General features: G+C 45.9%; 53 protein-coding genes. 24 read left to right on the top strand and 29 right to left on the bottom strand.

All coding sequences use genetic code 11. The features are described 5' to 3' along the window. The first annotated feature begins 20 nt into the window (after positions 1 to 20). The 5 genes from NC99_RS03010 (at position 21) to NC99_RS02990 (ending at position 6,054) form a co-directional block, all read left to right on the top strand. Positions 21 to 767 (top strand): 2-phosphosulfolactate phosphatase, encoded by a 747-nt coding sequence (locus NC99_RS03010; RefSeq protein WP_239684393.1) that lies wholly within the window; start codon positions 21 to 23, stop codon positions 765 to 767. A gap of 177 nt (positions 768 to 944) precedes the next feature. Beyond that, positions 945 to 2,021, top strand: a complete 1,077-nt coding sequence (gene serC / locus NC99_RS03005; protein ID WP_053179717.1) for a 3-phosphoserine/phosphohydroxythreonine transaminase — start codon at positions 945 to 947, stop codon at positions 2,019 to 2,021. A gap of 149 nt (positions 2,022 to 2,170) precedes the next feature. Further along, positions 2,171 to 3,091, top strand: coding sequence for an NAD(P)-dependent oxidoreductase (locus NC99_RS03000; RefSeq protein ID WP_053179715.1), 921 nt, complete (start codon positions 2,171 to 2,173; stop codon positions 3,089 to 3,091). 181 nt (positions 3,092 to 3,272) lie between these two features. Beyond that, on the top strand, positions 3,273 to 4,523 hold the full coding sequence (locus NC99_RS02995; RefSeq protein ID WP_053179713.1) for a DUF1015 domain-containing protein: 1,251 nt from the start codon (positions 3,273 to 3,275) through the stop codon (positions 4,521 to 4,523). A gap of 208 nt (positions 4,524 to 4,731) precedes the next feature. Beyond that, positions 4,732 to 6,054: a PAS domain-containing sensor histidine kinase gene (locus NC99_RS02990; RefSeq protein WP_053179711.1), complete on the top strand. Its 1,323-nt coding sequence runs from the start codon at positions 4,732 to 4,734 to the stop codon at positions 6,052 to 6,054. Positions 6,055 to 6,136: 82 nt separating this feature from the next. Here the strand turns inward: NC99_RS02990 and carB are convergent, their stop codons facing one another. Next, complete coding sequence (gene carB / locus NC99_RS02985; RefSeq protein WP_053179709.1) at positions 6,137 to 9,376, bottom strand: carbamoyl-phosphate synthase (glutamine-hydrolyzing) large subunit; 3,240 nt, start codon at positions 9,374 to 9,376, stop codon at positions 6,137 to 6,139. Between the two features lie 21 nt (positions 9,377 to 9,397). Then, positions 9,398 to 10,486, bottom strand: a complete 1,089-nt coding sequence (carA, locus tag NC99_RS02980; protein ID WP_053179707.1) for a glutamine-hydrolyzing carbamoyl-phosphate synthase small subunit — start codon at positions 10,484 to 10,486, stop codon at positions 9,398 to 9,400. Positions 10,487 to 10,735: 249 nt separating this feature from the next. Here carA and NC99_RS02975 point away from each other — a divergent pair, with 249 nt between their 5' ends. The 10 genes from NC99_RS02975 (at position 10,736) to argB (ending at position 20,906) form a co-directional block, all read left to right on the top strand. Continuing rightward, the gene (locus NC99_RS02975; protein ID WP_053179705.1) at positions 10,736 to 11,218 is read left to right on the top strand and encodes an arginine repressor; all 483 of its coding nucleotides are present in this window, start codon (positions 10,736 to 10,738) and stop codon (positions 11,216 to 11,218) included. Between the two features lie 13 nt (positions 11,219 to 11,231). Beyond that, the gene (locus NC99_RS02970; RefSeq protein ID WP_053179703.1) at positions 11,232 to 11,957 is read left to right on the top strand and encodes a GNAT family N-acetyltransferase; all 726 of its coding nucleotides are present in this window, start codon (positions 11,232 to 11,234) and stop codon (positions 11,955 to 11,957) included. A 148-nt stretch (positions 11,958 to 12,105) separates the two neighbouring features. Further along, positions 12,106 to 13,299, top strand: a complete 1,194-nt coding sequence (locus NC99_RS02965) for an argininosuccinate synthase (RefSeq protein ID WP_053179701.1) — start codon at positions 12,106 to 12,108, stop codon at positions 13,297 to 13,299. Between the two features lie 14 nt (positions 13,300 to 13,313). Further along, a complete protein-coding gene (gene argC / locus NC99_RS02960) occupies positions 13,314 to 14,282 on the top strand; it encodes an N-acetyl-gamma-glutamyl-phosphate reductase (protein WP_053179699.1) in 969 nt (322 codons plus the stop codon). A gap of 74 nt (positions 14,283 to 14,356) precedes the next feature. Continuing rightward, a complete protein-coding gene (locus NC99_RS02955) occupies positions 14,357 to 15,511 on the top strand; it encodes an aspartate aminotransferase family protein (protein WP_053179697.1) in 1,155 nt (384 codons plus the stop codon). A gap of 2 nt (positions 15,512 to 15,513) precedes the next feature. Continuing rightward, positions 15,514 to 16,311: a pyrroline-5-carboxylate reductase gene (gene proC, locus NC99_RS02950; RefSeq protein ID WP_053179695.1), complete on the top strand. Its 798-nt coding sequence runs from the start codon at positions 15,514 to 15,516 to the stop codon at positions 16,309 to 16,311. Positions 16,312 to 16,322: 11 nt separating this feature from the next. Next, positions 16,323 to 17,414, top strand: coding sequence for a glutamate 5-kinase (gene proB, locus NC99_RS02945; protein WP_053179693.1), 1,092 nt, complete (start codon positions 16,323 to 16,325; stop codon positions 17,412 to 17,414). A gap of 147 nt (positions 17,415 to 17,561) precedes the next feature. Further along, positions 17,562 to 18,812: a glutamate-5-semialdehyde dehydrogenase gene (locus NC99_RS02940; RefSeq protein ID WP_053179691.1), complete on the top strand. Its 1,251-nt coding sequence runs from the start codon at positions 17,562 to 17,564 to the stop codon at positions 18,810 to 18,812. A 170-nt stretch (positions 18,813 to 18,982) separates the two neighbouring features. After that, positions 18,983 to 19,933: an N-acetylornithine carbamoyltransferase gene (locus NC99_RS02935; protein WP_053179688.1), complete on the top strand. Its 951-nt coding sequence runs from the start codon at positions 18,983 to 18,985 to the stop codon at positions 19,931 to 19,933. A 202-nt stretch (positions 19,934 to 20,135) separates the two neighbouring features. Beyond that, complete coding sequence (gene argB, locus NC99_RS02930) at positions 20,136 to 20,906, top strand: acetylglutamate kinase (RefSeq protein WP_053179686.1); 771 nt, start codon at positions 20,136 to 20,138, stop codon at positions 20,904 to 20,906. Positions 20,907 to 20,953: 47 nt separating this feature from the next. On the opposite strand, the gene NC99_RS02925 is transcribed toward argB, so the two are convergent. The 8 genes from NC99_RS02925 to rsfS all read right to left on the bottom strand — a co-directional run bounded on the left by NC99_RS02925 (position 20,954) and on the right by rsfS (position 27,931). Beyond that, positions 20,954 to 21,613, bottom strand: a complete 660-nt coding sequence (locus NC99_RS02925; RefSeq protein WP_053179685.1) for a hypothetical protein — start codon at positions 21,611 to 21,613, stop codon at positions 20,954 to 20,956. 625 nt (positions 21,614 to 22,238) lie between these two features. After that, on the bottom strand, positions 22,239 to 22,985 hold the full coding sequence (locus tag NC99_RS02920; protein ID WP_053179682.1) for a CDP-alcohol phosphatidyltransferase family protein: 747 nt from the start codon (positions 22,983 to 22,985) through the stop codon (positions 22,239 to 22,241). Beyond that, a complete protein-coding gene (locus NC99_RS02915; RefSeq protein WP_053179681.1) occupies positions 22,986 to 23,645 on the bottom strand; it encodes a phosphatidylserine decarboxylase family protein in 660 nt (219 codons plus the stop codon). Positions 23,646 to 23,846: 201 nt separating this feature from the next. Next, complete coding sequence (locus NC99_RS02910; protein ID WP_053179679.1) at positions 23,847 to 24,662, bottom strand: phosphatidate cytidylyltransferase; 816 nt, start codon at positions 24,660 to 24,662, stop codon at positions 23,847 to 23,849. Beyond that, on the bottom strand, positions 24,659 to 24,865 hold the full coding sequence (locus tag NC99_RS02905; RefSeq protein ID WP_053179677.1) for a putative signal transducing protein: 207 nt from the start codon (positions 24,863 to 24,865) through the stop codon (positions 24,659 to 24,661). Before NC99_RS02905 ends, NC99_RS02910 begins: the two co-directional genes overlap by 4 nt. An 11-nt stretch (positions 24,866 to 24,876) precedes the next feature. Continuing rightward, complete coding sequence (locus NC99_RS02900; RefSeq protein ID WP_053179675.1) at positions 24,877 to 25,512, bottom strand: LutC/YkgG family protein; 636 nt, start codon at positions 25,510 to 25,512, stop codon at positions 24,877 to 24,879. A gap of 11 nt (positions 25,513 to 25,523) precedes the next feature. Continuing rightward, positions 25,524 to 27,548 carry an ATP-dependent zinc metalloprotease FtsH gene (gene ftsH / locus NC99_RS02895; protein WP_053179673.1) on the bottom strand — a complete coding sequence of 675 codons (2,025 nt, stop codon included), beginning with the start codon at positions 27,546 to 27,548 and terminating at the stop codon, positions 25,524 to 25,526. Positions 27,549 to 27,553: 5 nt separating this feature from the next. After that, a complete protein-coding gene (gene rsfS, locus NC99_RS02890) occupies positions 27,554 to 27,931 on the bottom strand; it encodes a ribosome silencing factor (RefSeq protein ID WP_053179671.1) in 378 nt (125 codons plus the stop codon). Positions 27,932 to 28,251: 320 nt separating this feature from the next. Between rsfS and NC99_RS02885 the strand changes: the two genes are divergently transcribed. The 4 genes from NC99_RS02885 to NC99_RS02870 all read left to right on the top strand — a co-directional run bounded on the left by NC99_RS02885 (position 28,252) and on the right by NC99_RS02870 (position 32,699). After that, positions 28,252 to 28,995 carry a biotin--[acetyl-CoA-carboxylase] ligase gene (locus NC99_RS02885; RefSeq protein WP_053179669.1) on the top strand — a complete coding sequence of 248 codons (744 nt, stop codon included), beginning with the start codon at positions 28,252 to 28,254 and terminating at the stop codon, positions 28,993 to 28,995. A gap of 52 nt (positions 28,996 to 29,047) precedes the next feature. Further along, the gene (locus NC99_RS02880) at positions 29,048 to 30,079 is read left to right on the top strand and encodes a galactitol-1-phosphate 5-dehydrogenase (RefSeq protein ID WP_053179667.1); all 1,032 of its coding nucleotides are present in this window, start codon (positions 29,048 to 29,050) and stop codon (positions 30,077 to 30,079) included. 85 nt (positions 30,080 to 30,164) lie between these two features. Continuing rightward, on the top strand, positions 30,165 to 31,298 hold the full coding sequence (locus NC99_RS02875; RefSeq protein ID WP_053179665.1) for a Gfo/Idh/MocA family protein: 1,134 nt from the start codon (positions 30,165 to 30,167) through the stop codon (positions 31,296 to 31,298). Positions 31,299 to 31,343: 45 nt separating this feature from the next. Beyond that, positions 31,344 to 32,699, top strand: coding sequence for a GntP family permease (locus tag NC99_RS02870; RefSeq protein WP_053179662.1), 1,356 nt, complete (start codon positions 31,344 to 31,346; stop codon positions 32,697 to 32,699). A 15-nt stretch (positions 32,700 to 32,714) separates the two neighbouring features. Here the strand turns inward: NC99_RS02870 and NC99_RS02865 are convergent, their stop codons facing one another. From NC99_RS02865 to pyrE, 8 genes are all read right to left on the bottom strand, one after another. Continuing rightward, positions 32,715 to 33,386, bottom strand: a complete 672-nt coding sequence (locus NC99_RS02865) for a DUF2490 domain-containing protein (protein ID WP_162231125.1) — start codon at positions 33,384 to 33,386, stop codon at positions 32,715 to 32,717. A gap of 2 nt (positions 33,387 to 33,388) precedes the next feature. Next, positions 33,389 to 34,069 (bottom strand): DUF4956 domain-containing protein, encoded by a 681-nt coding sequence (locus NC99_RS02860; RefSeq protein ID WP_204374881.1) that lies wholly within the window; start codon positions 34,067 to 34,069, stop codon positions 33,389 to 33,391. Beyond that, positions 34,048 to 34,815 carry a polyphosphate polymerase domain-containing protein gene (locus NC99_RS02855; RefSeq protein ID WP_053179657.1) on the bottom strand — a complete coding sequence of 256 codons (768 nt, stop codon included), beginning with the start codon at positions 34,813 to 34,815 and terminating at the stop codon, positions 34,048 to 34,050. Before NC99_RS02855 ends, NC99_RS02860 begins: the two co-directional genes overlap by 22 nt. Positions 34,816 to 34,991: 176 nt before the next feature. Continuing rightward, complete coding sequence (locus tag NC99_RS02850; protein ID WP_053179655.1) at positions 34,992 to 35,357, bottom strand: DUF6686 family protein; 366 nt, start codon at positions 35,355 to 35,357, stop codon at positions 34,992 to 34,994. A gap of 78 nt (positions 35,358 to 35,435) precedes the next feature. Continuing rightward, positions 35,436 to 36,038 carry a helix-turn-helix transcriptional regulator gene (locus NC99_RS02845; protein ID WP_053179654.1) on the bottom strand — a complete coding sequence of 201 codons (603 nt, stop codon included), beginning with the start codon at positions 36,036 to 36,038 and terminating at the stop codon, positions 35,436 to 35,438. Positions 36,039 to 36,124: 86 nt separating this feature from the next. Next, a complete protein-coding gene (locus NC99_RS02840) occupies positions 36,125 to 36,823 on the bottom strand; it encodes a hemerythrin domain-containing protein (RefSeq protein WP_082326271.1) in 699 nt (232 codons plus the stop codon). A gap of 134 nt (positions 36,824 to 36,957) precedes the next feature. Next, positions 36,958 to 37,413 (bottom strand): SRPBCC family protein, encoded by a 456-nt coding sequence (locus tag NC99_RS02835; protein ID WP_053179651.1) that lies wholly within the window; start codon positions 37,411 to 37,413, stop codon positions 36,958 to 36,960. 71 nt (positions 37,414 to 37,484) lie between these two features. Further along, positions 37,485 to 38,117, bottom strand: coding sequence for an orotate phosphoribosyltransferase (gene pyrE / locus NC99_RS02830; protein WP_053179649.1), 633 nt, complete (start codon positions 38,115 to 38,117; stop codon positions 37,485 to 37,487). Positions 38,118 to 38,150: 33 nt separating this feature from the next. Between pyrE and NC99_RS02825 the strand changes: the two genes are divergently transcribed. After that, positions 38,151 to 38,777, top strand: a complete 627-nt coding sequence (locus tag NC99_RS02825) for an NUDIX hydrolase (RefSeq protein WP_053179647.1) — start codon at positions 38,151 to 38,153, stop codon at positions 38,775 to 38,777. On the opposite strand, the gene NC99_RS02820 is transcribed toward NC99_RS02825, so the two are convergent. The 9 genes from NC99_RS02820 to NC99_RS02780 form a co-directional block, all read right to left on the bottom strand. Further along, positions 38,774 to 40,189: a peroxiredoxin family protein gene (locus tag NC99_RS02820; RefSeq protein ID WP_053179645.1), complete on the bottom strand. Its 1,416-nt coding sequence runs from the start codon at positions 40,187 to 40,189 to the stop codon at positions 38,774 to 38,776. The two genes, NC99_RS02825 and NC99_RS02820, sit on opposite strands and share 4 nt — an antisense overlap. Then, the gene (gene coaD, locus NC99_RS02815) at positions 40,179 to 40,661 is read right to left on the bottom strand and encodes a pantetheine-phosphate adenylyltransferase (RefSeq protein ID WP_053179643.1); all 483 of its coding nucleotides are present in this window, start codon (positions 40,659 to 40,661) and stop codon (positions 40,179 to 40,181) included. The genes NC99_RS02820 and coaD overlap by 11 nt, the downstream gene beginning before the upstream one ends. A gap of 52 nt (positions 40,662 to 40,713) precedes the next feature. After that, complete coding sequence (locus NC99_RS02810) at positions 40,714 to 42,933, bottom strand: APC family permease (RefSeq protein ID WP_053179641.1); 2,220 nt, start codon at positions 42,931 to 42,933, stop codon at positions 40,714 to 40,716. 91 nt (positions 42,934 to 43,024) lie between these two features. Further along, the gene (locus NC99_RS02805) at positions 43,025 to 45,304 is read right to left on the bottom strand and encodes a hypothetical protein (protein ID WP_053179639.1); all 2,280 of its coding nucleotides are present in this window, start codon (positions 45,302 to 45,304) and stop codon (positions 43,025 to 43,027) included. Between the two features lie 317 nt (positions 45,305 to 45,621). Further along, the gene (locus NC99_RS02800; protein WP_053179636.1) at positions 45,622 to 46,785 is read right to left on the bottom strand and encodes a sigma-54-dependent transcriptional regulator; all 1,164 of its coding nucleotides are present in this window, start codon (positions 46,783 to 46,785) and stop codon (positions 45,622 to 45,624) included. 53 nt (positions 46,786 to 46,838) lie between these two features. Continuing rightward, positions 46,839 to 47,753, bottom strand: coding sequence for a Ppx/GppA phosphatase family protein (locus tag NC99_RS02795; protein WP_053179634.1), 915 nt, complete (start codon positions 47,751 to 47,753; stop codon positions 46,839 to 46,841). 55 nt (positions 47,754 to 47,808) lie between these two features. Then, positions 47,809 to 48,729, bottom strand: coding sequence for a hypothetical protein (locus tag NC99_RS02790; protein WP_053179632.1), 921 nt, complete (start codon positions 48,727 to 48,729; stop codon positions 47,809 to 47,811). Between the two features lie 159 nt (positions 48,730 to 48,888). Then, complete coding sequence (locus NC99_RS02785; protein ID WP_053179630.1) at positions 48,889 to 50,205, bottom strand: alpha-L-fucosidase; 1,317 nt, start codon at positions 50,203 to 50,205, stop codon at positions 48,889 to 48,891. 174 nt (positions 50,206 to 50,379) lie between these two features. Next, positions 50,380 to 51,792, bottom strand: coding sequence for a sulfatase-like hydrolase/transferase (locus NC99_RS02780; RefSeq protein ID WP_053179628.1), 1,413 nt, complete (start codon positions 51,790 to 51,792; stop codon positions 50,380 to 50,382). A gap of 277 nt (positions 51,793 to 52,069) precedes the next feature. On the opposite strand from NC99_RS02780, the gene folE reads away from it, so the two are divergent. The 4 genes from folE to ftcD all read left to right on the top strand — a co-directional run bounded on the left by folE (position 52,070) and on the right by ftcD (position 56,497). After that, positions 52,070 to 52,810, top strand: coding sequence for a GTP cyclohydrolase I FolE (folE, locus tag NC99_RS02770; RefSeq protein ID WP_239684392.1), 741 nt, complete (start codon positions 52,070 to 52,072; stop codon positions 52,808 to 52,810). A 143-nt stretch (positions 52,811 to 52,953) separates the two neighbouring features. Continuing rightward, a complete protein-coding gene (locus NC99_RS02765; RefSeq protein WP_157624394.1) occupies positions 52,954 to 53,304 on the top strand; it encodes a T9SS type A sorting domain-containing protein in 351 nt (116 codons plus the stop codon). A gap of 200 nt (positions 53,305 to 53,504) precedes the next feature. After that, on the top strand, positions 53,505 to 54,755 hold the full coding sequence (gene hutI, locus NC99_RS02760; RefSeq protein ID WP_053179771.1) for an imidazolonepropionase: 1,251 nt from the start codon (positions 53,505 to 53,507) through the stop codon (positions 54,753 to 54,755). 50 nt (positions 54,756 to 54,805) lie between these two features. Next, on the top strand, positions 54,806 to 56,497 hold the full coding sequence (gene ftcD, locus NC99_RS02755) for a glutamate formimidoyltransferase (RefSeq protein ID WP_053179622.1): 1,692 nt from the start codon (positions 54,806 to 54,808) through the stop codon (positions 56,495 to 56,497). A gap of 311 nt (positions 56,498 to 56,808) precedes the next feature. Here ftcD and NC99_RS02750 read toward each other — a convergent pair whose 3' ends face one another. Both NC99_RS02750 and NC99_RS02745 read right to left on the bottom strand, forming a co-directional pair. Beyond that, on the bottom strand, positions 56,809 to 57,075 hold the full coding sequence (locus NC99_RS02750; protein WP_053179620.1) for a type II toxin-antitoxin system RelE family toxin: 267 nt from the start codon (positions 57,073 to 57,075) through the stop codon (positions 56,809 to 56,811). Then, the gene (locus NC99_RS02745) at positions 57,075 to 57,284 is read right to left on the bottom strand and encodes a hypothetical protein (RefSeq protein WP_053179618.1); all 210 of its coding nucleotides are present in this window, start codon (positions 57,282 to 57,284) and stop codon (positions 57,075 to 57,077) included. The genes NC99_RS02750 and NC99_RS02745 overlap by 1 nt, the downstream gene beginning before the upstream one ends. Positions 57,285 to 57,671 lie beyond the last annotated feature (387 nt).

The following is a 57,671-nucleotide window of genomic DNA, read 5'->3' as shown; positions in this document are numbered from 1 at the left end:
ACACTTGGATTTAATCAGCAATGATGAACACAAAAAAGCGCCGGCTGGAGGTTTGCATTACTCCCGCCATTTACGACAAACATGCCCACGACGAAAACCTGGTCGTAGTAATTGATGTATTGCGGGCCACTTCATCCATTTGTACGGCCTTTGCCAACGGGGTGGATCGCATAATTCCGGTGGCTACCGTTGAAGAAGCGCGCCAAAAGAAGGAAGCCGGCTATATCGTGGCATCGGAACGCGACGGTTACGTGCTTGATTTTGCCGACTTTGGAAATTCACCCTTCAACTTTTCAGCCGACAAGGTAAAAGGTAAGCAGATAGTTTATTCAACCACCAATGGTACGCGATGTATTCATATGGCCAGTCATTCGCAGGAAGTGTTGATTGGCTCGTTTTTAAACCTTTCGGCATTGGCGAAGTACTTGATTGCGCAAGATGCGCCGGTCTTGTTATTTTGCGCGTCGTGGAAAGATCGCTTTAGTTTGGAGGACACGGTTTGTGCGGGAGCTTTGGCCGAGCTGCTCTTAAATTCGGGTCAGTTTGAAAGTATTTGCGATGCGGTAACCGCCTCGGTTGATTTGTGGTCGCTGGCTAAAACCAACCTGAACAGCTATAGCCTGAAAACCGCGCAAAAAGGGCGTCTGGCATCTAAAGGGCTGGACGACTGCATGGAGTTTTGTCACCAGCTCGATTTCACAAACTTAATTCCATATTACACCAATGGCACCTTGCTGGCAAAAAGCATGGGGCATAGCGAAAAGTAATCAGCTTTTTTGTGATTTCTATCAAGTTGACACCCTGTTGTAGATTAATGTTTTATAACTTGCGCCAGTGTTGTTTGACCTGATTTTTCTCAGATATCAACCGTGTAATTTTCCGTTAATTTGAATGAATATTTACTTTTACTAAGAAATTATTTAACCCTTAATAAATATATCAATATGAAGACGCATAATTTTTCGGCTGGTCCTTCAATCTTACCACAATTTACAATTGAAAAAACCGCTGAAGCCATTAAAGATTTTGCCGGCACCGGCCTTTCTGTGATGGAAGTATCGCATCGTGGAAAAGAATTTATCGCAGTGATGGACGAAGCCCAGGCGTTGTTTCGCGAATTGCTGAATATTCCTGATGACTATTCGGTCTTGTTTCTGGGTGGCGGTGCTTCACTGCAATTTTGCATGGTACCCTACAACTTGATGAGCAAAAAAGCGGCCTACCTGAATACCGGGGCATGGGCAGCCAAAGCACAGAAAGAAGCCAAGTTTTTTGGCGAAGTTGTTGAAGTTGCTTCTTCAAAAGACACGGTTTACAACTACATTCCAAAGGGATTTGAAATTCCGACTGATGCGGATTATTTCCACTTCACTTCAAACAATACCATCTATGGAACACAAATCCGCAAAGATTTTGATTTGGACATTCCGGTGGTATGCGACATGTCGTCAGATATTTTTTCGCGTCAAATTGATGTTTCAAAGTATGGACTGATTTACGGTGGTGCGCAGAAGAACCTCGCTCCCGCGGGCGTGGCTTTTGTCATTGTTAAAAATGAGCTGCTGGGCAAAGTCGGTCGTCCAATTCCAACCATGTTGAATTATCAAACGCATATTGATAATGGCTCAATGTTTAACACACCACCGGTTGTGCCTGTTTTTGCTGCTTTGCAAACCTTGAAATGGCTGAAAGATAACGGCGGTATCGCGGCGATGGAAAAAATTAACGAAGAAAAAGCCGCAATGCTTTACAATGAAATCGACCGCAATTCTTTGTTTAAGGGAACTGTTCTGAACAAAGAAGACCGTTCGTTGATGAATGTATGCTTCATCATGAATGACGGTTACGAAACCCTGGAAAAAGATTTCATGGACTTTGCAACGTCAAAGGGCATGTCCGGAATCAAGGGACACCGTTCGGTTGGTGGTTTCCGTGCATCCATCTACAATGCCATGCCAAAAGAAAGCGTGCAGGCATTGATTGACTGTATGGCGGAGTTCGAGAAAACACATGTAAAATAGTTCATTTAGATAGGAAGGTGAATGGATTTCCGATTCACCTTCCATTTTTTTTGAAGTCATTAAAGCATGAGGAACGGCTAAAGTAACCGCAGGGTTGCTTCGATTTGGCTTGCAATGACATTTTATTTTTACCTTAAAATTTGAATAAAATGACAAAAGTTTTAATTGCAACCGAAAAACCGTTTGCCCCGGCCGCGGTTGCTCAAATGAGTGAAATCTGCAACAGTGCGGGTTACCAGGTTCAACTGCTCGAGAAGTACGCCACCAAGTCGGAATTGCTGCAGGCAGTAGGCGATGCACATGCTTTAATCGTTCGGAGCGATTTGGTGGACCGCGAAGTACTGGACGCCGCTTCAAACCTGAAAATCGTGGTTCGTGCCGGTGCTGGCTACGACAATGTGGACACGGCTTACGCCAGGGAAAAGGGGATTTGCGTGATGAATACCCCCGGCCAAAACTCCAACGCAGTGGCCGAACTGGCTATTGGACTGGCCATTTACGGTATCCGTGATTTATTTAGTGGAAAAATGGGAGGCGAGCTTCGTGGCCGTACGCTGGGCTTGCACGGCTATGGTTATGTGGCCCGAAATGTGCACCGCATTGCCCGGGCTTTTGGCATGAATGTGATGGTTTATACCCGGTACAGCAAGGCGCAAGCGGCTTCGCAGGGTATTGGGGTTACCAAGTCGCTCGAAGAGTTGTATGCGGTGTCCGATGTCGTTTCTATCCATGTGCCTGCCCGTGGCGAACACCTCCAATCGGTCAGCATGGATGTGCTGAAACACCTGAAAGAACATGCCATCATTGTAAACACAGCCCGCAAGGAAGTGGTGAACGAGGACGAACTGTGCGAGTTTATGGCGGCGCGTCCCGATGTGAAGTATCTGTCGGATATTGCTCCGGACTGCATTGACCGGTTTAAGCAGGATTTTGAAGGCCGTTATTACTTCACCCCCAAAAAGCTGGGCGCACAAACCGCCGAAGCCAATTTGAACGCCGGTGTTGCCGCTGCCGAACAAATTGTTGAGTTTTTTGAAAACGGTGATCGCACTTTTCAGGTCAATAAGTAAGAACCCGATTCAATAAGGAGATATCAAGGATCCCATTCTTACCTTTGGAATGGGGTCCTTTTTTGAATCAAAACTTTAACAAAAACGACTTTCTACTCTTTATTCGTGGCGATTTAAAATATCGGTTGTAAATTCGTTGCCAATTGAAATTCTTCAGAATTAATTTTGAAATAGATTAAACATGGCTGTAATAAAACCTTTTAAAGGACTTCGTCCACCACAGGAAATTGCGGAAGACCTGGCTTGTCTTCCTTATGACGTTATGAACTCGGAAGAAGCTGCCCGCATGGCAGATGGTAAAGAAAATTCCTTGTTACACATTACCCGTGCCGAGATTGATTTGCCCGACGGAACCGATATTCACGCCGATGAAGTGTATGAAAAGTCGGTTGAAAATTTTACCAGGTTTCAGCAAAATGGCTGGCTGCAGCAAGACGATGAGCCCAAGTACTACATTTACGCGCAAACCATGGATGGCCGCACCCAGTATGGCATTGTTGGCGCTGCCTCGTGCGATGATTATCACAATGGGATTATCAAAAAGCATGAGCTTACCCGCCCCGATAAGGAGGAAGATCGGATGATTTTGACCCGCTACCTGAATGCGAACATCGAGCCGGTTTTCTTTTCGTACAAGGCGGTTCCCGAAATTGATGCTTTGGTTGAATCGGTGGTGAAAAATCAAGCACCCGACTACGACTTTGTGGCCGAAGATGGCTTTGGGCATCACTTTTGGACGATTCAAAAGAAAAGCGTGATTCAGCAAATTGAAGAGCTGTTTTCCAAGAAGGTTCCGGCAACTTATGTGGCCGACGGACACCACCGCACTGCAGCAGCGGCCCGCATTGGCCTCGAAAAGAAAGCTCAAAATCCAAATCATACGGGCAACGAATCGTACAATTATTTCATGGCGGTACATTTTCCTGACAATCAACTTCAAATTATTGATTATAACCGCGTGGTGAAAGATTTGAATGGTTTGAGTGTTTCCGAATTGTTGGGAAAACTGGCTCAGGGTTTCCATCTTGAAAACATGGGGACCGAACTGTTTAAACCTTCGCGCTTGCATGAGTTCGGCATGTACCTGGAAGGCGAATGGTATAAGTTGACGGCCAAAGAAGGAACCTACGATGATTCGGACCCAATTGGCGTGTTGGATGTGACCATCCTGTCGAGCCAGGTGTTGGAGCCAATTCTGGATATTCAGGATTTGCGCACGTCCAAACGCATCGATTTTGTAGGTGGAATTCGTGGCTTGGGCGAGCTTAAAAAACGCGTGGACAGCGGGGATATGAAAGTGGCCTTTGCTTTGTATCCGGTGTCGATGGAGCAGCTAATTGCCATAGCAGACAGCGGTAATATTATGCCGCCAAAAACAACCTGGTTTGAGCCCAAACTCCGATCAGGCCTCGTGATCCACAAACTGGATTGAATATTGTAACAGCATTGAATCCCGGTTGAATATTTTTCAGCCGGGATTTTTTTGGGTGTCATTGATGCTGTTGTGCAATACCTTTTGGCCGGTGTTTTCAAACTCATTTTTTCCTATCTTGCCCATTCTGAGAATCGGTTCATATTATTTTGCTCGTTTGAATTAAGGTATAAGCCGTTCTCATGCTATTATCAAAATTGTTGAAGAGATGCATCGTGTGTTGTTGATGATAATAAATGTGTTTGCTGGATTCATGTTGGGGAGTATCATCTTATTCCTTTTTTTGGCTTTTCACGATTCGTTTGTCGTAAGCGACCATTTCGTGTTGAATGAAAATTTAGTCACGACGGTCGCTGGCGGAATTTCCGGTGCTCTGATCATGCTTTTGCTGTTTCGGAGCTACAACCAAAAACAGCGACTCAAAGACAGCGAAAAGAAATACCAGACCCTGATTAATCTTTCGCGAGATGGAATTTACATTGAAAATGAGCGGGGAGAAATTCTCGATTGCAATACCCGGGGGCATGAAATGTTTGGTTATTCGAAGGAGGAAATGCTGAAGCTATCGATTCGTGATTTGGTGCCTGCCGAGTTTCGCGATCTGCTCCCCGAAATTATTCCGGACGAAATGGCAACCGGTGAAGCTTATGTGGAGCGAGAGAATGTGAAAAAGGATGGGACTATTTTTCCGACCGAGATTAACACCCAGTTTGTGACATTGAATGGCGAAAAGCGCTTGATTGCTTACGTGAAAGACAACACCACCCAAAAAGCCGTAGAAAAAGCATTGCGTGAGAGCGAAAATAGTTTGCGTGAACTTAATGCGACGAAAGACAAACTGCTGTCTATAATTGCACACGATCTGAAAAACCAGTTCAATGCCATTTTGGGTTACAGTGAAATGATTCGGGATGATGCTGAACACTTTGACAGGCAGACCTTGGTTGAATATGCACGCGAAGTGAATTCAGCCGCCAAAAATACCTTTAACCTGCTCGAAAGCCTGTTGCGCTGGGCAATGGTACAAAAGAAAATAGCCTCGTTTGAACCGGCACCGTTAAAATTGAATGAACTGGTGGCCCTTGTTTTTGGAACCATACGCGAAACAGGAACCATCAAAGGGATTCGGATGGAAAATCATGTTTCCGGCGAATTGTTCGTGTACGCCGACCACGACATGATGCGCATTGTTTTACGAAACCTGATTTCGAACGCGATCAAGTTTACACCGAGGGATGGCCAGGTTGAGGTTTTTGCGCGAAGCGCGGACGAGGAGCAGGCTGTGATTATCGAAATAAAAGACAACGGGCAGGGAATGACTCCGAAAAAGATGGCCGGCCTGTTCAGTTTTGCCGAAACCCAAACTTCACTCGAAACCGAAAAGGAAGTGGGTACGGGGTTGGGGTTGGTGGTTTGTAAAGATTTCATTGAAAAGCACCGCGGAAAAATATGGGTTGAAAGCGAAGCTGGAAACGGATCTTCTTTTTTTATTCAACTTCCGGGTGGCCCGTCAGGTTCAGACTTGCAATAATGCCCTTCAATGGGATTCAAAAATAAATGAAGCCGGTTCAACATGTGTCGAACCGGCTTTCGTTTTATACAATCGTTGCTTGTTATTTGTATTCAGCCCAGTGCTTAATGGCGATATCATCGGGCGTGTGCTTGCAGAACGAATAAATGAATGCACTGGCCAAACGTGCATTAGTAATCAGTGGCACGTTGTAGTCGATTGAGTTCCTACGGATTTTATACCCGTTGCTCAACTCGCGTTTGGTGTAATTTTTCGGGATGTTTACCACCAAATCGATTTTCTTTTCGCGAAGGTATTCAATCGTGTTTGGATGCTGATCTTCCTCATCGGGCCAGTGCAGCATCGTCGATTTGACTTTGTTTTCGCGCAGGAATCGATGGGTTCCTTCGGTGGCGTAAACGTTGTAGCCGTTTTCAAACAACATGCGGGCACTGTTCAGCATTTCCAGTTTCGAGCGGGCAGGACCCGACGAAATCAGGATGTTCTTTTTCGGGAAGCTGTAACCAACCGAAAGCATGGCTTTTAAAAGTGCTTCATAGTAATTTTCGCCAATACAGCCCACTTCGCCGGTCGACGACATGTCAACCCCCAGCACAGGGTCGGCATTCAGTAACCGGGCAAAAGAGAATTGTGGTGCTTTCACGCCCACATAGTCCAGCTCGAACAACGATTTGTCGGGCTTCTGGTAGGGCGTACCCAGCATGACCTGTGTGGCAATTTCAATCAGGTTGATTTTCATGACCTTCGAAACAAAGGGGGAGCTCCGCGAGGCACGCAGGTTACATTCAATCACCTTGATGTCATTGTCTTTGGCCAGAAACTGCATGTTAAAGGGTCCCGAAATGTCAAGGGCTTTGGCGATCTCACGCGAAATTCGTTTGATGCGGCGAATGGTTTCCACATACAGCTTTTGTGGTGGAAACACAATGGTCGCGTCGCCTGAGTGGACTCCGGCAAACTCAACATGTTCCGAAATGGCATAAGCAACCACTTCGCCTTTGTCGGCCACCGCGTCAATCTCAATTTCCTTGGCCAGTTCAATAAACTCAGAAACCACAACCGGATGCTCCTTCGATACATCGGCTGCCAGGTTCAGGAAATGCTCCAGCTGTTCTTCGTTTGATACGACATTCATGGCTGCACCCGACAAAACGTAGGAAGGGCGAATCAGCAGCGGATAGCCCACTTCTTCAACAAACCGGTAAATGTCATCAATGCTGGTCAGCTCATTCCAGCGAGGTTGGTCAATGCCCAACTCATCCAGCAGCGAGCTGAATTTTTTCCGGTCTTCGGCATTGTCAATTTTTTGTGCCGAAGTACCTAGGATTGGCACGTCTTGACTCGCCAGTTTCATGGCCAAATTGTTCGGAATTTGTCCGCCAACTGACAGGATAACACCTTTGGGGCTTTCCAGATCAACCACGTCCATCACCCGTTCGAAGGTCAGTTCGTCGAAGAACAGCCGGTCGCAGGTGTCGTAGTCGGTACTGACCGTTTCCGGGTTGTAGTTGATCATGATGGAGCGATAGCCTTCCTTGCGAATGGTGTTGATGGCATTGACCGAACACCAGTCAAATTCCACGGAGCTTCCGATGCGGTAGGCGCCGGAACCCAATACAATCACCGAGTTGTTGTCTTTCGGGAATTCGATATCGTGCTCCGTACCATTGTAAGTCATGTACAGGTAATTGGTCTGCGCAGGATATTCGCCGGCCAGCGTATCAATCTGCTTGACAACCGGCGTAATGTCTCGTGCTTTCCGGTGTTCGCGAACTTCAAGCAGCTTGGCATTCATTTCCTTGTTCGACGCTTTTAGCACCAGTCGTGCAATCTGAAAATCGGAGAATCCGGCTTTTTTGGTTTCCAGCAGCAGTTCGTCCTCCAAATCGGGCAAGCTGTTTACCGGAAGCAATTGCTCTTTCAGCTGATGTATTTTATACAGCTTTTGAAGAAACCAGCGGTCGATTTTTGTTTTTTGGTAGATTTCGTCAATCGAATAGCCCCGGTCGAAGGCCGATGCAATGGCAAAGATTCTTCGGTCTGTCGGATTGGTCAACTCTTCGTCAATCTGTTCAATGGTGATTTCTTCGTTGTTGGCAACAAAACCATGCATGCCAATTCCCACCATTCGGATTCCTTTCTGAATGGCTTCTTCGAAACTCCGGCCGATAGCCATAATTTCGCCAACCGATTTCATCGAGCTTCCCAGGTTTTTGGATACGCCACTGAATTTACTAAGATCCCAGCGTGGAATTTTGCAAACGACGTAATCCAGCGCAGGTTCGAAACAGGCTGTCGTTACTTTGGTCACGGAGTTGCTCAGTTCGTGCAAGCCATAACCCAAGCCAAGTTTGGCAGCAACAAAAGCCAGTGGGTAACCGGTTGCTTTCGATGCCAGGGCTGATGACCGTGAAAGACGTGCATTCACTTCAATCACCCGGTAGTCTTCTGAAAATGGATCGAGCGCAAACTGCACGTTACACTCGCCAACGATGCCGATACGGCGAATGATTTTTATGGAAACGGCCCGTAGCTTATGGTATTCCTTGTTGGACAGGGTTTGCGAAGGAGCAACCACAATGCTTTCGCCGGTATGGATGCCAAGCGGGTCGAAATTTTCCATGTTACAAACGGTGATGCAGTTGTCGTATTGGTCGCGCACCACCTCGTATTCCACTTCTTTCCAGCCTTTCAGCGACTCTTCAACCAAAATTTGGGGCGAGTAGGAGAACGCGCTGGAAGCCAGTTGTTGCAGTTCCTGCTCGTTTTTGCAAAAACCACTTCCCAAGCCGCCCAGCGTATAGGCTGCACGTATAATGATGGGGAAGCCCAGTTGTTTGGCTGCCGCTTTGGCTTCGGCCATGTTGACACAGGCGATACTACGCGGCGTGTAAACATCAATTTCTCGCAATATTCCAGCAAAAATCTGACGGTCTTCCGTGTCGATAATCGATTGAACCGGGGTTCCCACCACTTGGATATTGTATTTTTCAAGAATTCCCTGCCGGAATAAATCCACGCCACAGTTCAAAGCTGTTTGACCACCAAAGGCCAGCAAAATTCCGTCCGGTTTTTCTTTTTTGATGACCTGCTCCACAAAGAAGGCAGTAATGGGCAAAAAGTAAATTTTATCGGCAATTTCCTGCGATGTTTGGATGGTGGCGATATTCGGATTGATCAGAACCGTTTCAACATTTTCTTCTTTCAAGGCTTTTAATGCCTGTGAGCCGGAATAGTCAAACTCACCGGCTTCACCGATCTTCAGCGCTCCTGAACCCAGAACGATTACTTTCTTGATGCTTTTATTTAATTGGTTACTCATTTGTAAGCTGTGTTATAAAAATTAGGCTTTCTGCTTAAAATCAACAATATTTTGAATGAACTCATCAAACAAATACTCCGTGTCAACCGGGCCGCTGGACGCTTCCGGGTGGAACTGGGTAGAGAAGAACGGTTTCGACTTGTGCCGGATTCCTTCGTTGGTGCTGTCATTGACATTGGTAAATAAAGCTTCCCAATCTGACGACAGGGTATTGGGGTCGACAACATAGCCATGGTTTTGTGAGGTGATGAAGCATCGGTCAGTTCCGGCCAGCAGAACCGGCTGGTTATGGCTGCGGTGGCCAAACTTTAGCTTGTAGGTTTCGGCTCCGGCAGCACGGGCCAGGAGCTGGTTGCCCAGGCAAATTCCCATGATGGGTTTTTCAAGGTCCATCACTTTTTTAATGTTTGCCACGGTTTTTTCACAACGCGCCGGATCGCCCGGTCCATTCGAAATGAAAACGCCGTCGTATTCCTCGTTGGAAAAGTCGTAATCCCATGGAACACGAATGACTGTTGCATCGCGATCGAGCAAGCAGCGGATAATGTTATTTTTCACCCCGCAATCGATCAGTACTACTTTGTGCTGGCCTTTGCCATACACTTCTTTTTTCTGAATACTGGCAATGGCCACCAGGTTCTCCTTGTTAGGATCATAAAAATCAACGGGTTCATCTTCAAACTCGATTTTACCCAGCATCGAGCCTTTCACCCGCAGAATTTTGGTGAGCGCCCGTGTGTCGATACCATACAAGCCCGGAACTCTCGATTCTTTCAACCAGTCGCCCAAGCTTTTTTGCGCATTCCAGTGACTGTATTCCGAAGAATAATCGGAAATGATCAATCCGCTGATGTGTACTTTGTGCGACTCATAGTGCGCATGGATTCCTTCATCCAAAAGGTCGTGCGGAACACCATAGTTTCCGATCATCGGGTAAGTTGAAACCAAAATCTGACCGGTATATGAAGGATCTGTTAAACTTTCCGGATAGCCGGTCATGGCCGTATAAAAAACCACTTCTCCCGCAATGGAGTGGTCATATCCGAACGACTTTCCTTCGAACCTGGTCCCATCTTCTAAAACCAAACTGACTTTTTTTGCCTGTGTCATTGTAATAATCGCTTATAGATTAAAAAAAATGCGTCTGGCTACTGAAAGTAGGGCAAACGCATTGTGCTTATTTCTTGTAAATAATGTCTTTTCTTTACCGTCATATTTCTAATACTTCGAAAACGTCCAGCATGTCAAAATGTTTTCATGTCTACGATTCGGCTACAAAAATAGAAATAAATCCGAAATAAAAATTTGAATTCGATAAAAAATGCATATTTTTGCAGAAGTATTGCATATATATACAAAATGAAAAATCGCACGAAGAGACAGTTGGCTATCAAAAGAATCATTACTTCAAAAGAGGTGAGCAGCCAGGAAGAGTTGCTTGGCCAGTTGAAAGAGGAGGGATTTGATTTGACGCAAGCCACTTTGTCGCGCGATTTGAAAATCCTGAAAGTAGCCAAAGTACCGCACGCCAACAAGGGTTACGTTTATGTTATTCCTGAAGGCGTGAGTGTGGAGCCACAGCGGGAAAATACCCGCGTTAATTTTTTGGTTGACGGATTTCGTGATTTGCAATTCTCGGGCAACCTGGCCGTATTAAGAACGCGACCGGGCTATGCCAGCAGTTTAGCTGCGGTGTTGGACAATGCCGACCCTTATGAAATTATTGGAAGTATTGCGGGGGATGATACCATTTTGTTGGTGATGCGAGAGGGCATTACTCCCAGTGATTTAATTAATAGTCTGATTTTGGTGATGCCAAAATTGGAAGATAAAATTGGATAGTTGAATTGACTCAATGAAAAACATTAAAGATATAAAAGTAACAGCGGCAAATGTTTCCCATTTGAATTATGTTGCTGAGATAAATGATAGCATTGATTTGGCTTCGAAAGAGCGGGGAACAGGTATTGCCCGCCGGTCGGACGAATATATTACCAACAAAATTACTGAAGGTAAAGCGATCATTGCTTTGGATGGCGACACGTTTGCCGGGTTTTGTTACATCGAATCGTGGGGACACAATCGTTTTGTGGCTAACTCGGGTTTGATTGTCGTTCGCGACTACCGTGGAATTGGCTTGGCGCGCGAAATCAAACGGAAAGCGTTTGAATTGTCGCGAACCAAATTTCCCAAAGCCAAAATTTTTGGCTTGACCACCGGGCTGGCTGTCATGAAAATCAACCACGAACTGGGTTACCGGCCCGTTACTTTTTCAGAACTGACGGATGACGAAGATTTTTGGAAAGGCTGCAAAAGTTGTGTGAACTATGATATTCTTACGCGCACAGGGCGCTCAAAATGTTTATGCACTGGAATGCTGTTTGATCCGGCATGGGAAGAAAAGAAAGAAAAAAAAGAGGAAAAGAAAGAAGAGAAACCAAAGCGAATTTCCTTGTCGGAAATGATCGGAAAATTGAAACCAAAGTCTCATTCGAACGGTAAAGGTTCGGGGATGAATCTGTTTAAAAAAATTGTACAACATATGAGTGATGGCACTGTTCGGCAATCATTGCAGGATTAATTTTCTTCAAATGATCCCAAAGCTGTATTGAATCGTTAACCCGGTTCATGAGCATTGCAGCGGCGGGGAAATAATAAGGTTAGTAAAGTTGTAAGTTTTCAGTAGAAATGCTGAACTGGTGTCATCACTTTTTATAAAACGAATAAACATGAAAGAAAAAGTCGTATTAGCATACAGCGGAGGTTTAGATACGTCCTTTTGCGCCAAGTATTTGTCAGTAGAAAAAAACCTGGAAGTTTACACGGCAATTGCGAATACGGGTGGCTTTGGTGCCGAAGAGTTGGACGATATCGAAAAGCGTGCCTATGAACTCGGATCAGCCAAGCATGTCACGCTGGATGTAACCGATACTTATTACAATAAGTGTATTCGTTACATGGTATATGGCAACGTCCTTCGAAACAATACTTACCCGATTTCGGTTAGTTCGGAACGGGTTTTTCAGGCCATTGCCATCATTGAATATGCCAAAAAAATTGGAGCCAAATACGTGGCGCACGGTAGTACTGGTGCCGGAAACGACCAGGTTCGTTTCGACCTCACTTTTGAAGTGCTGGCACCCGACATCAAGATTTTAACGCCAACCCGTGATTTGCAGCTTAGCCGCCAGGCAGAAATTGACTACTTGAAAGAACATGGCGTTGAAGCCGATTGGTCAAAGATGGCCTATTCGATCAACAAAGGCCTGTGGGGAACGAGCATTGGCGGAAAGGAAACACTGACCTCTGAAAAAACACTGCCCGAGGAAGCTTATCCGTCACAGTTGAAGGAAAAAGGAGAAAAAGAGATCTCGCTTGATTTTGTTGAAGGTGAGCTGAAAGGTGTTGACGGTAAAAAATACTTTAATACGGTTGACGCCATTCGAGCGTTGGAAGATCTGGCTGCTCCTTTTGCCATTGGCCGCGACATGCATATTGGCGATACGATTATCGGAATCAAAGGCCGGGTAGGTTTTGAGGCTGCTGCCCCTATGCTGATTATAAAAGCACACCAAATGCTTGAGAAACATACCTTGACCAAATGGCAAATGTACTGGAAAGAGCAATTGGCCAACTGGTATGGCATGTTTTTGCATGAAGCGCTTTATCTTGATCCGGTGATGCGCGACATCGAAAAATTCCTCGAAAATACGCAGGAAACTGTGACAGGGAAAGTCATTATCAAGCTGAAACCGTACCACTATGTTTTGGTCGGTATTGAGTCCGATAACGACTTGATGAAATCGGACTTTGGCGAGTACGGCGAAATGAACAAAGCCTGGACCAGCGAAGATGTCAAAGGCTTCACCAAGATTTTGGGAACATCACTGAAGATTTACAATTCAGTCAATAAAAAATATTAATTCGGAGAACGTTCATGATTCAAGTTGGAATAATAGGAGGAGCAGGATATACCGCTGGTGAGTTGATTCGCATTTTGCTGAACCATCCCGAAGCAGCCATTGCCTTTGTGCAGAGCAGCAGCAATGCGGGCAATTTGGTCGATGCTGTTCATCGCGATTTGGTTGGCGAAACAAGCTTGACATTTGAGGCTGATCCGGATTTGACCAAGGCCGATGTTTTGTTTTTGTGCATGGGCCACGGAAAATCAAAGGAATTTATTGAAAGTACAAGTATTCCTGCGTCGGTTAAAATCATCGACCTCAGTCATGATTTCCGTTTGAAAGCCGAAGGAAATGACTTTGTTTATGGCTTGCCCGAAATCAACCGCGAACTGATTCGTGCATCGAAGCGAATTGCCAATCCGGGCTGCTTCGCTACGGGAATTCAACTGGCGGTGTTGCCGCTGGCTGCTGCCGGCTTGCTGAAAAACGAATTGCATGTGCATGCCATCACCGGTTCGACCGGAGCAGGACAGGCGCCAAGCAAAACCTCGCACTTTAGCTGGCGAAACAGCAATGTGTCGGTTTACAAAGCTTTTCAGCACCAGCACTTGGGCGAAATTCGTCAAAGCTTTCAGCAGCTGCAAAATTCGTTTGACTTTGATGTCAATTTTGTCCCGGTTCGCGGAAACCACACCCGCGGGATCTTTGCTTCGGTTTATACTGATTTTGAAGGAACGGCTGAGGAAGCGGTTAAGCTTTATGAAGATTATTATGCCAGCCATCCGTTTGTTTTTGTGACCAGCGAGAACCCGGATGTGAAACAGGTGGTGAACACCAATAAGGCCGTTCTTTATTTGGAAAAGCACGGCAGCAAATTGTTGATTTTGAGCGTGACGGACAACCTGCTGAAAGGCGCTTCGGGACAGGCCGTACAAAACATGAACCTGATGTTTGGCCTGAACGAAAAAGTAGGATTGAATTTAAAGGCGGTGGCTTTTTAGGAGCCTCAAGCCACAAGCTGTTAGCGACAAGCTGACATGCCTGGAATTTGGAATTTGAAACTTGGAATTTGAACATGAAATTATTCGACGTATATCCATTGTTTGACATTACTCCGGTGAAAGCCGAAGGATGCTACGTATGGGACGATGCCGGAAACCGTTACCTTGATTTATATGGTGGTCATGCGGTGATTTCGGTGGGGCATAGTCATCCGGTTTATGTTAGTAAAATTGGCGAACAGTTGCAGCGGATTGGTTTTTACAGCAATTCGGTAAAGATTCCGCAGCAGCAGGAGTTGGCCGACAAACTGGGGCAACTTTCCGGGTTGGACGATTACCAGTTGTTTTTGTGCAACTCTGGTGCTGAAGCCAATGAAAATGCACTTAAGCTGGCTTCGTTTGCTACGGGTCGAAAAAGAGTCATCAGCTTCAAAAAAGGCTTCCACGGCCGCACCTCGGCGGTGGTTGCGGTAACCGACAATCCAAAAATTATTGCGCCGGTTAATGAAACTGACAATGCGGTGATTCTGCCGTTCAACAACATTGAAGCTGTCGAAAAGCAACTGCAGGCCGACGATATTGCTGCCGTGATTATTGAAGGCATCCAGGGAATTGGCGGCATTCATGTTCCGAATCCGGATTTTCTGGAACAATTGAGTGTATTGTGCAAACAACATGGTGCTCTGCTCATTTTGGATGAAATTCAGTCGGGCTACGGGCGTAGTGGTAAGTTTTTTGCTTTTCAATATACCAAAGTTCAGCCCGACATGATTACCATGGCCAAGGGAATGGGCAATGGTTTTCCAATTGGTGGCGTCTTGATCAGTCCGCAACTGAAGCCCTGGCACGGGATGCTCGGAACCACTTTTGGTGGCAACTACCTGGCTTGTGCTGCTGGAATTGCGGTGCTGGAAATCATGAAACAGGAAAATCTGGTTACTAATGCTGAAAAAGTAGGAAATTTTCTACTGCAAGAACTCTCTCGGATCAGCGGTGTTAAAGATGTACGGGGAAAAGGACTCATGATCGGCATTGAGTTCGACGAAGAAGTGAAGCCCATTCGCCAAAAGCTGTTGTTTGAGGGAAAAATATTTACCGGAGTGTCCGGGGCACATATTATTCGTTTGCTGCCTCCATTGTCGCTAACCATGGAGCAGGCTGCTTATTTTATCGAAAAATTTGAAAAAGTACTGAGTGAATTGCATGTTCATTCAAACGAAATAGACTAAAAATGAAAGTTGGAAAGATCACCATCATAGGAGCAGGGAACATGGGCGGAGCCATTGTCAATGGCCTGCTGAAATCGGGTTACATTGAACCTTCGGCCATTACCATTGCTGATCCCCGAAAAAATGTTCTGGAAGGATTCCAAGCCAAAGGAGTGAACACCTTTCAGGATAACCTGGAAGCGGCAAAAACAGCCGATTTGGTGATTTTGGCGGTAAAACCGTATCATGTTGAAAAAGTGATTGACCAAATAAAACCGGCGTTGACTTTGGATAAAATCATCGTTTCCATTGCTGCCGGCGTGTCGTTGAGTGATTTGGCCAAGCTGATTGGCAACGAATCCATCATCTTTCGGGTGATGCCCAATACGGCCATTTCTTTGCAGGAGTCGATGACCTGCATTTCGGGCAATGGCCAGGCTGATGCCCATCTGGAAACCGTACAAACGCTGTTTGACCAGTTGGGAAAAACGGTGGTGATTCAGGAAGAATTGATGGCTGCGGCAACCGTACTGGCATCGTGCGGAACTGCCTTTGCGTTGCGTTATGTGCGTGCGGCCATGCAGGGTGGGGTTGAGATGGGCTTTGGCGCTGAAATGGCCCAGTTTATTACTGCGCAAACGGTCAAGGGTGCCGTACAGCTGATTATGAACACCGGACATCATCCGGAGCGGGAGATTGACAAAGTCACCACGCCGAGGGGAATCACCATTACGGGGATTAATGAGATGGAGCATAAGGGATTCAGCTCCTCGGTTATTCAGGGTTTGATTGCCTCGTTCAACAAAATTGAGCGTGGCTAGAAAAAGGAAACATGAGTTTCAACTATAAAAAGATTACCATAAAAGTAGGTAGTAACGTTCTAACTAAGTCTGATGGGACATTGAATGTTGCCCGAATGAAGCATTTGGTCGACCAGATTGCCAGCCTGTACAAGCGTGGGGTTGAAGTGATCCTGGTATCGTCGGGAGCGGTTGCTGCCGGACGAAGCGAAGTAAAACTAACCAAAAAGCTGGATACGGTGTCATCGCGGCAGTTGTGGTCGGCTATTGGTCAGGTGAAAATGATCAATCAGTACGCTGGGTTTTTCAATGAACATGGCATTACCTGTGCCCAGGTGCTGACCACCAAAGATAATTTTGGCGAGCGCAATCATTACCTGAACATGAAGAACTGCTTCACCACTTTACTTGAGAATGGAGTCGTGCCGATTGTCAATGAGAACGACACCATTTCGGTGAGCGAGCTGATGTTTACCGACAACGACGAGCTGTCGGGCCTGATTGCTTCGATGCAAAATTCGGATGCGCTGATTATCCTCAGTAACATCGACGGGATTTTCGATGGTGACCCAAACTTGCCCGGGTCTAGGATCATTGAGGAGATTCATCTGAAAGATCGCGACTGGATGGACAAGATTTTGCCGCAGAAGTCGGGTTTTGGCCGGGGCGGGATGCTCACAAAGAGTTCCATTGCCCGAAAAGTGGCGAAGGAGGGCATTTCGGTTCACATTGCCAATGGTTTGCGCGATGAAGTGCTGACCGATATTTTGAGCAAGGATCGTCGGGTGGCGCACACCTACTTTAAAGCGGAAAAGCGGAAGTCGTCGAACGTCAAAAAGTGGATTGCGTACTCGCACAGTTTTGCCAAAGGTGAGTTAATCATTAACCAGGGAGCCAAAGAAGCGCTGTTTTCTACCAAGGCCACCAGTTTGTTACCCATTGGAGTAACCGAGGTGCGAGGGCTGTTTAAGCGCGGCGACATTGTGAAAATTATTGATGAAAAAGGCCGGCTGGTGGGCTGGGGTAAATCGCAGTATTCGGCTGATAAAGTCAAGGCCGAGGGCGACTCACCCAAACAAAGGCCAGTGGTGCATTACGACTATTTATATTTAAGTGAAGATTAAAAAATGAATGATAAAAGCTCAGGATAGTTATTTATACCCTTTTCTATAACAACCCCCTTTTTGTTGACTTCAATAGTCAAAATATTCTGAGTTTGTCCCCTTCCTCCCCCAGGGAAGGGGACTTTTAATAATTTAACGGTAGGAACCATGGAGGTAAAAAAACAATTGGAATTGACATTGAAAGCCAGCAGAAGTATGGCTTTGCTGAGCGAAGACAAAATCAACGCGATTTTGAATGATCTTGCCGATGCTGCTTTGGAACATACCGAAGCCGTATTGGTTGAAAACCAAAAGGATTTGAGCCGGATGGACCCGGCCGATCCCAAGTTTGATCGCTTGAAACTAAGCCCGGAAAGGATCGAAGGAATTGCTTCTGATATCCGTAATGTCGCGTCTTTACCTTCGCCTTTGGGCCGGATTTTAAGTGAAACCACCCGCCCCAATGGCATGCGTATTCGAAAAGTTTCGGTAGCTTTTGGGGTGATTGGAATTATTTATGAAGCCCGGCCAAATGTCACCTTCGATGTGTTTTCCCTGTGTCTGAAATCGGGTAATGCCTGTGTTTTAAAAGGCGGAAGCGATGCCATTGATTCAAATACGGCCATTGTTAAAGTCATTCACTCGGTGTTGGAAAAGCACAGTGTTGACCACAATATACTCACGCTCTTACCAGCCGATCGTGCTGCTACAGCGGAGATTCTGAATGCGCGCGGCTATGTCGATCTGCTGATTCCACGCGGTTCGCAAGGATTGATCGACTATGTGCGCGAAAATGCCAGCATTCCAGTCATTGAAACCGGAGCCGGAATTTGCCACACCTATTTCGATGAGTATGGCGATGCCGATAAGGGACAGGCGATTGTGGAGAATGCCAAAACCCGTCGCCCCAGTGTTTGCAATGCCCTGGACTGTCTGGTGCTGCACGAAAGCCGTTTGGCTGATTTGCCGCAGCTGTGCGCCAATTTGCCTGACAGTAAGGTGGTCATTTATGCTGACGAAAAAGCCTATGCTGCCTTGAATGGCCATTACCCGTCGGCATTGCTGGAGCGAGCCACCGAAGAATCTTTTGGAACCGAGTTTTTAGGCTATCGCATGTCGGTGAAAACGGTTCCTAGTTTCATCGATGCGCTGGATCACATTGCTGCTTACAGCTCAAAACACAGCGAAGCCATCATTTCGGAAAACGAGGAGCGGCTGGATTTATTTAGAAAGATGGTCGATGCTTCGTCGGTTTATTGTAACGTGTCAACAGCATTTACCGATGGCGCACAGTTTGGACTGGGAGCTGAGATTGGAATTTCAACCCAAAAACTGCACGCCCGGGGCCCGATGGCATTGGAAGAGCTCACCAGCTACAAATACCTGATTGATGGGAATGGGCAGGTCAGACCGAAGTAGACTGGCGTAGCGCAAGTCATTCTGAACTTGTTTCAGAAGCTGTATTTTTTATTGCCTTTCCCTTTATGACAGAGATCCCGATCCGGCAGTTGCCGGACGGGATGACGGGGCTCAGTTGTAGTATTCAATACTTGGAATTTAGAATTTAAAACTTGGAATTTAATCTAACTATGAAACACTTTACATCAGTACACGACCTGGATAACCTGGATGAGGCGTTGAAACTCGCCCTTCAACTAAAAAAGGATCCTTATCAGTTTCAGTCTCTTGGAAAAAACAAAACGCTGTTGTTGGTTTTCTTCAACTCGAGCCTGCGTACGCGGCTAAGCACCCAAAAAGCGGGCATTAACCTGGGAATGAATGTGATTGTTTTTGACATTAACGAAGGCGGTTGGAAGTTGGAGACCGAGCTGGGCGTGATCATGGATGGCGATAAGCCGGAGCATATTCGCGAGGCGGTGCCGGTGATTGGCAAGTATTGCGACATCATTGGGGTGCGGTCGTTCGCGAAGTTTGAAAACCGCGAAGACGATTATCAGGAAAAGATCATCCAGCAGTTTGTTGATTACGCCGGCGTACCCGTGGTAAGTATGGAAGCGGCTACCCGTCATCCGTTGCAGTCGTTCGCTGATCACCTGACCATTGAAGAACACAAAACCAAGGCTCGTCCCAAAGTGGTGATGACTTGGGCGCCGCACCCACGCGCTTTGCCACAGGCCGTACCCAACTCGTTTGTCGAGTGGATGCGCCAAACCGATTACGAATTGGTGGTTACTCATCCGGAAGGCTACGAACTGGCACCGGAGTTTATGGGCGATCTGAAACCCGAATACGACCAGATGAAGGCTTTTGAGGGCGCCGATTTCATTTATGCAAAAAGCTGGGCATCATACAGCGACTATGGCCAGGTGCTGTCGAAAGATCGCAGCTGGACCGTATCCGACCGGCAAATGGCAGTCACCAACAACGCCAAATTTATGCATTGCCTCCCCGTACGCCGGAACATGATTGTGAGCGACTCGGTGATCGACGGCCCCAATTCAATTGTCGTTCCTGAAGCAGAAAACCGGCTGTTCTCGGCACAGGCCGTGCTGAAGATGATGTTGGATCAAATGAAATAGCAAACCCTTTGAAAAAGCGTCATCCCGTCCGGCAACTGCCGGATCGGGATCTGCTTTTCGATAGAGGTTTTGAAATAAGTTCAGGATGACTAACAATCAAAAAAATAAGAAACACCGAACAAGAAATAAGAAATGTAAAAATTGAAGGGCGGAGACTTCTGGATTTCTTATTCCTTATTTTTTGTTCGATATTTAAAACGATATGCAAAAACTCACCCTGGTTAAAGTTGGCGGAAAAGTTGTTGAGGAAAGCGATTCACTGCAAGACTTGTTGAACCGGTTTTCTCAGTTGGAAGGACTAAAGGTGCTGGTGCATGGTGGTGGCCGCTCGGCAACGGCCATGGCCGAACGACTCGGCATTGAAACCAAGATGGTAGACGGACGCCGCATTACTGATCAGGCCATGCTCGAAGTGGTGACCATGGTATATGGCGGATTGGTCAACAAAAACATCGTGGCACAATTGCAGGCCAGCGGCATCAACGCCATTGGTCTTACCGGTGCCGATTTGAACTACATGCAGGCGGTAAAACGTCCGGTGAAAGACATCGATTATGGCTTTGTGGGCGATGTGGTTGCCGTGCATGTGGATGAGCTGAAGCTTTTGGTCGAAAAAAATGTGGTGCCGGTGCTGGCACCGTTGACACACGATAAAAAAGGCCAACTGCTGAACACCAATGCCGACACCATTGCGGCAGAGGCTGCCATTGGTTTTAGTCGTTATTTTGAAGTGGAACTGGTGTATTGTTTCGAAAAGCCTGGAGTGCTCGAAAATGCGGATGATGATTACTCGGTGATCCAGTCGCTGAACCATGCCGGATTTAAAGCTTTGCAGGTATCGGGCGCCATTCATACGGGGATGATCCCTAAGCTGGATAACAGTTTCAATGCGATTAGCAAAGGCGTGCACCAGGTTCGGATTACCAATATCGAAGGACTGCAAAAGGGGGGGACCACTCTGGTAGGTGACTAAAAAAGATCCAGCCTGACTGAGGCCGGATCGTTTTTTTTATTCCTTTATTAACTTCTTATGGATAAGCCGAGCGCTTCCAACAATTGCGGATGATCTTCGAGTGCAATTTTAGCCACGGCATAAAATTCGCTCATCCAGTCGTCCAGTTCGGCAAAGGCGGTATCTTTTTGCTTGGTCATATCTTCCGACTCCCCAATTTCCCGAAGGTAATCAGCACGAGCCGTTTCGGTCTCAACAATCAGGCTTGATGCCTGGCCGAATTCTTCTTCAGCAACTTTTAGGCGGATGATCTTGGTTCGCAGCTCTTCATTGCTCGAAATTTCGGCATAGAACTTTTTCATCATTCCCATCCGATTTACGTATGAATCTGGCTGGCTACCACCAATGCCAAGGAGATTAAGGGTTACCGGATCGTTTCGGAAAACGACTTTGGCTTTCTTCCGGTGGGCCCGATACAGGCTGGTCAGTAGGTTTAGCTTTCCTTTAAAAACTGCTTTGGCGGCAGAAGTTTCGTCATCCTCGGTTTTATTCGAGTTGTAAACCAGCAGGGTGTTTGCAAAGAGATTCTCGCCTACACCAATGACTTCGGGGGTATACCCATATTCCGTCATTGTAGAGGAAATGGTCGGTTGCGTTTTAACGTTTTCTAATGAAACCCGGTATTGCTCCAACGCCGCGGCTTCGGTGGTTCTTTTTTTGAATGCCATCTGTTCAGATTTTATTGAGATTAAAAATTAGTAAGTAATTTTCCAATCAAAAACCGTTTGTTTCCTGCTTCCCGGCATGCGTATTGCATTTCTCCCCATCAAAATTCTGTTTCTCAACGTGCTTGGTTTCCTCCTCAAGCTACTTTCTATACTCCTCAGCGTGCTTTCTATGTTCCTCAAGCTACTTTTTGGATTCCTCAGTGTGCTTTAAACGTTCCTCATGGTGCTTTATATGTTCCTCAACATGTTTTTCGTACTCCTCAGGGCGGGTGGCCCGTTCCTCATCGCGGGTATTTATTTTTTTTGCCTGTTTTTGTCGTGCTGGTGCTGGATGAGTGTCTCGGCAGGGGTTCCTATAATCCGCTGATGCACGGCGCCATCTACTTGTCTATCTTCCTGAACAAAACATTCGTTCGAATTTAAAGAATTTTATTAAAAGGATAACAATTATGAATGTAGTTTTTTGAAAGAATGTTGGTGTGGCAAAAAAAGTTCTATTCAATCCTTTCAGCACGGAAATGATGGGCGGATAAAAGTCGATTGGGATAATAGCGTGTACGCTTTCACTGGAATACCCGCAAAAATTTCTGGTTGAAAATGCGTTCAATAATGCCTTTGCGGTATGTTAGTCCACCAGCTTCTGCACCAGGGCAATTAAAATATAGCCGACAATAAACAGTGGCAGGGCGTAAATTTGCAGGGTGGCCAGCAGCAGGGCGCAAATGGCTACGAAGATGTATCGAATCTGGTTTCCCTGCCATTTCAGGCCTTTGAACTTAAGCGAAAACATGGGCAATTCTGAAATCATCAGGGCGCACAGCAGGGCCACGGCTGTTAGCAGGTTAAAGCGGTTGAGGATGATGTTTGTGACGACCGAATTGGTGCCCAGCTCAAGAATGAGTCCCAAAGAGGCGTAAAAAATGGCATTGGCCGGAATGGGCAAGCCCAGAAAGCTTTCGGTTTGGCGGGTATCCAGGTTGAATTTGGCCAGTCGGAATGCCCCGGCGATGGGAACCAGCAAGACGGAAAAGAGAAAAACCCATTGCATGAAGGTGGCTTCGATTTCGAAAATGGGTTGGTTCGTGCCAAAAAGCGCCAGTTCGAGCATGGTAAAGAGCATGGCTGCGGGCGCCAGTCCAAAGGATACCAAGTCGGCCAGCGAATCCATTTGTTTGCCAATGTCGGAATAGCTGCGCAGTAAGCGGGCTGCCAGTCCATCCAGGAAGTCGAACACAGAAGCAGCCAGAATGAAGATTGCTGCCCATCCCAGTTGACCTTCAATACCAAAAAAAACGGCCAAACTACCTGCTGCCAGGTTGAGTGAGGTGATGAAGTTGGGTACCCAAAAGAACAATTCGCTGACTCGTCTCATTTAACTAAGTTTTCCAATAATGGTTTGTGATCCGGTGACTTTTTCGCCCAGTTTGACCTGGATATCGGTATCCAGCGGAAGGTATAAATCTACCCGGCTGCCGAAGCGGATAAAGCCCATTTCCATGTCTTGTGTAACGTGTTGACCAAGCTGCAAAAAATTGAGAATGCGGCGCGCCATGGCTCCGGCTACCTGGTTGGCCATGATTTCGCGGCCATCGTTTAATTTAATAGCCACGCAGGTCCGTTCATTTTCATCGGCCGACTTGTCTTTAAAGGCCGCGTAAAACTTTCCTTTTCGGTGTTCGAGGAAGCTTACTTTCCCGGGAACCGGAACCCAGTTGATGTGCACATTCAGCGGCGACATAAAGATTGAAACCTTCTTGCAAACGGTGTTTAAATAATCGGTTTCGGTAGTTTCTTCAATCAGGCAAATGGTGCCATCGGCAGGGGCAATAATGTTTTTGTGGTTTGTTGCAACCTGTCGTTGCGGGTAACGAAAGAACTGTAAAACCAGAATCAACAGGATGAGCGAAACGGCTGAAATAGCCGATCCGATTACAACACAGGAAAGTAGCAGCCAACCAACCAGGTTCAATAATACCACGATCAGAATCGTGTTTCGGATGATCGATTTTCCTGCAGGATGAAATTTTATCATGTCAAATAGCTATAAGATATCTTGTTTTCAAAATCTTTTATCCGATGTTCGGTTCTTGGATCAGTACCCGGCATTCGGATGTGTGAGGGCAAAAGTACAGAAATTAATTGTAGTGGCGTAAATTGAACGGTTTTTACTGTCAGGAATTAGACAAAATCTGCCTTTGCCGAATGCTGCTGATCACCGCGCACGGGCTGTTGTTCAGATAAAAAGCTTGAAATACAGGACAACCGACGGAACCGCAAAAAACAAACTGTCGAAGCGGTCCAGGATTCCACCATGGCCGGGAAGAAAGTTGCTGCTGTCTTTTAAGTTGAATTGGCGTTTGAACAGCGATTCGGTTAAATCGCCAAAAGTGGCGGAAATAACGGTGATGATGGAAAGAACAATCCAATGGTGCAGTGCAATGGAAGGCATGAAAAAGTGTGCAATCGCCCAGGAGGCAGCAACTGCTGACAAGGCTCCGCCGACTGCTCCTTCCCATGATTTTTTAGGTGAAATTCGTTCAAACAGGCGATGTCGGCCAAAGGTCATTCCGAACAGATACGCACCTGAGTCGTAGGTCCAGATCAAGGCAAAAAGTGCAAACAAAAGCGAGGGGTCGTACTCGTGTTTTGGCGTAAACACCATCAGACTAATCATACTTAGTGGCAGGGCGATGTAGATGAGTCCCAAAATTCCAGCTGCCATATTTTCAAAAGGAAACCTTTTTTTGCGGTACAGTTCACAAATAAAAACCAGCAGAAAGATAGGGATCAAGCAGTAGTAGCTTATTTGTGGAAGTACACCCGATCCGACCAGGAAAAAGGTGATGAAAAACACGACGGCAATTGCTTTTGCCAGCCATCTGTTTGGCGAAATTTCAGCATTTTTAAAGAAGTTGAAAAATTCGTGCAGACCCACAAGCATGACGAACAGAAAAAGTACACCAAAGGTATATTTACTGAGCAAAAGACTACCGATGACAACCCCTGTGAAAGCTATTCCGGTAAGCGTTCTGACAAAAAGGTTTTTCAATTCTTGAGCTTTTTGAGGATTTTCTCAGCGTTTTCCTGATCTTTTTTGTTGACGTAAAGCTCAATGACTCCAATCGTTGGGATGACTGAATCGTGCTGATTCAGTGTGAAAGATTCGATTTCATTTTCATCCAGTAATTCTTTGGCGATTTGCACCTGGTAGTCCTGGTCGGAGGAATAGACAATGACTAAATCTTTTTCCATAGTTTGGCTTTTTAAAACGGTTCGTCAGCTAAAAGTACAAATAATTTTTTGGGCCCGTGCATTCCCATCACCAATGTTTTCTCGATATCAGCCGTTCGGCTTGGCCCGGTGATGTTGGTCATCATGCTTGGAAGCTGTTCCGGATATTTTTTTTCCAATTGCTCCAAAGCATCATCCAGGTAGTTGACAAGTTGGCCGCTGTGAGCGATAACCACATGTATTTCAGGGAAAACATGGAGTCTTCGGCCCGTTTCCGAGGCCGAGCTCACCAATATTGATCCCAGATGGGCTACCAGAAATTCGCAGGTTGTGATGCCAACACCGATATGTTGCAGATCATCCATTGAACTTGCAAACTCCAGTTCACCGCTTAAAGCTGTTTGCAATTCCGGGTGCAGGCACACGATGTTTGTCAGCTTTTCAGCATCGGCTAGCTTTTTCAGCTCCGCAACTGCCTCGTTGATATCCTTCACTCGAAAAACCTGCCCGCCAATCAATTCGAGGTTGGTTTTGAAGCTTTCTGCTATTTCGCTTTCGAATGGCAGATAAATCGGAGCTTGAAAATCGGGGAGAGGCGTGATTTGCCCGCCCCGACTTTTCTGTGCTTCCGTTAAACGCTTCAGTATTTTTTCTTTGGATGAACTCATGGTGACGTGAATTAGGCCGAGGTTGCCGGATTCGCTTCTTCTGCTGGTTTGGGCGCGATTACAGTTTGCTGTTCTGCCGTCAGTTCTTCCCGAACCCAGGGGCGTTTGCCGAATATTTCTTCCAGGTCTTCCCCAAAAATAACTTCTTTTTCAAGCAGGCGCTCGCCCAATTTTCGGTGGCCTTCGCTGTGTTCTTTAAGTACCTGAAGGGCCCGCTGGTATTGTGACTCGATCAACTCTTTGGCTTCTGCATCAATTAATTCAGCCGTTTTTTCACTGTACGGTTTGGTAAAGCCATATTCATTTTGGCCCGTTGAATCGTAGAAACTGACATTTCCAACTTTGGGGCTCATTCCAAAAATACTGATCATGGCATAGGCCTGTTTGGTAATTTTCTCCAGATCATTTTGGGCACCTGATGATATGGTTCCGAAGATGATTTCTTCGGCAGCGCGGCCACCCAGTGCAGAACACATTTCGTCCAGCAGCTGTTCCTTGGTCGTCAACGAACGTTCTTCCGGAAGGTACCAGGCGGCGCCCAGCGCTTTTCCGCGCGGAACGATTGTTACTTTCACCAACGGGTGGGCATGTTCAAGCAGCCAGCTAATGGTGGCATGGCCGGCCTCATGATAGGCGATTCGGCGTTTTTCGTCTTTCGAAATGATTTTATTTTTCTTTTCCAGCCCGCCAATAATTCGGTCAACGGCATCCAGAAAATCCTGTCGGCTTACTTCGTCCTTGTCTTTACGGGCAGCAATCAATGCGGCTTCGTTACAAACGTTGGCGATATCGGCACCCGAAAATCCAGGAGTTTGTTTGGCCAGAAAGCTGGCGTCAATGTCCTTTGAAAGTTTAATCGGGCGAAGGTGAACCTGAAAAATCTCACCACGCTCATTCAGGTCCGGCAGCTCCACATGAATCTGACGATCGAAACGTCCGGCACGCATCAGGGCGCGGTCGAGCATGTCGGCCCGGTTGGTGGCTGCCAGAATGATCACACCGGAGTTGGTGTCAAAACCATCCATCTCAGTCAGCAACTGGTTCAGCGTATTTTCACGCTCGTCATTCGATCCCATGTTGGGGTTTCGCCCCCGCGCACGCCCAATGGCATCAATCTCATCGATAAAAACAATACAAGGGGCTTTTTCCTTGGCTTGTTTGAACAGGTCGCGCACACGCGATGCGCCAACTCCGACAAACATCTCCACAAAATCGGAACCCGACATGGAGAAAAACGGAACATTGGCTTCGCCGGCAACAGCCTTGGCCAGTAGGGTTTTTCCGGTTCCGGGAGGGCCAACAAGCAGGGCGCCTTTCGGAATTTTCCCACCCAGTTTGGTGTATTTTGCGGGGCTTTTCAAGAACGACACGACTTCTTCTACTTCCTGTTTGGCTTCGGCCAGGCCGGCCACATCTTTAAAAGTGGTGCTGACGCGTGAATCCTTATCGAATACTTTGGCTTGCGATTTTCCAACATTGAAAATATTACCACCGCCGCCACCGCCGCCAGCTCCTTTGCTCATGCGGCGGAAAATCCACCACCAAATGGCAATGATAATCAGGAAGGGAAGTACCCAGCTGAGAATGTCGCCGAAATAATTGGGAACGGTGCTGTATTCAACAGGGACTTTGTCCGAATCGTTAAAATTGGCTTGTGCCTGTTGCAGGTTATCTTCAAAAGTTTCTACCGAACCGATCGTGTAAACGAAGTGCGGCCCAAATTTGGAGGGCGCTCCAAAGCCTGTGTTGAGTTTGTCTGCATAGTCGTCGTAGCTGTCTTCTTTCAGATACACTTGGGCTTCGTCGCGGTTAACAACCACAATGCGTTCAATATCATGATTGGCAAGCATGGTGTTTTTCACCTCGCTCCAGGTGGTTTTCACCGGCCCGCCGCCAAAACTAAAATATTGGATTGCGAGAAAGATGACAATCACAATTCCATAAATCCAGTACGGGTTAAATTTGGGCGGTTTCCCTCCGGTTCCAAAATTTCCCAGGTTTGGTTTTTGTTTATTCTTGTTATTATTTTCTGCCATTTCGTCTAATTTTCTGTTTGTATTTTTTCGATGGCTGCATCAGCCCAAAGGTTCTCCAAGTCATAAAATTTGCGGGTTTCATGTTGAAAGACGTGTACCATCACATCAGCATAATCCAAAAGAATCCAGATCGAGTTTTCGTATCCGTCTTTGTGCCAGGCTGTTTCTCCAACCATCTCTTCAACTGTTTTTTCAACCGAGCGCGCAATTGCATCCACTTGGGTGGTTGAATTACCGTGACAAATTATGAAATAATTACATTCTGAATGATTAATTTTTGTTAAGTCGATTTTTATGATGTCCATTCCCTTTATCCGTTGAATTCCTTCCAGAATGGCATTAATCAGCTGTTCACTATTTTTTTCTGTTGGTGTTTTATGCATAGATTCATTTTAGAACTACAAAGATAAATTTTTTCGCTTATTTTGATGGGTTTTCGTTCATATCGTTCAATTGTTTATCTCAGCTATTTTAGATTTAAACAAGGGGACAAAACAATGAAGTTTTTGTGCCGGTTCATGAATTAAAATTCATTTTGTTTTGATCTGTTAAACTGCTGAAAAAAGCATGATTAAAATAACACGGAACGATCAGTATTGTTTTTTTTTGTCGGCCAATATGTGCTGAATCAATTAGAATAAATATAAACACTTGAGAATTAATAAAGTCGCTTTATTGTCAGTTTTAAAATAATCATCAAATCATGTGTCAACATATCGGTCATTCCATCATCAAAATTAAACGCACTGAAAGTACCAATAACTATGCCACCGGGCAAGTGCGTGATAATGAAATAGAAGCTGGAACTGTCTTTTTGGCATACGATCAAACAGCCGGTCGTGGACAGTTAAATAACCGGTGGGAAAGCGAAGCGGGAAAGAATCTGACTTTTTCTGTGTTTTTGGAGCCTACATTTCTCGAAATCCAAAGGCAGTACATGCTGTCAAAAGTCGTGTGTTTGGGGCTAGAAAGCTTTTTAAGCCAGTTTACTGAAGGGGTAAAAATAAAGTGGCCCAACGATATTTACGTGGCAGATCGAAAAATTTGTGGGATGTTGGTTGAAAATGCCATCATGAACGGACGAATTAGCCAGTCAATTATTGGTGTTGGACTGAATATTAACCAAACCCGTTTTTTGTCTGATGCCCCCAATCCGGTTTCGCTGAAAATGCTAACCGGTGTTGATTACGACCTGGATGATCTGCTGACCGGTTTGCTCGAACAACTTGATCAATCCTATCAGCGGTTGGTTGCCGAACACTTCGACGAGCTGGATATCGAATTTCAGCAAAAACTTTACCGACTTGAAGAATGGCATCCTTTTAAAGATGACAAGCACCACTACACCGGAAAAATCATTGGGGTGAATGAAATTGGCCAGCTGAAAATAGAAGAACGCGATGGCCCGGTTCACACTTATCATTTCAAAGAGGTGGCTTATTTGTAAAAGAGGTTTAGCAATCATTTCCTATCTTTAAAATCCTAAACAAACGAAATTGATGAAGGCACTTGTTCTTGAAAAATACAACCAGTTTGAATTTAAGGAAGTTGAAAAGCCTGAGGTTGAGCCGAATGAAGTTTTGGTGAAGGTGAAGTCGGTGGGTATTTGTGGCAGCGATGTGCATGGCATGGATGGAAGTACGGGACGACGTCAGCCGCCGCTCATTATGGGGCACGAAGCGTCCGGCGAAATCACCGCCGTAGGAAGTTCCGTTCAAAATTGGCAAGTTGGCGACCGGGTGACCTTCGATTCAACCATTTACCAGCTGGATGATTGGTACACCCGCCAGGGATTGTACAACCTGAGTGACAATCGGGTGGTGCTGGGGGTTTCCTGCGATGATTACCGTAGGCATGGAGCCTTTGCCGAATTTGTGGCCGTTCCGCAGCACATTCTATACCGAATTCCTGAAAACGTAACTTTCACCCAAGCGGCCATGGTTGAACCGGTGGCCGTGGCTTTACATGCCCTTTCGCTGGGAAAGCCAGAGGTGAACGATGCTGTTGTGGTGGTTGGTGCCGGCATGATCGGCTTGTTTGTCATCCAGTTGCTGAAAGTGGCGGGATGCGGGAAAATCATGGCGATCGATTTGGATGAGGATAAGTTGACATTAGCTGCCAGGCTGGGAGCTACTCACTGTTTTAATAGCCAATTGCCAGGCTTGGATCAGCAAATTCTGGAATTGACCAATGGCCGCGGAGCAGATCAGGCATACGAAGCAGTTGGTGTTTCGGAAACTGTACAGTTGGCTGTTGCCAGTGTTCGAAAGGGCGGAACAGTGACTTTGCTGGGCAATTTATCACCAAATATTGACTTTCCACTGCAGTCGGTGGTTACCCGGCAGATCAAGGTGCAGGGAAGTTGCGCCATTTGTGGCGAATATCCGGCCGTGCTGGATTTGATTGCCGACGGAAAAGTTGATGTGAATGCCTTGGTGAGCGCCGAAGCTCCCTTGGCCGAAGGTGCTGATTGGTTTAACCGGCTTTATAACAAGGAAAAAGGTTTGGTGAAGGTGATTCTGAAACCATGACGGGACTGTGTGAAGGTGTGAGGTTGAGAAAATACCCGAAACTCAAAATTTCCCGAAAAATGAACTTCGAACTAAAAAAAGAAATTTGAAACCAAAACAGAAGAAAATACGGACAGCCATTGTAGGGCCGGGCAAAGTGGCCCACTTGCATGCCCAAGGGCTGGTTGAATCTTCGAACTCCGACTTTGTGGCCGTATGTGGCCGTACGCTCTCCAAAGCTGAGGCGTTTGCCAGCCAATATGGAGTGAAAGCCTATGGCGATCTGGAACAAATGATTAAGCACGAAAAAGTGGAGGCATTGTTGGTCTGCACACCGCATCCGTATCACCGCGATCCGGTTGTGACAGCAGCCAGGCTCGGTGTGCATTGCCTGATTGAAAAACCGATGGCCAGCACTTTGGAAGATTGTGATGCGATGCTGGAGGCCGCTAAAGAAAACCGGGTGACACTTGGTGTGATTAGTCAGCGACGGTTTTATGAACCGGTGCAGCGCATGCGAAAAGCGATTGATGATGGGAAGATCGGGCAGCCGGCGCTTGGACACATCATCATGTTGGGATGGCGCGATGAAGCCTATTACAGCAGCGACCCCTGGCGCGGTAAGTGGGAAACCGAAGGGGGTGGGGTTTTGGTTAACCAGGCACCGCACCAGTTGGATCTTTTTCAATGGCTGATGGGCGATATTGAGCAGGTTTATGCCGTGATCCGAAACTTGAACCATCCCTACATTGAGGTGGAAGATACGGCTGTGGCCGTGGTTCAGTTTAAAGGAGGAGCTGTTGGAAATATCATTTTGAGCAATTCGCAGAAACCGGGCATTTATGGCAAAATCCATATTCACGGACGAAACGGCGCATCCGTGGGTGCACAAACCGAAGGCGGGGCCATGTTTATTGCCGGACAGTCGTCGGTGCTGAAGCCGCCAGTGAATGACATTTGGACGGTGCCGGGTGAGGAATCGCTCCTTGAAAACTGGAAAAAAGATGACAGCGCATTTTTTAACCGGATTGATGCGGCTTCCTATTATATTGGATTGCAGATTGATGATTTTTTGAAAGCTCTGGTTGACGGTCGTCAGCCGCTGGTTACAGGCGAAGAAGGACGGAAAACCGTGGAGCTTTTTACGGCGATTTACCGCTCCAATCGCGACAATGCACCGGTGCGCTTTCCGCTGAAGCCAGACACAGGAAATGATATGGACGGCCGGATCACTGGTTAGAAACTGCTTGAGACACAAAATACAAACCGAACAAACCACAAAACTATGAATGAAATACTGCTCCTTGTCGGAATTGCTTTTGCCATTCTTCTGTTGCTGTTTTTGGTGTTGAAACTGAAAATACACGCTTTTATTTCCTTGCTGATTGTGAGTATCGTTGTCGGCATTGTCACCGGAATGGACTTTACCGGAATCATCAAAAGCATGCAGGATGGCATGGGCAATACGCTGGGGTTTGTAGCCACAGTGGTTGGTCTGGGCGCTATTTTTGGCCAAATGTTAGAAGCATCGGGCGGAGCAGAGTCGATTGCAAAGTATTTGCTGAAGCATTTTGGCGAAAAGCGAGCCTCGTGGGCCTTGGTACTCACTGGTTTTATTGTCGCCATTCCGGTTTTTCTGGATGTTGGCTTTATTATCCTGATTCCCATTATTTACGAGCTCACCAAACAAGCCAAGCGTTCCATTCTTTATTATGCGATTCCCTTGCTGGCCGGGCTGGCGGTTACCCACGCCTTCATTCCACCAACTCCCGGGCCGGTGGCCGTGGCCGAAATCCTGGATGTGCAGTTGGGGTGGATCATCATCATGGGATTTATCGTTGGGCTGCCGACCGCTATTATCGCCGGGCCAATTTTCGGTAAGTACATCAGCCAAAAAATACACATTGCTGCACCCGATTATTTTGCTGAAAAAGAGCCTGGGCCTGTGCAGGAGGGATTGCCTTCGTTTCGAACTATCATTCTGATTATTGCGTTGCCGTTGTTGCTGATTGTTTGCAATTCGGTTGCTGAAGTGCTATATGACAATGGTTTTCTGCAAAATGAGGTGGTTTATCAATCCATTGGTTTGTTGGGGCATCCGTTTACTGCCCTCATCATTTCCACCTTGCTGGCCATGTATGTTCTCGGAATTAGACGAGGTTTCAACAAAGAACAAATTATGAAGCTGTCGAACAAAGCGTTGGGGCCCGCCGGACTGATTATTTTGGTGACGGGCGCGGGAGGCGTGTTTAAGCAAATTTTGATCGATAGCGGGGTTGGTGCCATGTTGGCCGAACGGTTGGCCGAATCAGCCATGCCGCCCATTGTACTGGCTTATCTCATTGCTGTTGTTGTCCGCGTCATTCAAGGCTCAGCTACAGTTTCAATGATTACCGCTGCCGGAATTATGGCTCCGTTGATTACCATATTCGACCTGACTCAAATTGACAAAGCACTCATTGTGTTGGCCATTGCGGCCGGATCAACCATTCTGTCACACGTAAATGACAGTGGCTTTTGGCTGGTTGGAAAATACCTGGGCATGAACGAAAAGGAAACTTTGCGATCGTGGACCATTATGGAAACGATTATTTCGGTCGTTGGTTTTACCTTTGTGTTGCTCCTTAGTTTTGTGGTTTAAGCATGCCTGAATTAGTTAAAAATCAATTTGATATTCCAGCGTAAGGATGTTTGCCCGACGATATTCGTTCATGTAATCATGGAGTAGATAGCCGATTGTGATGTCGTGAACCTTATTGATTTTGTAAGACAGTTCGGCCATATACCTGATTTTATTGATTTCCTTATCCTGAAGCTCGTGAAAGAGTTCTGCACCAACAGCAGGTTTGAATTTTGAATTTGGAAGATCGTAATCGGTTTTTAGACGATACCGCATGGTGGCATCATTAAAACCTTCGTCGTTGTCCAATTCATCATAGTTGGTGTAGCGGGTCCGCAATTGCAATCCAAAGCGGTCGATGTCATGCTTTCCAACCAAATCGAGTGCCACGCGATGAAAGTATTCGGTCGACTTGGTCGCACGTTCATTGATCAGGTATCGGTAATTGCCACCGACTTCCAGGAAATCAAAAAGATCGTACTCTACGCCAGCCTGAATGAAATATTCATCCACTTCAAACTGTTCGGCAAACCTGATTTGCGGCGCCAGATAGGCACTCAAACGGTCAGTGATATCTTTTTTTACCTCGAAGGTGGTCCAGGTGTTCCACTCCGTTTCCTCTTGCGCCCAAACACTTGAAGGGCCAACGATTAAAACTACAAGACAGGCTAAGGTAGAAGCCAGGCGGATAAAGCTATGTTGCTTCATATTCATTTCTTTATTTGATAGCGTGGATTTTCAATGGGATCAAAAAAAATCGTAATGTTTGCAACATCACGCAGAAAGTCAATGCGTGTAACTTCATACCGCTTAATTTCAATTCCTGTTCGCTGACGCAGGTCGGTAATCAATTCCTCTTCTTTCATGCGGTGAATATTTTCAATGCGTTCGTACCTGATTTCCAGTTCGTATTCTTGCCGAAGCCTTAAAATTCGCTCAAGCAAATAAAGTCCGCCAACCAGTATCGCATTTGTAATGACCAACTCCGAATAACTCACTTTTTTGTTGGCCAGGGCGTTAATAACCGAAATTCCGATGACGACAAACAAGTAGGTCATTTCCTTGATGGGAATGGGATCGGTTCGGTAGCGAATAATGCCGAAGATGGCGAAAAGTCCGAGGGCAAATCCCAGTTCAAGTTTCACGCTTTCGAGCAAAAAACAGAGTAGAAAGACTGTGATTCCCACCGCAAAGAAGCTGAAAAAGAAGTCTTTTCGATTGGAGTTTCTGGCATAGAGGTAGCGAATGATGAGTACGAGTACGATTCCATTGAATGCAAATCGGACCAGCAGCTCAATAAAGTCTTCTACATTGATCAGTTTAATGTCGAGAAATCGGATCGATTCAAGCCAGTCAAATAGCTGCGAGGCTAATAGTACGGATGATAACATAGTGGATTAGTTAGTTTATTAAGTCGTTTTAATTTAGGTTTGAAGGCATTTTGCTTCAGATCATTTTCGGCCAGCGCCCGGCCAATGCAGTATTTGCTGAAACCGGTTGGCTGAAAACCGGACTCGTTCAAATGCCGGTTCAATATAGATGATCTAGCGTGGTTGTTTTGTTTGATTTCAATAATGGCCAGTTCATCCAGTCCGGTGGCCAGGTGTTGGCTTTTGAATTGTAAATTGACATCGATTGTGCAACGCTCGGTGAATTGTTTGTCGGCCAACGTAATCCGGCTGAACTGGTTCATCGACTTGAAATGCAAATCTGCCGGATCAATTGGTGAATGCTGACGCACGAATGCTCTTTCCACAACATCCAAAGTTGTTTGGTCTTGTTCAGTTTCAATTCGGCGTTTGAATGTTTTCCGTTTGTTATTTTTGAATTTGATTTCAAAAAAACTTGTCCGGGAGTTGAGGTACGTTCGCTTACGAACTTTGTAGCGGTTGAGTTTTCCGTTGTGATGATTCTTGTATAGCTGGTCGTTTTCGGTATCGAAATAATGGGTTTGGTAGCCAAGCATCCGTTCCCCATCAATCTCCAGAATGTAATAGTGTTCCGCAACAGCCAGCAGCAGGCTGGCGAGCTGCCTGAGCGGAACCACAAATTTTTGGTCGGTTCGCTCCATCAGTCTAACCTGACTTAAACCATCCAGGTTAATGGCTTGAAACCGCGAAACTACTTCCATATCCATTTCTATTAGCTTAAGATCGATTGTGGCTTGTTTGGTTACGACACAGCGGCACAAAATAAGCAGATATAAGCAGATAAAAAAGCAGCGCCATCATTTTTGGCAAAATTGTGCATTAAGCCGATATCGGGCGAAAGTCATTGCTGGCAGCACTTAAAGTTGACTAGCGTGAGTTCGTTTCAATTGAGCAAAATCAGGTTTAGGGTGCTGAGCTTTTTTAAATCGGTCAATTGAAGGGCAGCTTTTGCAGGATTGGCTGAATCGTGCAGAAAAGCTTGAATAAGTTCCGTCAACTCTTTGATCTCCATATCTGAAAGCAGCAGTTTGATCGATGAATTAGCAAAGGGAACAAGAATTTTCCGGCGTGAGTTGTTGCTCAATACTTCATTCTCAAAATGATTAGCGCTTACGGTGTTCAGGAAATTCAGCAGCTCTTGCAGTTTTTCCTTCGATTGGAAGTCCATAGCCAGGTTGCCAAATTCGAGGTGAATTTTCCGGCATGCGCCGCAAATAAATAATTGACCGTTTTCGCTAAGCTTCTTCATGTTGCCATCTGTTTTTTGATTCTTAACAAAGATGACACAAACAAGGAAAATGATCAATCCCAAGATGTTGGGGTTTCTTTAGATTAACTCTTCGGGGTTGATGTCTTGAATGTCAAGCAAATTGTTCATGATGGCATAAACGGTCAGTCCGGAGATGGATTTAATGCCGAGCTTTTCGGTTATGTTTTTTCGGTGCGAAATGACGGTGTGGATGCTAATAAACAGCTTGTCGGCAATTTCTTTGTTCGCCAGGCCCAAGGCAATGAGTTTGATTACCTCTTTTTCACGGCTGGTCAATTCGCCGTTGTCCTGCATGGGGTTTTTGTTTTTGTTGCCCGATTGCCTGATGACCTGAATCAGCTTTTGAATTTGAATCGGCGATGCGAATTGATTCAGTTGGTAATCAAAGGTCTGATCCACCTGATCATCTGAGTTTTCGGCATAAAAACCAACCAGACAAACCTCATTGTTTTTTCGCAGCTGGTCGATGGCCCGGAGGTTCAGGTCGGCTTGAGCTTCCAGAATTAAAATCATGATGCTGCCGGAAATCCCTGCGAACGAGCTCAAATCCTTAGCAGAATTCAGTTGGGTAATTTCCATCTTAAAATACTCCTGCAGAATCAGCGATAGGCCTTTTCTGATGATTTCGGAGCGATGCACAATGAAGACGTTTTCTTTCATCTCATTCTATTTTTTATTTTCAGAGGTGTTCGATGAAACTGGCCAAGAATGATGGGTCTTTTGATGAAGACTTACACTTGCCCGTTTCATTTCTTCAATTCTTTTTCGAACTCAATGACTTTGGTGATTAAAATGTGGTCTTCAATTCGTGCGTGGTCATTCAAATCGTTTTCGAACTGAAGCAGTGCCGTCAGAAATTCGTTCATGGCATTGTCTTCATAGTTGGGACTCAAATGACGAATGATCAGGTTTTCCAGATCGCTCAGCTTCACTTCAACATTGGTGTGCTCATTTTCAATGACTTCAATAAATGAGCCCTCTGGGCTCAAGGTTTTGTTTTCGTACAAGTTCAGGATGTAAGGAAAAACCTTTTCATCCTCGAGCTTGAGGTGAAGCAATAATTCTGATTTGTATTTTTGGTAGAACGTATTGATCATCTTCAGGCTCGAACAATTGTCGGGACAACTTTCCATCACCTTATTGAGCAGTTGCTCAATTTTTGGAAGCACATAGTTGATGTAATACCGATGGGTGTTCTTCAGGTAGTCGATGAGCAACACCGGGGAAAAAGATAAAAATTCGGCTTCGGGAAAATAACTTTCATCGGTGTAGGTATTGACGATGGCCAGGAAGAAGTCGGTATCGATATTTTTCTCCTGACAAACCTCCGCAATTGTTTTTTCCTTGAACCCCAACCGGATGCCAAAGCGGTTGATAACCGGCAGCAAGTTGTAGTTTCGGGTGATCAGGGACGACATTTTATCTTCTCTTCTGAATAATTCCATGATGTTGAATTTTACGTCTAATAAGTGTAAACAGCTTTTAGGCCGTTTAGATCAATCAATCTTTAAATAAATGAACTCAACCCATCAGTCCTTCCGTCCTTCAATCCTTCCGTCCTTTTTATTCTTCAGTGGTTTTACTCTTTAGGATAAGGCAAGCGGGTCAGCATGTCGGCCAGTTGGTTGACTCCTTCTTCCAGTTTGTTGCCGGCCATCATCTTAATCATCATACCCATTTCGGCATGCAAGGTCAGCTTCATTTTTGTTTGGTTTTCGCTCACTGGCAAAAGCTGAATCCAGAACGTAATTTCTACCGGCAGACTACCTGAGCTGGCCAGCTTGATGGTTTTAAATGGTTCGCGGTTGACGATGCGGATTTCAGATTGCCCCATTCCGCCGATGCTGAACCGGCAGGAATCCTGATCCGATTCAAAGTTGGTAATCTTAATTTGAGGAACCTGTTGGGTGACTTTTTGCAGCAAACCATCGTTAATGTATTCCGAGAGGTGCTCAAAGTTCGAAAGATAGTTGAATACAATTTCGTCCTTGTGATCAATCAATTTAATCTCGCTGGTGTATTTACTTAATCCCATAATTTCGCATTTCAAAAAAAATCCCCGGAATCGAGTCCGGGGAGTATGTTATTGTTTGGCTTCGTGTTTACTTATTTGCCCCAGTTGGCCGGATCCTGACGCCATTGGTTCAAAGACTCAACTTGAGATTCCTTGACTTCGCCCGATTCCAAAGCCACATCAATTAACGTCTTGTAACGGCTTAAAGTTGTGAGTTCGATACCGGCTTCTTCAAAGTTTTCTTTGGCCACGGGAAAGTTGTAGGTGAAAATAGCCATCATGCCCAGCACGTCACCGCCAAAGTTGGTAATGGCTTCGGCTGCTTTCAGGCTGCTCACACCGGTTGATACCAAATCTTCAATGATCACCACCTTTTGTCCCACTTTCAAATCGCCTTCAATTAGGTTCTCCAGCCCATGATCTTTGGGTTTTGACCGCACATAGATGAATGGCAAACCAAGCTCCTGTGCTACCAACATACCGTGGGCGATTGCTCCCGTGGCGACTCCTGCAATCACTTCCGCTTCCGGATATTTTTCACGAATTTGTTTAACAAACTGATCGCGGATAAAAGTCCGTGCATCGGGATAGGACAATATTTTTCTGTTGTCGCAGTAGATGGGTGCTTTCCAGCCTGACGCCCAGGTGAATGGGTTTGATGGTTGGATTTTTATTGTGTTTATTTGTACGAGTTTTTTCGTAACCTCAACATGGATATCTTGCATAATCTTAAATGTTTAAACTGATTTTCACGACAAATGTACAAAGTTTTTTTCAATGAGCATCAGCTGCTTTGGGGGGGCGAAATGAACATTTCATTAAAAGATAACATTGTTCAAAATGTTGAAATAGAGAGCTTTGAAGAATTTATCGAGCTGTTGTCTGAATTGGAGCGAAGGAAATATGTTGTAAAGCTGATAATTGTCAGTAAGCAAAATCCGGATTTAATGGCATGGCTTAAAAATAACTTAACACAAATGCCGGCTGCTGGCGGTTTGGTGATGAATAAGCAAGGGCAGTTTTTATTCATCAAACGTTTTGGACGATGGGATTTGCCAAAAGGTCGAATCGAGGCTGGCGAAAGTGCCGAAGTGGCGGCGATGCGTGAAGTGGAGGAGGAGTGCGGCATTACGGAACTCACCATTCATCGCGAATTGCCCGCTACCTTTCATTTGTATCGGTCGCCCTACATTCAGGAAGAAAATAACTGGGTGCTGAAGGAAACCCGTTGGTTCGAAATGACTTATTCCGGTTCGGAGCCGCTGGTTCCACAAACAGATGAGCAAATTGAGGAAGTGCGCTGGGTTTCGAAAGATGAGTTGCCGACGGTCTATCAACAAACCTATGGGAATTTAAAGGATCTGATCAAACCCTATCTGGATTAATTGCGCAGTTCGTTGATTCGTTTTTGCTTGAGCAGGTTGAGGAATTGCCGTTCAAAACCATCAAGCGGGTTGGGAGCCGGCGACAGAGCCAAACGCCCGTTTTTATCAATCAAATAGGCTTGGGGAAAGTTGGTGAGCCGGTAAGTGTCCGCCGCTTTTTCATCGACAATATAAAAAGTACCCAACCAGTTTTGCTGAAGAATCAGTTCTTTTTTGTCGGCTTCGTCCGGTAAAATAAGGTTCAGGATATGTAATTCCTGGTCGAACTGGTTGACCGAATCTTTTAGGTGATTCAAATGTTGCCGGCAAATCGGGTTCGAAACCCGCGTAAAATTCAGATAGATATACTTCCCGGTGAAGTCGCGGAGCTGGTGCTTGTTTCCTGAAAAATCAGTCAGCGTGATATCGGGCGCGGTGCTGCCTTGTTGCAGGTAAGTTAACTTCGACTTGATCCTGGCGGCAATGGCTTTGTTTTCAGCATCCCATTGGCTTTCGCCAATTTTGTCCAACAAGTGGAGTAGGCTCCTTGGCGAAAATTGTCCCTGAAAATAGGCGTCGTCTATTGATTTCAGAATAACCAGCCGACTGAGCGCAGCGTTCCAGTTATTTTGAGTCATTAAATAATTCTCAATTCCTGCCAAATTTGCTTGCGCTACCAGCCGTTTAAATTCGGCACTGTGAATCTTGCTCGCTTCAAATTCAAAATAATTGGAGAAGAGTTGCTGAAACAATTGTTTACACGGTGGCACCAACAGATCTGGTTGTTGGTCAATGAAATAGCGCCTGGTAAAATCATTGGACTGCCCTTGGTGTAAAGTGAATTCGGCAAAGGCCAAGCGATAAAATTTGTAGTTTTTGAAATACGAATCGCCGGTTTCGGGAAATTGTCGTTGCAGGCTGCTTTTCAGCGAGTCGACAGCCGCTTTTGAGTGTTGGTGATAAATCTGGTTGAAATAGCGGCTTTCCAGTTTTAAATAGGCCAGTTCAAACTGTTCAATTTGCCGGTTCAGTTCCGCCGGATTGCTGTTCTTTAGTGCGAAGTTAATTTCGTCGAACTCGAAAAAAGGGTTCCGTTTCTGGCTGGCAGAAACTGGCTTTTTCGGCGGAAAGATCAGTTCGTATTGCTGACCGGGTACCAGAAAAAGCGAGGCGTGGTAAGCATCGATTTCAGTAAAGCTGTGGGTGATTTCCGTTAGTGGAAATGAAGCGGAGAATGATCCGTCCGGAGCAATCCGAAATGAAGTGACAAGCTGTTTCTCTTCCGAAATTCCATCCAACAAGCGATAAAACTCAATTTGATAGCCACCGTATTCCGGCGCTTTTCCTTTTAGGGTAACTGTTTTTTGTGCCTGCGAAAACAGCGAACAGGCCAAGGTGAAAATCAAAAAAAGAAGGAGGTTTCTAAGCTTCATCTTTTTTAAATTCGGCCATGTTTAACTTGTTGGGCAAGAACATGCTGGCATCGCCGCCGTGCAAAATAATATCGCGCACAATGGACGAGTTAACCGGCGTGTGTTCGGGTTTGGTAAGCAGAAAGACGGTTTCAAGTTCGGGGTGCATTTTTTTATTAACCTGCGCAATGGCACGTTCGTATTCAAAGTCGGCCGAGGTGCGCAGTCCCCTTAGTATATATTTGGCTTCTACGAGTTTGCAGAAATCAACGGTGAGCCCTTCGTGGCTTTTGACTTCCACCTTGGGTTCGTCATCAAAAATCTGGTTGATCCATTTCAATCGTTTTTCGAGGCTGAAAAAAGACTGTTTATTGGTGTTAAACCCAATCATGATCACCACTTTATCGAATAATGGAAGCGCCCTGCGGACAATGCTTTCATGGCCAATTGTAAACGGGTCAAACGATCCGGGAAATATGGCGATACGTTTCATATTTGGCGTGTTTTGCGATTTACCGTCCAAATATAACGGATATTCTTTGGAATTATTCGATATCCATGGCCTTATTGGCGCTTACAAATAAAATGTTGCCAAAGTCGGTGTATCCCTCAAAAAACTCAAGACTCCCCTTTAACATTTCATTTCGAAAGCCGATCAGTGTTAAATCAGCATCTTGCGAATAGGTTGAAATGACCTGTTTGCGGTTGCCTTTTTCATAGGGCACCATCTCAATATTGGACGGACTGATTGGCAAGCGGCCTTCTTTCACCAACTCCAAAAGCTGTTGGCGCTTATTCTGTGCCTCATCTCCATGAAACAGGGCGAAAATTTTGATCTGTCCTTTTTTCCAATCCGGGTGACCCAGGATGATGTATCCCAGTAAAATCATCAGGTTGGCGTTTTCATAATCATCCGGGCGAATCCAAATGTGGAGTTCCTTTTTGTAGCCAAAGCTTTTGTAGGAAGTATTCAGGATGCAAACATCAAATCCGGCAGATTCGATCATTTTGTAATTGGGAAGAATTTCTTTTAGAGTTTCTGGTTCGGTGCGCGAAAATTCGAAGAGAATGAGGTTGTTACCCTTGCCTGAAATACCGGAAAGTTGAACCACTTGTCCAATGGCGGAGGTGTAGGATGGCGAAATAATGGTGTCGAGAAAAACCCGGTTTTTACCACCTCGTGCCAAATTAATGAGTCGTTTCAACGAAGCCTTGGATTCTTCGGTCGTTTCTTCGTTCAGGTAGCCTTTAATGAAGTGAATGTAGGTTCCGAAGCCGTATTTGTATGAAAGCCAGCGCATCACGTCAAAGGCGCTTCGGCGTTTAAACGTGTCGTGTGAAATGCAGACTCCAAATGGACGCCAGCTAATTTCGCGGTCTTCTTTGTCGGCCCGTTGCGCAAAAATTTGCAATTGTCGGCTTAGCTGGAAAACAACACCCCTGAAAAGCTTGTTTAAGCCTCTTCGTTCCTTGCTGTAATAGGTGATTGCAAAATAAATCAGCCCCATAATCAGAATGGACAGCGAAGCGTAAATCGCATTCATTTGAAACATGATCCAAAATGAAAAAACAGCTCCGGTTAGCGAGATGTACCATTTACTTCGGAACGTGGGGCGGTAGGCCGGATCGGCGGCAAAATGCTCTAAAAAGGAAACCATACAAATGGCTGCGTAGGTGACCATGAAGAACATGGATATGATTTGTGCTACGAAGTTGATGTCGCCAACAATGATGAAAACAAAAGCGATCAGGATGGTGACCAGCGAGCCGTTAACGGGTTCATTGTCCTTTTTCTTTCCCCTGGCAAACCAATGATTGATTCGGGCTTCGGGAAAAATATTATCGTACCCAATAGCCTGCAAGGTGCGGGGGGCGACCATGATTGAGCCCAGTGCTGAACTTAATGATGCTGCTGCCAGGCCAATCGGAATAATTGGGCCCCAAATGGCAATGCGCTGCATGATCAGCTGGTCGGCCACCAACTCCTCGGGACTGGCCGAAACGGTAAATTTATACGCGGCAGCAATATAAATAAGCATACCCGCTATGGTGGCCCAAAGTGTTCCCCTAGGAATCGATCTCTTCGGGTCTTTCAAATCACCCGATAAACCCAATCCTGCTGCAAGTCCTGTAAACGCGGGGAAGATGATGGTGAAAACAAAAAAGAAATTGAGGTTGTCGGGTACGTGTGAGTGGAACTGAATGTCGTATGGTTTGAGGGGTGAATCGCCAAGAAAGAAAAAAAGTAGAGAGACCAGCAGAACGAATACCACAAGGTACAGGGCCTTCATCCCGACATTTGCCCCATTCGTTAAAATGATAATCGAGAGAATGGCCATGGCAGGAATTGAAATCCATCGCCGGTCTTCAATCGTCAGGTCGAAAGTGTTGTTGATGTAGGTGAGCAGGGGTTCAAATGCTTCGCCAAAAGCAATCACATAAAATGCCACCGAAATGGCCTGTGAAAAGAACAGTGCCAAACCAATGGCGCCGCCAATGTTCAATCCAAATGACCGCGAGATGATGTAGTAGGCCCCACCACCCTGAACTCGTTGGTTGGTGGCGATCTCGGCAACAGCAAGTGCTGTTGGAATGGTAATGATGTGACCAATGAAGATGATGCCGATCACGCCCCAAAAACCAACCTGCCCGACTGCCCAGCCAAAGCGTAAAAATAAAATAGCTCCGAGAATGGTAGAAAGTGCCGTCAGAAAAACTGGCATTGTGCCAAACTTGGCATTTTGATTCATAAGCGTTTTAGCCATGCATAAGTTTTTGGTCAAAGATATGTTTTCGGAAGAAAAATCAAAACCAGCCGGATGAGATTCTCAGACGAATGCGTGGGCGATCTTTTTTCTATGGATCGACTACAAAATTATTAAACAAGTCAGGACCTTCGCTTTTTCGAATGAGTACGTTGGTTCCGGCAGGTTTGATCAGCAAATCATCTACACCAATATATTTCCCTTTAATACGGAGCTGGTAGCGCGCGTTTTTCCGGACTTCAAAATGAGTTGAAATTTGCACCCATTGCCGGAACACGTTGTGAGTTTGTCGGTTATTCAGTTTAGTTTCCGACAGCTGCTTGCCGTTTTCATCCCAAACGGTTAAAGTAGGTTGAGGCATGTCATAATGCCGGTTGTCGAAAGCCAGCCAAAAAGAGAGTTTTGCTGTTCCGGCTGGCAGGGGAAGTTTTTGGTTGAAGATTTCCAACTCACCCCTTCGTTTAAAAAGAGCTCCTGTACCTGTGAAGGTGTTTTCTGCCAGTTGATCATCAAAATCAAGGTAAAAAATCAATTCGGGAAGGGTGTCCGTGTTGATTTCCGCGGGTGTGTTGAACTGTACTTTGAAATCAGCCACATGGTTGAGCCAGTTTTCATGACTGACTTTAAAAGCCCCAAGCGGCAGCGTGCTCATCGTGATGTATTGATCCTCCCAGAAAACCTGGGCCTGTTTATGCAGCCAGGCTTCTTGTTCGTTTAACTCTTGTTTTGTGCTGATGAGCAGCAGGGGTTTATCGTTCATGTCGTTGAGCCGAGTTTTGCCAATGGCCGAATCAGCCAGCAGTTGGATGCTGCTTAAAGCCTGGGCAAATGACAGGCGGGGTGAGAAACTTTGCACCAGTGGCAGTCCGGTGTGGTGCGCGCATTTCATGGCTTCACCCAATGCCGTCATGCCATTTTCAAACAGGAGTTTATCGCCGCAGGTGCTGGCAAAGGGTAGCGTAAAAATAGCTTGAAATTGATGGTAGTCCACTTGTGCATGCTGAAATCGTTGAAGAAATTCTTCATCGTTGGACGCCAGTTTGTCGTTTTCGTTGAACAAGCCTCGTGTTGCCCTTTCTGTATTGTGTTTTGCAGCCATCCCCCAGGAAACGAAAACTGCGATCAACAGTAAATAAGCAGACCGTTGGCGGTTTTTTGCTTTTAATTTTTCGAAGAGTTGGAAGAAAATGAAGGCCGAATAGACCGTGAAGATATAATAGAAAATCCAGGAAAAGCGGCCCAGTGCACGAAACTGGCGAACGGGCGGCAGAAGTTCGAGCAAAAAGCCAAACCCCCATTTGAAGGGAAAGCACATGGAAAACAATAGGACCAGTGTGCCGGCCAGGAGATAGGGCAGGAGTGCTTTGTGCTGAAAGACGAACGACCAATCGGGTTGGCGCTTTCGGAGCCAGACGATTGGGGCCATCATTACCAGGCTGATGGCTACCCATGTTGCTGGTAACCCGACAAAGGCCCGCCCTTCCCATTGAAATCCCAGGTCCATGTATTTTGAAATAAAAGCTTTTAACGGAAATTCCGAAGGGAGAAAGATGCTGAATAGGTTGGCGTGATATACATAGAACCCGTATGGGTTGTCGGGCCGGTCGGTAACCCAGTCGGTGGCGCCTGCCAGCCCCCTGACCAAAAGTACCGGAACAGCTGCCAGCACCAATACATAAATAGCCGGCTGAAGTTGTTGCCTGGCTTGCTTTCGGTGGATCCATAAATCGGCGATAAGCACGGCCACTAAAAAAATGAAGTAGAACGCGACAAAATAGGCGCTGATCAATCCGCCAATGGTTCCCGATAACATCAGCAAACTTCCCCAAAAGAATGGTTTTTTATCTTCGCGAAAACGAATAAGCAAATACCAAAACAGCGGAATAAAAAACCAGTAAACCATCTCAAAATGCCCGTGAATGCGGTCGAACTGTGGTGTCAGAAAACCAATGACCAAAGCCGACAGAAAGGCATACCACGCAGGCAGTTCGAACCGCCTTAGAATCAAAAACAACAAGGGCATTCCCAATAAAAAGGAGAAAATCATCGTCAGGTTCAGAATACCCACACCGTAGTCGGCAATTGGATAGAGATGCTTGTCCACAAGCTTCAGCACGGAAACATACGCCGGATGCGAATTGATGTATTGCAAATGGTCGCCGTACGGATAATTGATGCCGTCATGCCGGACGCCGGAGTCGTATTTCAGGTAGTATGAAAAGTTGAAATAGCTTTTTAGCGGATCGATCGATTTGGAGAAGAGGATGCTGTTGGGATGCTGCAAAACGGGTTGAAAAAGTATCAACAGCAAGGCGGCTGTTGTCACCATCAATATAATCAGGAAGCTTGCATGAGTCAGCTTTTGTTTCACGTAGATACAGGAATTCGTTACTGTGCACGAATTTACAATTTTCCAATCGTTTTGAGATGGTCAAGAAAAAAATTGTGGGTGAGAGAAATAAAAAAAGGAAACCCATGAAATTCGGTCCGCTCCCCGGGAAACAATAAACCGCGGGGTGAAGTGTTTAAATACGCCATGACAACAACAAAAACTTTCCGGTTTCAGTGGGTTTCCTTAACTTTTACTATGTCTTTTCACTGCGTGCTTCATCTTTCGTTTTGTTATAACAACGAATATTGAAAGATGTTTGCCAATTTTTTTAAAACATATCTTTGGAACGCCCGGACTTATTTGGTTGGACCGGCAAAGTTTTCTACATCGTTTGCTGTAATGGATTTATCACCCAGAATAATTAACCGTTCGATGACGTTGCGAAACTCCCGGATGTTGCCTGTCCAGTTGATTTGCTTCAGTTTCTCCAGGGCCTCATCGGTGATTGTTTTTTCGGGCATGCCATACTCGCCACAAATTTGCTTGATAAAGTGACTGGCCAGATCGGGAATATCTTCAGTGCGCTCGTTTAAGGTGGGTACGTGAATGAGAATGACGCTCAGGCGGTGGTATAAATCTTCACGAAAATTGTTCTTTTCAATTTCTTCACTCAGATTTTTGTTGGTAGCTGCCACCACGCGCACATCAACTTTGATGGGTTTATCGCCACCAACCCGGGCAATGATGTTTTCCTGCAAGGCGCGCAGCACTTTTGCCTGTGCCGAAAGGCTCATGTCGCCAATTTCATCCAAAAACAAGGTGCCGCCAGTGGCTTGTTCAAATTTTCCTTTGCGTTGTTTCACCGCCGAAGTAAAGGCACCCTTTTCATGTCCGAAGAGTTCACTTTCAATGAGTTCTGAAGGGATGGCGGCGCAGTTGACCTCCACGAAGGGACCCGAAGCACGGTTGCTCTGGTCGTGCAGGCGGCGGGCCACCAACTCTTTGCCGGTACCATTCGATCCGGTAATGAGTACCCGGGCGTCGGTTGGCGCCACCCGGTCGGCCATGCTGATTACTTTTTGAATGGCTTCCGAGCGCCCCACAATGGCGTATTTTTTATTGACCTTCTTTTTCAAGACTTTGGTTTCGGTGATCAGGTTCGATTTGTCCATCGCATTTCGAATGGTAATCAGCAAGCGGTTCAGATCCAGCGGCTTTTCAATGTAGTCGAACGCCCCCTTCTTGATCGATTCAACAGCCGTGTCAATGTTGCCATGTCCCGAGATCATCACCACGGGTACGTCCGGCGCGAGAATCTGAATCTTTTCGAGCGCTTCAATTCCGTCCATCCCGGGCATTTTGATATCGCACAAAACGATGTCGTACTCGTTCTTGCGCACCTGGTCAATCCCTTGCTGTCCATCTTCGGCTAAATCAACCTGGTACTTTTCGTATTCCAGAATATCTTTTAAGGTGCTGCGAATGCTTCGTTCGTCGTCAATTACTAATATTTTTGACATGGAGTTTGAAATTTATTGATTTCGGACTTTTGTTACTTGATCAAGCATCAAAATTAATCATAAATCCATTCAAACAAAATGCCTTCGCGCAAGGCATAGTCGGTTTGAACGATTTTGCTGATATCCAGTTTTTTGACGACCAGCCGGATGAGGATTAAGGCCGGAACGATCATTTCCACCCGCAAAGGTTCCATGCCCGTCATTTGGTCGCGTTGTGCTTTGGTGGAATGAATCACTTCGTCAGCAATCCTGTTAAAGTCTGCCAGCTCAATGGCTTGTTGCTGGCGGGCTTTGGTGCCGGGGGCGGTTTGGTCCAGCAAATCGGCCAGGGTGTCGAAAGCGCCGGAGCAGCCGATCAGCTGGCTCGGCTGTTTGCCGTTGAGCTGTGTCCATAAACTTTGCATCCCCTTGTCGAACCACGATTCAATCGCCTGCATCTCGCTGGCTGAAATGGGATCGGTCAGAGGAAATTGCTCGAGCACGCGTGCCATGCCCAGCGGAAAGCTTTCCTTGTAGGTGATTTGGCTTTGTTTGATTTCAATGAATTCGTTGCTGCCACCACCAATATCCATGATTAACGTGTCATCTGGAAGATTTTTTAAGGCAAGTCTGACTCCCTTGAAAATCAAATCCGCTTCCCGTTCGCCTGAAATGATTTGAAGCTGCAAACCCGTTTCTTGGAGGATATGTGATTCAAAATCAGTTCTATTGATCGCATCGCGTACGGCCGAGGTCCCAATTGTTATCACATGGTCGATGTTGAATCCGGCGATGGTCTCCTGGTGTTTTTTCAGCGCCTGAGTCGCACGCTCGAAAGCTTCGGCGGTGAGCAGATTTTTGTTTATTCCGCCTTTTCCCAACTTCACACCAACTTTTCCCTGATACAATAAGGTGTATTGCTGCTGGTTGATTTCAGCAATCAGCAGGTTGCAGGTGTTTGTTCCCAGATCAATGACAGCCAGTTTCATTATTTTTGAATTTGATGCAGTGAATTTGTTAAACCGACATTTTGCAGGTTTTGTTTTAGCGGCTCTCCAGCTTAAAGGGCGACAGGGGATGCCAGGTCAACCCAATGTTGATGGAGCTGTAATAGTAGTGCTGCAAGCCTGTTTTGTACTCAATAAAATAATTGAAAAGCTTATTGTTTACCACGAGTCGGCTTTTGAACAAGGCGGGGCGATCTTCGCCATAATATTTCCATCCTTTATAGCCTGAAAGTCCGGAAGCCAGCTCGATCGATCGATAGTTGAATTGGCCTTCCACGCCCCAAAGTGGCCCTTCGTTTTGTTCCAGATCGGTTTGATTGGTTTGCCAGATATAGAAACCGCCCATCGCGTTAATCCGAAAACGGAATAATCCTCGCTTTAGTATTTGTTTTCCCAGGCTGGCGTAATGCCAGTGGGCAGGCATGTCGGTCGCCCGTCCGTCGTAGATGCTTCCGGTGGTTGTTTTCAAGGCGCTCACCAACATGATGTCGGGCCAATACTCCCGCCCTTGCAACAGTTGGATGTTTGTGCTTAGAATGAGGTCGCCAAAATCGGTCGTCCACCCCGGATCATCTTTGTATAGCTGAAGGATATCGCGGACTTCATTGGTGGTGTGAAAATGCTCCAGCATATTCCAGTGCACTTGGAAAGCCATAAAGTTTTGCACCACCGGAAAGCGGAAGTTCAGCACGAGGCTGTGTCCGTTGTCGCCGCCGCCATCTCTGAAATAATGATCGGTTGAAAGCCGGAACAGCAAGTCGGTGCCCACTTGCCCGTTTAAAATCTCGGGTACCGGCAAGGCATTGGGGCCCATGGTTCCGGGCGCAAACAAGATGGTGCTAAAGTCGTTGGTTCCGGAATAGTAAGGCACAAAATCCTTGGTGCTTTCTCGTTGCCCCATCACGCCATGCCAACCCAGCAAAAGAATAAAAAGAAGCAGTTCGTATCTGATCATCATGTGTTTATACAGAAAATCGCTAAGATAAGTATTTTTACAAACTGCTGCTTTTGGATCGAAGTTCAATCTGCAACCAAAATAGTAAATGTTCTATCTATGGTTTGCTTAGGGTTTCGGTGCTTTGATTATCAGGTTTTTAAATTAATCGTGAAGGATTTCTTAAATTTCAATTTTCAGAATGGTGTCAATCGTATTCTTTTTTTCTGAAGGAATTTCCAGTACGATGCCTTTCTCTGATTTTTTAAATTTCACTTTCGAGCCATCATCAAAAAAAGTAATCTTCTTAATTTTTCGGTCCAGTGCCGGAATTTCAAGCTGCTCTTGTTCCAGGTCTAGCACGTGCACATAAATGATATTTCCTTTTTGGGTGGTTGCGCCCCATTCCGATGGCCGGATCGGACCTTTGCGTGTGCCGTAAATGGCTTCGCCGTATTGTTTCAACCAACGCCCCATTACCATTAACGTGTCCACGTTTTCGGGTTGAATTTTTCCGTTGGGCATCGGGCCCGTGTTAAGCAGAAAATTGGCTCCGTGGCCTGCCGCTTTCACCATGGTTTGAATCAACTGTTTCGAGCTTTTGTAATTGTTGTCTTTGAGGTTAAAGCCCCAGCTTCCGTTCATGGTTTCACACATTTCCAGCGGCAAGTCGGAGATGGTTTCAGTTTTGTTAAAACCCATGGTGTTTTCTCCGGGCAAGTCGCGTTCAAACATTTGGAAATCTTCGCCTGGAAATGGCGCGATGTGATGGTTGCTGCCAATCATGGCTCCTGGCTGCAAATCGTGAATGAGTTGGTAGGTCTCCTCCAGTCGCCATTCAGCATCAGGCTTGTCCCACATGCCATCGAACCAAATGCCGCCAATTTCGCCATAGTTGGTCAATAGTTCCGTTAGCTGGGTGTTCATGTAGTCGATGTATTTGTTCCAGTCGCCACTTTGGGGACGTCCGGTGAAATCTTTGCCTGTTCGTCCGCGTGGAAAATAGTCCGGGTGATGCCAATCCAGTTGTGAATAATAAAAGAAGAGCTTGATCCCTTGCTTGTCGCATTCATCCTTGAGTTGTTTCAGCACATCTTTGCCGTAAGGCGTTTGATCCACAATGTTATAATCGCTCACTTTCGAATCGTACATGGCAAATCCGTCGTGGTGTTTGCTGGTAATGGTAATGTATTGCATGCCGGCTTTTTTGACGATTGCCACCCATTCGGCCGGGTCAAAGCTGGTTGGATTGAAAAAAGCAGGCAGTTTTTCATACTGCTCAATGGGAATTTGTTTTTGATTCATGATCCATTCGGCAACCCCCTGGTCGCCACCTCCTGCCATAACAGCATAAACGCCCCAATGGACAAAGAGGCCAAATTTGGCATCCTGAAACCACTCGCGGTTTTTTAGGTTCTCGGGTGCTGGTGAGTAGTCGGTTTGGGCCACGGTGTTCATGGCTAACAAGAGGAACATAATCAGGTAGTTTAGATTTTTCATGATGAATTGGTTTAGATTTGCTGTGCTGTATTGTGCTGATAAATGTACAAGAAAAATTTGAAATTGAAATACGCCGGTTTGAAATTTTAAAGTCGATGCGGCTCCAATCGATGTGGTTGTTTTTTTCGGTTTGATTTTTCGATACTGCCTGCAAGAGCATCCTGGTTCTGCTTATCAATTGTCTGACGTGCTGGAATTGTCGCTGGAAGGATGCTCCTGCTTTTTTGCATTTTCGAACCAGGGGATTTTTTCGTTTTCCTGTACATGATCCATCAGCGCACGATGCAGACGCCTGTAGTGCTCTGAGCTTTCGGCCAGTGGGATGACTTCGTGAGGGTCGGTCGTCAGGTTGTACAGTCGAAATTTTTCGCTTGGCCTGTTTTGCATCAATTTATACGCTCCTTGCCTGGCGGCATAGCACGCCTCTCCGTGGTGCTCACCGCCTTCGCGGCAAGTCCAAAACAAGGTTCTTTCTTGTTGAAGGGGCACATTATCCAGGATGCAAGTCGTTAAATCCTGCCCATCAAGAATCTGGTTTGTCGGAACTTGAGCCAGACTGCACAAGGTGGGGAATAGATCCATGGTCATACTCATTTGGTGAGAAAGGCTGCCTTTTTTGATGCCTTTCTTCCAATAAATACTGGTTGGAACACGGATTCCGCCTTCAAACAGATCAAGCTTTCCGCCACGCAATCTGCCGTTTGATGCACCGGATTCTACAATTCCTCCGTTGGTTGAAGTGAAAATGATGATTGTATTTTTCAGTTGGTTGGTCTCCTTTAGCGCCTGCATGACCCGCCCGATCCCACGATCCATTTGTTCAATCAGGGCAATGTGCTTTGCTCGTTCGGGGCTCAGTGTTGGGTTTCGGTTCGAAACATCCTTCAGGTGATCTTCATCGGGCTGTAACAGCGGGCCTGGTGCATTGTATGATAAGTAAAGGAAAAAAGGTTTATCCGATTCTGCTTCACGCAAAATAAAACTGGCCGACCAGTTGGAAAATAAATCGGTGGTATGGCCCGGTGCATCTATTTCACTTTCATTGAATCGCATGCAGTTTACATTTTCGTGTCGATGGGTGTAATAGTCGTCGATTTCATCACCCAAAAAACCCATAAAAAGATCAAACCCTTGGGCATTGGGCAGGTTGGGGGCTTCAAATCCCAGGTTCCATTTTCCAATCAAAGCGGTGAGGTAGCCTGCTTCCCGAAAATGATGGGCCATCGTTTTTTCACATTGAAAGTATCCCCAGTTATTCTGCGAGTCGCGTCTGATTGTTCCGGGCACACCAACAAGAGCCGGGAAACGTCCCGAAAGTAGCGAAGCCTGAGTTGGAGAGCTTGTCGGAGCGTTGGCATAAAACTCAGTGAACATCAGCCCGTCGGTGAAGAACTCGTCGATAGTTGGTGTTTGAATGTCCTTTGCACCCATGATGGAGAGGTCGCCATATCCAAGGTTGTCGGCGGTGATAATTAGTACATTCGGTTTTTGATGCCTTCCAAACGCTGCGCCATCAGTACTGATGGGAGCAGACAACAGAACACCGGAGAGGATGACTAAGATTATTTTGCTGACAAATTGCTTCATAGCGTTGGACAAAACGGGTGATATTCAATTTTCCATAAAATTATTAAATCACATCGAGATACACACCTTTTTTACAGGATATAATTCTCAACAATTGAAGAAAGGCTTTTTGTCCGGGCTGCAAAGCCCTTTTTATTTTAGCTCTCGGTGATAATGTTTTAAATTTTGTAATGCGTTGTTGTTTAGTGTTTTGTGTGTTTGTGTTTAAAATATTCTTGTGAAAATTAAACAAACTTAATTTTAGCTTGTTGGTTAAACTTGAAAACATTTTGGAGGAATGACAATGAAAGTGAACGGTTTTGTAAAAACAAATCAACAAGCGCCGAATATAAATGGTCAGGTTAACGCAACGGAAGTTAGAAACTTGGTTGAGGCGGATATTATAGGTGATAACCACATCGCAACGTCGATCGACACACCGATGCGCGAAGATGCTTTTGTTCGTAGTGACGAAGAGAAAATGGAAATTATTCAGGCCAAATTTCGGGAAATAATGGAAACACTTGGCTTGGATTTGCGGGACGACAGTTTGAATGGAACGCCGCGCCGTGTTGCGAAAATGTTTGTTCAGGAGATTTTTAGTGGCTTGAATCCCAAGAACAGACCTCAAATATCGGTCTTTGAGAACAAGTTTCAGTACGGCGAAATGCTGGTGGAGAAAAACATCAACTTAAATTCAACCTGCGAGCATCATTTTTTACCCATCGTTGGGAAAGCTCATGTCGCTTACGTGTCAAGCGGGGAGGTGATTGGCTTGTCAAAAATCAACCGCATTGTTGACTATTTTAGCCGTCGCCCGCAGGTGCAGGAACGTTTAACTGTTCAAATAGCCAGCGAGTTAAAGCGTATTTTGAAGACCGAGGATGTTGCCATTGTCATTGATGCCAAACACATGTGCGTTTCGTCGCGCGGAATTGAAGATGAGAGCAGTTCAACAATCACGGCTGAGTACGGCGGCATTTTTAAGCAGCAAGCCAGAAAAGAAGAATTTTTGAAATACATTGCTTTAGGGAAATAATAGGATTGAAACGAACGAAATGAAACCTCACGCGCTGCGCGGGGTTTTTTTATGCCGTAACCAGCTTTCGATTCAGCACGGTGCTGAAAAGGGAACTTTTTGGAATAGTTCTTGTATTTATAGATAACCAAATAATCAGGACTATGAAGCAAGCTTTACTTTATTTCACATTTTCAGCGTTTTTACTTCTTTTTGCCAACGTGAGGGCCCAAGAGGTTTCTATTCCTGATCAGGAAGATTATCAAATTGAGAAAATCTACCCAAATCCTGCCAAGGAGTATGTATTCGTTGATATCTTTTCAAAAAAATATGCTCTTGTGCAATTCGAGCTCATCGATATATTGGGCAACACAGTTAAGAAATGGGAAAAAATGGAATTGACTCCAGGCATCCAAAAGATTCGACTGGAATTGCAGCGATTTAATGCGGGTTTCTACTTACTAAAAGCCGATAACGACGGACAGGTGATCATCAAACGAATTCGAAAGCTTTGAACGGCAGGCGCTTTGCTTATTTTTTTTAGCCATCCGAGCAGCATAATGCACGCACTTCGGTGTCGTTTGTAGTCAATTCCGCCGGCGGGCTGGCCCGCTTAACAAGGAAAATATGAATGGCCCGCTTGCCGTATGATAAATGGCAGTTTATTTCTCCGACTTCTTTTTTTATCTTGTATGAAAATCAAGCCCGACTGATTATGAAGGTGATTTTGGTAAACATTAAGGAATTGGTTCAAGTGGAGGAAGAGGCGAGAGCCTGGGTTGCTGGTAAGGAGATGAACGAGTTGAAGGTGTTGCACGATGCCTTTTTGGTCATTAATGATGACCAGATTGAAAATTTTGGCCTCATGCAGGATTTCGATGAAACGGCGGTTGATGGTGCCGACATGATGATGGAAATTGACTGTACCGGAAAAATTGTGATGCCTGGCTATTGCGACTCACACACCCATTTGGTATTTGCAACCAGCCGGGAGCAGGAATTTGTCGATCGGATTAATGGCTTAAGCTACGAAGAAATTGCCAGGCGGGGTGGTGGCATCTTAAATTCAGCCAAACGCCTGGAGCAGGCGTCGGAAGACGAGCTGTACTTATCGGCCATGGCCCGCCTCGACGAAATTAAACAGTTGGGAACCACGGCGGTGGAGATAAAAAGCGGTTACGGCCTATCTGTGAAATCGGAATTGAAAATGCTGCGGGTGATTCAGCGTTTAAAGGAAACCAGTCCATTGACAATCAAATCAACTTTTTTGGGTGCTCATGCCATGCCGGTTGAATACAAAAACAAACGGCAGAAGTATATCCAGCTGATTATTCAGGAAATGTTGCCGGAAATTAGTCAGCAAGGCTTGGCTGATTACATGGACGTTTTCTGCGATCGGGGTTTTTTCTCAGTCAGCGAAACCGCGCAGCTTCTTGAAGCCGCATGGAAGTATGACCTTCAGCCAAAAATTCATGCCAATGAACTTGGGCTCACGGGAGGGGTTCAGGTTGGTGTTCAGTATCAGGCGCTTTCCGTCGATCACCTCGAGCACGTGGGTGAAGCCGAAATTGAAGCCTTGCTTGGCTCTAAAACCATGCCGACTGTGCTTCCCGGGGCTGCATTTTTTCTGAGCCTGCCCTTGTCGCCTGTGCGTAAGATGATGAATGCCGGTTTACCCATCGCCCTGGCGTCCGACTTCAATCCGGGCTCTTCACCTTCAGGAAATATGAATTTCATTCAGTCTTTGGCTTGCATCAATTATAAAATGACTCCCGAAGAAGCCATCAATGCCTGCACCCTAAATTCGGCTTATGCCATGGGCATTGAAAAAAGCTGTGGAAGTATTTGTCGAGGAAAGCTGGCCAACCTGTTCATTACAAAGGTGCTTCCAGGCTACGCCGCCATCCCTTATTTTTACGGTAGCAATCCGGTTGAAACTGTGATCATCAATGGCGAAATCTATTGATTGAAAATTGTAAGCTTTGTTGATTAAAATCTGCGAATAAAAACCAAACTATGAATCAGTTAATTGAGTGTGTACCCAACTTTAGCGAAGGAAGAAATCCAGCGATTATTAAGCAAATAACCGATGCGATTGAACGTGTTGGTCAAATCAAGTTACTCAATGTTGATCCGGGCTACGCGACCAACCGGACCGTGGTAACCTTTGTCGGAAGTCCGTCCGATGTGATTGAAGCGGCTTTTCAGGGCGTAAAAAAAGCTGCCGAATTGATTGATATGAGCAAACATCACGGTGAGCACCCGCGGTTTGGAGCAACCGATGTTTGCCCCTTGGTTCCAATTTCAAATATATCGATGGAGGAAACCGTTGAATACGCCAGGCAGTTGGCCAGGCGTATTGGCGAGGAACTTGAAATTCCGGTCTATTGCTACGAATTTGCCGCTACCAGTGAGGTGCGGCGTAGTTTGGCCAATTGCAGGTCGGGCGAGTACGAGGGACTGGCCGAAAAGTTGAAAGATCCGATGTGGAAACCAGATTTTGGTCCGGCTAAGATGAATATGACTGCAGGAGCGACGGCGGTGAGTGCCCGAAATTTTCTGATTGCCTACAATGTAAATCTCAACACCACTTCCACGCGACGGGCCAATTCTGTTGCTTTTGATGTACGCGAAGCCGGCCGTGTGAAGCGTGAAGGTCATCCGGTGACAGGCAAGATTGTGACCGATGAAAAAGGGGAGCCGGTGCGGATTCCCGGTAGCTTGAAGAAGGTACGTGCCATTGGCTGGTTCATTGAAGAATATGGGATTGCTCAAATTTCGATGAACCTGACCGATATAACGGTAACGCCCATTCATGTTGCTTTTGATGCGGTTTGTAAGAGCGCTGAACGTCGTGGCTTGCGGGTTACCGGCTCCGAGTTGGTCGGGCTGATTCCCTTGCAGGCTATGCTCGATGCCGGAAAATATTTTTTGAGCAAACAACAACGCTCCACGGGAGTTTCTGATGCCGAGCTGATCAAGATCGCCATCAAATCGATGGGGCTGGACGAGCTGACAGCCTTTAAGCCGGGTGAACGGATTATTGAATATCGGCTGGAAGAGGAGTCGAAAAAGTTGAAAGACTTAAGTTTGCAGGCCTTTGCTGACCAAACAGCCTCAGAATCGCCTGCTCCTGGCGGAGGTTCCATTTCAGCTTACGTGGGATCGCTTGGCGCTGCCTTGGGTGGAATGGTGGCCAACCTTTCGGCCAACAAACGCGGCTGGGATCATCGTTGGGAAGAATTCTCCGACTGGGCAGAAAAGGGCAAAGCCAGCCAAAATCAATTGCTTCGGTTGGTTGATGAAGATACAAAAGCGTTTAACCGGATTATGGCGGCCTTCGGTATGCCAAAATCCAGTCCTGAAGAGGCCGATGCTCGGCATGAAGCCATTCAGGAAGCTACTTTGAATGCCATAAGAGTTCCCTTGCAAGTGATGAAGACCGCTTTTGAGTCGATGGAACTGATTGAGGCGATGGCAAAAATCGGAAACCCCAACTCGGTGTCTGATGCTGGCGTGGCTGCCCTTTGTGCGCGCACGGCCGTTCATGGAGCCCACCTCAATGTGTTGATCAACCTCGGTGGGTATCACGACCAAGCAGCGGTAGCCGCCCTGAGACATGAAGCCACAGAACTTCTTTACAAGGCCGAAACCAAGGAGCAGCTCATTCTGAAACTGGTGATGGAGAAAATAAATGGTGACGACTAGCCAGGGCAGATGACACAATCGCGCGGGAGCGGGGGAGTCCGGGTATAACCGGGATGCTTGATGCGTGATGCTGGATTCTGGATGCTAGATTCTGGATGCTTGATGCTGGATTCTTGATGCTAGATTCTTGAGGCTAGATTCTTGATGTTCGATGCTCGATTCTGGTCGCGTGTTGTTTTTATGGTCCTTTGGCTAAAGCCAAGCGGTAATGGAATAAAATGGGTCATCACTGGCAAGTTCGGGCTGGGATACAAATTCCGCGTGAAAGGATAAGGATGGCAGCTGGAATTTGCCGGACTGGCCAGCGGGATTTAAGGAAACTTACGGTAAATTTCCTTTCTGTGAGCAAAAGCCACAAATAAGACGATATTATTTTCAATGATGACGCCAATGCGATAATCACCGCTGCGGAGCCTGTATGCCGATCGGTATCCCGTCATTTTTTTCAGGCCGGAAATATCACTGATCGTGTGGGCGTCCGATACTTTTTGGATGCACTCAAGGATTGCATTGGCCAGCTTTTTATCTTTCAGTTTCTGAAAGTCACGGGCAAATGATTTTTCTACTTCGTAGTGCATTATTTCGCAGCATTCTTAAGCTCCTTCAGGAAGTTTGACTTTTCAGGTTCAGAAAGTAGGTCAGACTGGTGATTGGCTTTCATTTTTTCATATAGGAGGCTGTTGTCTTCAATAATATCAATCCCTTTAAATTTTTGGGCCATGATACGCGCTGTCTCAATTAATGCCTTCCCAGCCTTGGTATGTTCATTTACTTTAATAGTGACCATGTTACAAGCTTTTTAGCAAAGATATAAAAAATTGAAATAAATAATTTGAATCATTTATTGTCGATCTGGAAGATAGTTCCTTTCTACAGTGAAAGCTTTGCTTTAAGGGGGAGTGCGTAAGGTAGTCGGGGATGGATTCCTGATGATTGAAAGAAATTGGACGCCGATGGTGCAGATCGGTTGTGATTTTTTATGATGGGGAATGATGCTGGATGCTAGATACTGGATGCTGGATGCTGGATGCTCGATTCTTGATGTTCGATGCTTGATGTTCGATGCTTGATTCTGGTTGTGTGTTGTTTTTATGGTCCGTTGGCTAAAGCCGAATGGTAATGGAATGAATGGAATCATCGATTGCCGGGTGGCCAGCCGGGTACAAATCTACGT

It is taken from the genome of Sunxiuqinia dokdonensis, assembly GCF_001270965.1.
Lineage (GTDB): Bacteria > Bacteroidota > Bacteroidia > Bacteroidales > Prolixibacteraceae > Sunxiuqinia > Sunxiuqinia dokdonensis.
This window is presented reverse-complemented; position numbering and strand designations above follow the sequence as displayed.

Bases quoted from the DNA above. Each gene is read 5' to 3' on its own strand.
- NC99_RS02925 (WP_053179685.1), bottom strand. From the start codon at position 21,613: ATGGCATTCAAAAAAAGAACCACCGAAGCCGCGGCGTTGGAGCAATAC.
- NC99_RS02965 (WP_053179701.1), top strand. From the start codon at position 12,106: ATGAAAGAAAAAGTCGTATTAGCATACAGCGGAGGTTTAGATACGTCC.
- argB (WP_053179686.1), top strand. From the start codon at position 20,136: ATGCAAAAACTCACCCTGGTTAAAGTTGGCGGAAAAGTTGTTGAGGAA.
- NC99_RS02940 (WP_053179691.1), top strand. From the start codon at position 17,562: ATGGAGGTAAAAAAACAATTGGAATTGACATTGAAAGCCAGCAGAAGT.
- NC99_RS02850 (WP_053179655.1), bottom strand. From the start codon at position 35,357: ATGAAGAAGCTTAGCGAAAACGGTCAATTATTTATTTGCGGCGCATGC.
- NC99_RS02995 (WP_053179713.1), top strand. From the start codon at position 3,273: ATGGCTGTAATAAAACCTTTTAAAGGACTTCGTCCACCACAGGAAATT.
- NC99_RS02765 (WP_157624394.1), top strand. From the start codon at position 52,954: ATGAAGCAAGCTTTACTTTATTTCACATTTTCAGCGTTTTTACTTCTT.
- NC99_RS02845 (WP_053179654.1), bottom strand. From the start codon at position 36,038: ATGAAAGAAAACGTCTTCATTGTGCATCGCTCCGAAATCATCAGAAAA.
- NC99_RS02820 (WP_053179645.1), bottom strand. From the start codon at position 40,189: ATGAAGCTTAGAAACCTCCTTCTTTTTTTGATTTTCACCTTGGCCTGT.
- NC99_RS02795 (WP_053179634.1), bottom strand. From the start codon at position 47,753: ATGAAACTGGCTGTCATTGATCTGGGAACAAACACCTGCAACCTGCTG.
- proC (WP_053179695.1), top strand. From the start codon at position 15,514: ATGAAAGTTGGAAAGATCACCATCATAGGAGCAGGGAACATGGGCGGA.
- folE (WP_239684392.1), top strand. From the start codon at position 52,070: ATGACAATGAAAGTGAACGGTTTTGTAAAAACAAATCAACAAGCGCCG.
- carB (WP_053179709.1), bottom strand. From the start codon at position 9,376: ATGAGTAACCAATTAAATAAAAGCATCAAGAAAGTAATCGTTCTGGGT.
- pyrE (WP_053179649.1), bottom strand. From the start codon at position 38,117: ATGCAAGATATCCATGTTGAGGTTACGAAAAAACTCGTACAAATAAAC.
- NC99_RS03010 (WP_239684393.1), top strand. From the start codon at position 21: ATGATGAACACAAAAAAGCGCCGGCTGGAGGTTTGCATTACTCCCGCC.
- NC99_RS02785 (WP_053179630.1), bottom strand. From the start codon at position 50,205: ATGAAAAATCTAAACTACCTGATTATGTTCCTCTTGTTAGCCATGAAC.
- NC99_RS02900 (WP_053179675.1), bottom strand. From the start codon at position 25,512: ATGAGTTCATCCAAAGAAAAAATACTGAAGCGTTTAACGGAAGCACAG.
- NC99_RS02835 (WP_053179651.1), bottom strand. From the start codon at position 37,413: ATGGGATTAAGTAAATACACCAGCGAGATTAAATTGATTGATCACAAG.
- NC99_RS02975 (WP_053179705.1), top strand. From the start codon at position 10,736: ATGAAAAATCGCACGAAGAGACAGTTGGCTATCAAAAGAATCATTACT.
- NC99_RS02800 (WP_053179636.1), bottom strand. From the start codon at position 46,785: ATGTCAAAAATATTAGTAATTGACGACGAACGAAGCATTCGCAGCACC.
- coaD (WP_053179643.1), bottom strand. From the start codon at position 40,661: ATGAAACGTATCGCCATATTTCCCGGATCGTTTGACCCGTTTACAATT.
- NC99_RS02870 (WP_053179662.1), top strand. From the start codon at position 31,344: ATGAATGAAATACTGCTCCTTGTCGGAATTGCTTTTGCCATTCTTCTG.
- ftcD (WP_053179622.1), top strand. From the start codon at position 54,806: ATGAATCAGTTAATTGAGTGTGTACCCAACTTTAGCGAAGGAAGAAAT.
- NC99_RS02920 (WP_053179682.1), bottom strand. From the start codon at position 22,985: ATGAGACGAGTCAGCGAATTGTTCTTTTGGGTACCCAACTTCATCACC.
- NC99_RS02840 (WP_082326271.1), bottom strand. From the start codon at position 36,823: ATGGAATTATTCAGAAGAGAAGATAAAATGTCGTCCCTGATCACCCGA.
- NC99_RS02790 (WP_053179632.1), bottom strand. From the start codon at position 48,729: ATGATGATCAGATACGAACTGCTTCTTTTTATTCTTTTGCTGGGTTGG.
- NC99_RS02750 (WP_053179620.1), bottom strand. From the start codon at position 57,075: ATGCACTACGAAGTAGAAAAATCATTTGCCCGTGACTTTCAGAAACTG.
- NC99_RS02780 (WP_053179628.1), bottom strand. From the start codon at position 51,792: ATGAAGCAATTTGTCAGCAAAATAATCTTAGTCATCCTCTCCGGTGTT.
- NC99_RS02915 (WP_053179681.1), bottom strand. From the start codon at position 23,645: ATGATAAAATTTCATCCTGCAGGAAAATCGATCATCCGAAACACGATT.
- rsfS (WP_053179671.1), bottom strand. From the start codon at position 27,931: ATGCATAAAACACCAACAGAAAAAAATAGTGAACAGCTGATTAATGCC.
- NC99_RS02745 (WP_053179618.1), bottom strand. From the start codon at position 57,284: ATGGTCACTATTAAAGTAAATGAACATACCAAGGCTGGGAAGGCATTA.
- NC99_RS02935 (WP_053179688.1), top strand. From the start codon at position 18,983: ATGAAACACTTTACATCAGTACACGACCTGGATAACCTGGATGAGGCG.
- carA (WP_053179707.1), bottom strand. From the start codon at position 10,486: ATGACACAGGCAAAAAAAGTCAGTTTGGTTTTAGAAGATGGGACCAGG.
- argC (WP_053179699.1), top strand. From the start codon at position 13,314: ATGATTCAAGTTGGAATAATAGGAGGAGCAGGATATACCGCTGGTGAG.
- proB (WP_053179693.1), top strand. From the start codon at position 16,323: ATGAGTTTCAACTATAAAAAGATTACCATAAAAGTAGGTAGTAACGTT.
- NC99_RS02865 (WP_162231125.1), bottom strand. From the start codon at position 33,386: ATGAAGCAACATAGCTTTATCCGCCTGGCTTCTACCTTAGCCTGTCTT.
- NC99_RS02825 (WP_053179647.1), top strand. From the start codon at position 38,151: ATGTACAAAGTTTTTTTCAATGAGCATCAGCTGCTTTGGGGGGGCGAA.
- serC (WP_053179717.1), top strand. From the start codon at position 945: ATGAAGACGCATAATTTTTCGGCTGGTCCTTCAATCTTACCACAATTT.
- NC99_RS02855 (WP_053179657.1), bottom strand. From the start codon at position 34,815: ATGGATATGGAAGTAGTTTCGCGGTTTCAAGCCATTAACCTGGATGGT.
- NC99_RS02810 (WP_053179641.1), bottom strand. From the start codon at position 42,933: ATGGCTAAAACGCTTATGAATCAAAATGCCAAGTTTGGCACAATGCCA.
- NC99_RS03000 (WP_053179715.1), top strand. From the start codon at position 2,171: ATGACAAAAGTTTTAATTGCAACCGAAAAACCGTTTGCCCCGGCCGCG.
- NC99_RS02990 (WP_053179711.1), top strand. From the start codon at position 4,732: ATGCATCGTGTGTTGTTGATGATAATAAATGTGTTTGCTGGATTCATG.
- NC99_RS02970 (WP_053179703.1), top strand. From the start codon at position 11,232: ATGAAAAACATTAAAGATATAAAAGTAACAGCGGCAAATGTTTCCCAT.
- NC99_RS02880 (WP_053179667.1), top strand. From the start codon at position 29,048: ATGAAGGCACTTGTTCTTGAAAAATACAACCAGTTTGAATTTAAGGAA.
- hutI (WP_053179771.1), top strand. From the start codon at position 53,505: ATGAAGGTGATTTTGGTAAACATTAAGGAATTGGTTCAAGTGGAGGAA.
- NC99_RS02885 (WP_053179669.1), top strand. From the start codon at position 28,252: ATGTGTCAACATATCGGTCATTCCATCATCAAAATTAAACGCACTGAA.
- ftsH (WP_053179673.1), bottom strand. From the start codon at position 27,548: ATGGCAGAAAATAATAACAAGAATAAACAAAAACCAAACCTGGGAAAT.
- NC99_RS02905 (WP_053179677.1), bottom strand. From the start codon at position 24,865: ATGGAAAAAGATTTAGTCATTGTCTATTCCTCCGACCAGGACTACCAG.
- NC99_RS02860 (WP_204374881.1), bottom strand. From the start codon at position 34,069: ATGTTATCATCCGTACTATTAGCCTCGCAGCTATTTGACTGGCTTGAA.
- NC99_RS02955 (WP_053179697.1), top strand. From the start codon at position 14,357: ATGAAATTATTCGACGTATATCCATTGTTTGACATTACTCCGGTGAAA.